The organism is Micromonospora sp. DT231 (assembly GCF_049847025.1).
Lineage (GTDB): Bacteria > Actinomycetota > Actinomycetes > Mycobacteriales > Micromonosporaceae > Micromonospora.
In genome coordinates, this window is record NZ_JBNCNO010000013.1 from 1 (window position 1) to 54871 (window position 54871).

A 54871-nucleotide genomic window follows, 5' to 3' on the forward strand; every position below is an offset into this window, starting at 1 on the left:
AACCCGATCTGCTCCCGCTCCAGCGGGCTCAACCTCGACGCCATAACCACCCCAACGAAGATCACGGAAGGGTGTTGCAACCACCAGTTGAGCCCGCCTGTCGCGACAGAAAGTGCAAGATCGCGGAGCAGGGGCAGTCCGAGCCTGGCAATCACCTAGTCTTGGTGCTGGGTTTGGGGCTTTACGGGCGTTCTGTTGCAGGCCACAGCTTCGTGGTCGGCGAGGCGGCGCGGTTGACGAGCAATGGTCCCGCCTACAGCGACGGTGTTGTCCTGGATCTCAACGTGGTTGCGGTGGCGCTGCGCCGGCCAGGCACGACCTCGATCACCAACTGCCCCTCGGGCACGGTGCACGAGTCGCCCCCTTTGCTCTGCACCCCAATAGGCACCGGTCGCAGACCGTAGCCGTCGCGCCCGCGGGTGCAGAGCAAAGGATTCCCCGACCACCCCCGGACAGGCAGAGCCGGCCCCGTCGACCGGCACCCCACGTACCTCTGGCCGACCACCCTGGGTCGAAGGACAAGACCACCCGGCACAACAGCATGATCAGCGAGAGAGTGCCCATTGACGAACAACCGCTCGCCCTAACGCAACGGCGTTGACATCCTGGTTCGAGCGCGATCATCGCGGCCCGGCCCAACGCGATGGTTCGGCTGGTCAGGCCTTTCGGCGCATTTGTAGTTCGGTCAGGGCTGGGACGGTGGGGTGGGGGACGCGTACGCCCGTGTCGGTGAAGCCCAACCGTTGGTAGGCGCGGTAGGCACGGTCGTTGCCGACCACCACCTCCAGCAGCAACTCCAATCGGCCACAGGCACGGGACCAGGCGGCCACCCCGTCGATCAGCTCGCCGAGCAGTCCGCTGCCCCGCCAGGCCGGCGTGACGTAGACGGCGTAGATCACGGTGAGCCCGGGTTCGTTGTGCGAGACCGTGCCACCGGCGTGCCCGACGAGCCGGCCACCCGGGTCGGCGATGAACTGCGCGTTGCCGGGGCCGGCCGAGGTGTACGCGACCCGGGCGGCGAACTCGGTGTGCGGCCGGGCCGCCGCATCCGCCAGGGTCTCCAGGAAGGCCAACGGCGCGTCGGCGAGCATCTCCAGACGCAGTGCCCGCATCCGGGCGGCGTCCTCCGGCCGGACCCGGCGGATCTCCGCCTGCCGTAGGGACGTCGCGCCCGTATCGGTGGTCATGCCCGCATGCCTACCACAGGGCCGGCGGCCGTCACGGCCGTCCCCGCTCCCGGTGGCCCGGCGTCACGGCCCGTCCCCGTTCCCGGCGGCCCGGTGGTGCGGCGTCCGGCGGCCCGGTCCGCCCGCTGGCGCGGCGGCGGGGCTTCCGGGAGCTGTGTCGGGCAATCGCCGACATGGATCCGGTGGATCGAGAAGTCGGCCGACAGGCGCAGTCCGATCGCCCCGGAATATGCCCGATCTGCGGCCGTGCGCGGCTGTCACTCCTCGTGTAGCGTGCGATTTCGGTCACCTTTTTCAATGGTCGCCATCGATCGCTGAGGGTGGTGGCCGGTGGGCGTCCGGCCGTGCCGTGCGCCAGGTCAGGCAACGCCGCGCATAGTGAGGGAAGTGCACCGTGGCACAGGGCTCCGTGAAGTGGTTCAACGCCGAAAAGGGCTATGGATTCATTGCCGTCGACGGCGGTCAGGACGTGTTCGTTCACTTCTCCGCGATCGAGATGGACGGCTACAAGGCGCTGGACGACGGCCAGCGGGTGGAGTTCGAGATCGCCCAGGGTCAGAAGGGCCCGCAGGCCGAGCACGTACGCGTCATCGCCTGAGCTTTCCTCCTTGATCGGCTCCGCGCGTCGGGGCTGCGACACGGGCGCACAACCGGGAAGATCGTGGCCGTTCCAGCCAATGCTGAGGAGCGTTCATGACTGACCAGTGGCCCCCGCCCACCCCACCCTCCGGGCCGGGGGAGCCGGGTCCGTCCGATCCGACCGTGCCGGCTGTGCCGTCCGATTCGACCGTGCCGTCCGATCCGACTGTGCCGTCCGATCCGACTGTGCCGTCCGATCCGACCGTGCCGTCCGATCCGGCTGTGCCGTCCGATCCGACCGTGCCGTACGGCAGTTCCGGCCTGACTCCGGAGACGCCATCCGAGCTGCGGCCGGGCGTACCTCCGGTCGGCCCGCCGCCCGGCTGGGATCCGGCGCAGGGCGCCTGGGGTGCGCCGCCGCCGGGTTGGACGTTCCCGCCCACCGGCGGCTACCCGCCCGGGTCGGGTCCCTACGGTGCAGTGCCCTGGTATCCGGGGTCGCCGGTTGGCTGGTACCCGCCGGATTACGGATTCGACCCGAACGACCCCCTTGTCACTCCCCGCGGCGCCGGCCTGGCCGGCTGGTTCAACAGGTGTCTGGGAGCGTTGCGCCGCAGTTGGCGGCAGTTGGTGCCCATCATGCTGCTCACCCAGGTGTTGCCGGCGGCCGTGCTCGCGGTGATCGCCCTGGGCCTCGACCCGACCTCAAGATGGGAAGCCCAGGTCGGGGCGGACCCGAATCCCGTGCTGCCGGACACCTTCGGCGTCGATCTGGCGGGTCTCCTCGCGGTGGGGATCGGCGGCAGCCTGTTGCTCGGGCTGGTGCAGGCCATCGGGTGGGCCGCCGGCAGTTGGGTGATCACGCAGCAGGCGTCCGGTCAGCCGGGCAACCTGGAATCGGCGCTGCGGTACGGCGTCCGTCGGGCACTCGGGCTCTGGGGCTGGACCCTGTTGATCAGCTTGATCGCCGGCGTCGGTTTCTGTTGCTGCGTGCTGCCGGGTATCTATCTGACGTTCGCGCTGAGCATGGCCGGCCCGGTCTATCTCTTCGAACGCCGCGACCCCATCGGCCGGTCGTTCCGGATGTTCCACGACCGACTCGGCCTCCTGCTCGGTCGGGTGGCTCTGGTGGCCCTGGCGGTCATCGTCGTCAACGTGATCACCGGTGCCCTGGAGGGGGCGGGCACCCCCCTGTTCGGCACCGATCCCCTCAGGTCGCCGGGTACGGCCGCCGGGGTGGTGGCGGTGATCGGGGTCACCGCCGTGCTGGCGCTGCCCGCCCACCTCGCCCAGATGATCGGTCTGCTGGTGACGTACGCCGAGCAGCGAGCCCATGAGGCGCCGGTGAACACCGCTGGACTGGCCGCGGAACTCGGCTGAGCGGCGGCATCGTGCTTGCACTCGGCAGGGGAGAGTGCTAAACAAGTCATTGGCACTCGCATACCGTGAGTGCCAATGGTCGGGACGGTGGGGCCAGGTTGCACCGGCGTGGAGACGCCGGGGCGACACATGGCCGGTCGTCGCGGGCTATCCGGCCCGGCCGAAGGACGTCGTCGTCGCCAGGTGGCGACGTCCCAAGGTGCGTACACCAGGCGGCCCATCCGGGGCACACATCTCGGGTGGCCCGTGAGTGTCCAGGAGGACAACGCCGTATGGCCAAGATGATCGCGTTCGACGAAGAGGCGCGCCGCGGCCTCGAGCGGGGCATGAACCAGCTCGCCGACGCCGTAAAGGTGACCCTCGGCCCCAAGGGCCGCAACGTCGTGCTCGAGAAGAAGTGGGGTGCCCCCACCATCACCAACGATGGTGTGAGCATCGCCAAGGAGATCGAGCTCGAGGACCCGTACGAGAAGATCGGCGCTGAGCTGGTCAAGGAGGTCGCCAAGAAGACCGACGACGTTGCCGGTGACGGCACGACGACGGCGACCGTCCTGGCCCAGGCCCTGGTTCGCGAGGGCCTGCGTAACGTGGCCGCCGGCGCCAACCCGATGGCCCTGAAGCGGGGCATCGAGGCCGCGGTCGCGAGCGTCTCGGAGGAGCTGTCGAAGCTCGCCAAGGACGTCGAGACCAAGGAGCAGATCGCCTCCACCGCCTCCATCTCCGCTGGCGACAGCACCGTCGGCGAGATCATCGCCGAGGCGATGGACAAGGTCGGCAAGGAAGGCGTCATCACCGTCGAGGAGAGCAACACCTTCGGGCTGGAGCTGGAGCTCACCGAGGGTATGCGCTTCGACAAGGGCTACATCTCGGCCTACTTCATGACCGACCCGGAGCGTATGGAGGCCGTCTTCGACGACCCGTACATCCTGATCGCCAACAGCAAGATCTCGTCGGTGAAGGACCTGCTCCCGATCCTGGAGAAGGTCATGCAGTCGGGCAAGCCGCTGCTGATCATCGCCGAGGACCTGGAGGGCGAGGCCCTCGCCACCCTGGTGGTCAACAAGGTCCGTGGCACCTTCAAGTCGGTCGCCGTCAAGGCGCCGGGCTTCGGTGACCGCCGCAAGGCCATGCTGACCGACATCGCCATCCTCGCCGGTGGCCAGGTCATCAGCGAAGAGGTCGGCCTCAAGCTCGACGCCGCCAGCCTCGACATGCTGGGCCGCGCCCGCAAGGTCGTGGTGACCAAGGACGAGACCACGATCGTCGACGGTGCCGGTGACGCCGAGCAGATCCAGGGCCGGGTCAACCAGATCCGGGCCGAGATCGACAAGAGCGACTCCGACTACGACCGGGAGAAGCTGCAGGAGCGGCTGGCCAAGCTGGCCGGCGGCGTTGCGGTCATCAAGGTCGGCGCGGCCACCGAGGTCGAGCTCAAGGAGCGCAAGCACCGCATCGAGGACGCCGTTCGCAACGCGAAGGCCGCCGTCGAGGAGGGCATCGTCCCGGGTGGTGGCGTCGCGCTGGTGCAGGCCGGCAAGACCGCCTTCGACAAGCTCGACCTGGTCGGCGACGAGGCCACCGGTGCGAACATCGTCAAGGTGGCGCTGGACGCCCCGCTGCGGCAGATCGCCGTCAACGCCGGCCTCGAGGGCGGCGTCGTGGTGGAGAAGGTTCGTAACCTCGAAGCGGGTCACGGCCTCAACGCCGCCAACGGCGAGTACGTCGACCTGCTGGCCGCGGGCATCATCGACCCGGCCAAGGTGACGCGCTCGGCGCTGCAGAACGCCGCTTCCATCGCGGCGCTCTTCCTCACCACCGAGGCCGTTGTCGCGGACAAGCCGGAGAAGACCCCGGCTGCCCCGGCTGGCCCGGGTGGCGGGGACATGGACTTCTGAGTCCAGTTCCGACACCGAACGGGGCGGGCCGCTGACGCGGTCCGCCCCGTTCGTCGTCAGGTCGGCAGTGGGCGCTGGTTGCGCCGCTTCTGCGCCCGGCTGTACGGCGGAAGCAGTTGGATCGGCGCGTCCACCATCTCCCGTGGCTCCTCGATGACCGCCGACTCGTCGTCGGTGGTCATCTCGGCCAGTTGCTCGGCGTCGCCGTAGTCGAGCCGGTCGAACGGCAGTTGGCCGGGGAGTTCGCCGATCGGTTTCCAGGTGATCGGCGGGCCGTCCTCGGTCTGGTCGTCATCCGTGGTCATGGCTGCCTCCTCTACCAAAACGGTAGGGGGCGTCGATGGCCGACGCGGGCGAATGACCCAATACACTTTTTGCCCCGGTTACGCCGGCGGCAGGGCCCGCCGGTACAGGAAGAAGACCCGCTCGATCCGGGCACCCGCGCTGCCGGAGTAGAACGGCACCGGCCCCACCCAGCCGATCTCCGCCCGGGTCAGCCCCGCCGCCCGCTGGTCGGCCAGGCAGCGCCGCAACAGGACACCACCGATGCCCGACCCCTCGGCGGCCGGCGCGGTGCCCATCGGCCCGAACCAACTCGGCCGGGACGACCCGTACGCGGCGAAGCCGAGCATCTCTCCGCCCCGCTCCGCGAGGTGACAACCGGCGCCGTCCCGCCCCACCGATCCGGCCAGCTCGCCGTCCCAGGTGCCACCGAAGGTGGACCGGGCGAACGCGGTCAACGCCGGCAGGTCCGCCGGCTCCGCCCGGCGTACGGTGACGCCCTGATCGGCCAGCCGCCGCTCGGCCGCCTCGGTGGCGCGCAGTGCCGGCGACCCGTCGTACGACAGGTCCGCGGTCATGTTCCAGGCGGTCCGGTCCTGCTGGTAGCCCAGCGCGAGGGCGGCGCAGACCGCGGGGGTGTAGCGGACGTCGATGCCCGGCCACGCGTAGTACGGCGGGTTCCCGGCCAGCAGCACCTCCGTCGCCCCACGATCGGCCAGCACCCGCTCGGCCTGCCGCAGCAGTGCCCGGCCGACGCCCCGGCGACGGTGCTCCGGAAGGACGGCGACCAGGTCCACGTGCCCGGTACCCGGCTCGGTCGACGACACCGAGCAGAGCAGCACCCCGACCAGGTCCGCACCCCGGTACGCGCCCAGCCCCACCACCGGGCGGTCGGCGGCGGCGGCCCGGGGCCAGAGGACGTCCACGATTTCGGCCGCCTCGGCGGCGTCCTCGGGCAGGTCGAGGGCCCGCTCGCAGAGCCGCGCCACGGTGGTGGCCAGGTCGGGGGTCAGTTCGGTGACGGTGATCTCGGCGTCCATGGTCGCCGACCCTAGATCACCGGGCGCCGGTCCGCGTACCTCACCGCCGGGCGGCCTGAACGGCCGCGTAGGCGTCGACCTGGCCCGAGCCGGTGACGTTCGACGGGCCGCCGCAGGCGTCGGAGGGACTGTCGGAGCGGTAGGTGGGCGTCGCCTCCGTCGCGGTGTCCCGCAGGATCTGCCGGGTGCGGTCCACGTCGCCGACGAGCGCCGGGTTCGCCGACCACATCAGCGCGACCACCCCCGCCACCTGCGGGGTCGCCATCGAGGTGCCGTCCAGCGCCGCGTACGTGCCGCCCGGCATCGCCGACACCACACCCACACCGGGGGCCAACACGTCCGGCTTACCCGCAGCCCCTGGCACCGGACCGCGCGACGAGAACTCCGCGACCCGGCGTTGGTCGTCCACCGCGCCCACCGTCAGCACGTCGGCGTACGGCGCCGGCGGGTCGTCGATCGACGCGCACCACGGCCCGGTGTTGCCGGCGGCGGCGACCACGAAGATCCCGGCGGCGTCCAGCGCGGCGGTGGCCGGCCGCAGCACACCCCTGTCGCAGCCCTCGATCGGCGGGCAGCCCCACGAGTTGGTGAGCACCTGCGGGGCACGCTCCGGACGACCGTCGGTGAACGGGTCGCCCCCGGCCGGGAAGGGCGCCAGCATGAACTGGAGACAGTCCAGGTAGTGCGCGGGGCTGCCCAGGTTGCGGTCCAGGTTGACGCAGCCCACCCACTGCGCGTCCGGTGCCACCCCGATGCCGTCCCGCCCGACCGCGCTGCCCACCGTGTGGGTGCCGTGCCCGCCCTGGTCGGTCGGGCTCCGGGTGCCGTCCCACGGGTCGTACCAGGAGTCGTCGCCGCCACGGAAACCGGCGCGCAGGGCCGGATGGGTGCCGTCCACACCCGAGTCGGAGCTGCCGACCACGACGCCGGTGCCGGTCACCCCGAGCTGGGACCACACCCGGTCGGCGCCGATCTGGCGGATGTTCCACTCCGGGCCGGTGGGCTTTGGCGCACTGCCCCGGCTCTGCCCGGCCGGGGCCGGCAGCGGGCGCAGGCGCTGACTGACAAGTACCCGGGCCACCTCCGGCCGGCGGGCGAGCCGGGCCCGCACCGCCGGGCCGCCGTCCACCTCGACCGCGTTGACCAGGTAGTACGACACCGGGTCGAGTCGCAGACGGTTCAGCCCCCGCAGCAGGTCGGCCTGGCTTTGCTCGGCGGTCGTCACCAGCCGCCGGTAGACCTCCGCCGCGCGGGCGTCCCGCCCGGCCCGACCCGGCTGCCCGGCCGGCAGTCCGGTCAGGTCGGCCTGTGCGCGCAGCACCACGAACAGCCGCTCGCCGTACAGGCCGGGCTGGCCGGGGCCCAGGTCGACCACGCCGAACGCCACCAGCAGCACCACGGCCGCCACCGCCGCGACCCGACGGCTCGGGGTGCGTGCCGTCGGCCGGGCGAGCAGCACCGCGTACCCGATGGCGACCAGGACCGCGACGGCGAGCCCGACGCCGGCGGCGGCCGCCACCCAGAACGGGACGTCGCGGGTGCCGACCAGCAGCAGCGTGATCTCCTCCGGGTCGGTGAAGGCCAGCGGGCCGAGCACGGCCAGGCCCACCAGCCAGCCGGTCGCCGATCGGCCGGCGCGCGCGGCGTCGGCGGGGTCGGCGGTGGGCCGCCACGTCGCGGCCCAGAGCGCGGCCAGGGCGAAACCCGCAGGTGGCAGGGTCAGCAGTGCGGGCAACTGCGCGCCGGACTGGCCGGTACCGGCCGCGACCAGCAGCAGCGCCACCCCGGCGACCAGGCCGCCGACCACCACCAGCCGAGCCGGCCGGGGCGGTCGGCCGACCGCGAACCGGGACCAGAAGGTGGCGTCGAGCAGGGTCGCGGCCAGCACCCCGAGCGCGGCCGCCGCCAGCAGCGCGAGCGCCGTCTCCAGCAGGCCACCGAGCGCACCCAACCAGGCCCACGGCAGCAGCAGGGCCAACCCGGCGGCAATCGCGAGCAGCGGCACCGCGCCGAGCCGCCGTGACCACCTGACCGGCTCCGCGTTCCCGGTGGCCCCGGGCCGCGTGACGTCGCGGTCTCCGGTGGCCTCGGGCCGGGCCGGGTCGCGGTCTCCGGTCACTTCGGGCCGGGTGGCGTCGCGGCTTCCGGCGGTCCCGGGCCGCGCGGGGTCGCCGTCGTCGGTGGGCGCCGGGCCGCCGACAGCGCCGGCCGCTGCGGGGTACGCCGCCCGGCGCGCCGACCGGCGCACGGCGAGCGCGCCGAGCAATGCGACACCGGCCAGCGCGGCGAGGTACGCCTCGTGGTGCACCGGCGGCACGACCCGCAGCACTGTGAGCACCCCGAGGACGAGTGCGGCGGTCAGCCAGAGCCGCCCGGTGGCCCGGACCGTCGTGGAGCGGGGCAGCATGGCCAGCAGCAGGGCGGGTGTGCCCACCAGCACGACGGCGGCCAGGCCGAGCACCGGCCAGAGCCAGCCGACCCGGTCCCGCCCGAAGCCCAGCAGCAACTGGTCGGTCAGCCAGCCACCGGTCTGGGTGGCCACGGTGACCGCGACCGTCCAGCAGCCGACGAACACGGCCGCGACGACCGGCCATGGGGAACTGCGGTCGCTGACTCCGGGGTACGCGGGGTGACCGTGCATCCGAGAACCTTACGACCACGATGAACGGTTCCCGCTCCGCGTCGACGTGCCGTGCGGTGATCAAGTGATGAGAAATAGGTCTGGAGCGCCGCTGACACCTACTTTTCATCACCTGATCGAGGAGTGGGAGCGGCGGCTGGAACTGATCATCGAACCGGGCGACGGCCGGGCGGCGAATGTCGACACGGTGGCATGGCGGTTACGGTGGACGGGTGCGTGACCCCAATATCTCCCGATCCGTCGCCGGTCAGCTCTCGCCGGTCCGCCGTGCGTCCGACCTGCGGCGGCTGCGCGCCGAGCGCTTCGACGTGCTGGTCATTGGTGGCGGGGTGACCGGTGCGGGGGCCGCCCTGGACGCGGCGTCCCGGGGCCTGAAGGTGGCGCTGGTCGAGGCGCGTGACCTTGCCGCCGGCACCTCCAGCCGGTCCAGCAAACTCATCCACGGTGGCCTGCGCTACCTGGAGCAGTTGGAGTTCCACCTGGTCCACGAGGCGCTCACCGAGCGCGGGCTGCTGGCCACCCGGCTCGCGCCGCACCTGGTACGCCCGGTGCCGATCATGGTGCCGCTGCCGGCCGGGCGGGGCCTGCGGGACCTGCCGGCCCGGATCCTCCGCCGCTCGTACTACGGCGCGGGGGTGGCCGCCTACGACGCCTTCGCCGGGATCTTCGGCGGCGGCCGCGGCATGCCCCTGCACCGGCACCTCACCCGGGAGGGCGCACGGCGGATCTTCCCGAGTCTGCGGCCCGACGCGCTCGCCGGGGCGATCCGCTACTACGACGGGCAGGTCGACGACGCCCGGTTGGTGGTCACGCTGGCCCGTACCGCGGCCAGCCTCGGCGCCACGGTGGTGAGCAGCGCGCGCGCCGTCGGGCTGATCCGGCAGGCGCGTGAGGTGACCGGCGTACGCGTGCGCGACCTGGAGGCGCCGCAGGGCTCGCCGGACGCGGAGTTCGAGGTGTACGCCCGTACCGTCATCGCCGCCACCGGGGTGTGGAGCGACGACATGTCGCGGATGCTCAACGACGTGGGCCTGCGGCCCGGCGTCCGGGTGCGTGCCTCCAAGGGGGTGCACCTGGTGGTGCCCCGCTCGGCGATCACCGGCGAGACGGGGCTCATCCTGCGGACGGCGAAGTCGGTGCTCTTCGTCATCCCGTGGGGCGGGCACTGGATCATCGGCACGACGGACACCGACTGGCGGCTGGACCGGTCCCACCCGGCCGCCTCGGCCCGCGACATCGACTACCTGTTGGAGCAGGTCAACACGGTGCTGGACCGGCCGTTGACCACGGACGACATCGAGGGGGTGTACGCCGGGCTGCGCCCGTTGCTGGCCGGCGAGGCCGACTCGACCTCGAAGCTCTCCCGTGAGCACGCGGTCTTCGAGCCGATGCTCGGGCTGCTGCTGGTGGCCGGTGGCAAGTACACGACGTACCGGGTGATGGCGTCCGACGTGGTCGACCGGGCCGCCCGCCGGCTCGGCGGCACCCGCCCGTCGCGTACGGCCGATCTGCCGTTGCTCGGTGCGGACGGTTACCCGGCGATGTGGCGGGACCGGGCCGACCTGGCCCGCCGGCACGGTGTGCCGGTGGGCGTGGTGGAGCATCTGCTGGAGCGGTACGGCACCCTCACCCTGGACCTGTTGGCGCTCATCGACGCCGATCCGCTGCTCGCGTCTCCGCTGGCCGGTGCGCCGGAGTACCTGACGGCGGAGGTCGCCTACGCGGCGCGGGCCGAGGGTGCGCTGCACCTGGAGGACGTGCTGACCCGGCGGACCCGGATCTCGTTCGAGACCAGCCACCGGGGGTTGGAGTCGGCGGAGCACACCGCCGAGTTGATGGGCGCGGTGCTCGGCTGGGACGCGGCGACTCGGGCCCGGGAGGTCGAGCACTACCGCGCACGGGTGGAGGCGGAGCGGCAGTCGCAGTTGATGCCTGACGACGCGGCGGCGGACGCGGCCCGGCTCGGCGCTCCGGACGTCAGGGGTTTCGCGGCCGACCGGGGCGGCGACGATCAGGCTGAGCTACGGCCGTCCGCTAGGTGACGAATTGTAACGTTACCGATGGGTAACCATCGATACCGGCCCGGATGGTGGTTTCGAACGCTACCTACGGTGGGGTAGGTTTCCGCGCGTGCTTCTCCGCGCGCACCCTCGTCTCCTTCTACCGGTCCTCGCCGCCGTCGTCGTTGGTGCCCTGACCGGGTGCTCGCTGTTCGACCGGGAGCCGCGCGGCAATCCGGCGGCACAACCGTCCGCCTCGGCCGGTGGCGGCGCGCAGTTGGAGATCCCCACCACGGTCGCCGTCGGCCAGGTCAGCCTGATTCAGCGGCTCGGCGAGGACGGCCCACTGCGCACCCTGAGCGTCGAACGCGACGGCGCGTGGCAGTGCCTCGACTGCGCCGGTGACGGGGTCACCTCCCGGGGCACCCTCGCCCCGGAGCTGACCGAACGGCTCCAGGTGCTGTTGGCCAACCCGGCACTCGCCGACGAGACCGACCAGGCCCGGAGATACCGCAGCACCTGCATCGACGCGCTCACGTCCAGCCTGCTCACCTCGACCGGGCTGATCACCTCACAGGACTGCCCGGGTGAGGAGCGCACGCCGGTCGCCGGGGAGATCCTGCTGCTGCTCACCCAGGCGACCCCGGCCGAGGTCAAGGGCTGACGCCACACCAGCTCAGAGCACCTTGCCCGGGTTGAGCAGACCAGCCGGGTCCAGCGCCGACTTGATCGCCTGGTGTACCCGGACGCCGACCGGCCCGATCTCCCGAGCCAGCCAGTCCCGCTTGAGCAGCCCCACCCCGTGCTCGCCGGTGCAGGTGCCGCCCAGGTCCAGACCGAGGCGCATGATCTCGTCGAAGGCCCGCCGGCCCCGCTCCACGCTCACCGGGTCGGCCCGGTCGACCACGATGTTCGGGTGCATGTTGCCGTCCCCGGCGTGCCCCACCACGCCGATCGGCACCTCGCACTCCACGGCGATCCGGGCCACCCCGTCCAGCAGCGCGGCGAGCGAGCCGCGCGGCACCGCCACGTCGTCGATCACCAGACCGCCGTTGCCGCCCGGGTAGGCGTCGGCCGCGAACTTCTCCATCGCCGGGTGGGCCAGCCGCCGGGCCTGCAACAGCGCCGCGGCCTCCACCGCGTCGGTGGCCGCGTACACCTCGTCGGCGCCGGCCGCCGCGCACACCTCGGCCAGGGCGGCCAGGTCGTCGGCTGCCCGGCTGCCGGTGTCCGCGGCGGCCAGCAGCAGGGCCTGCGCGTCGGTCCGCAGCCCCATCGGCTGGTACGCCTCGATCGCCCGCAGGTGGGTCTGGTCCAGCAGTTCCAGCAGGCTGGGGGTGAGCCCACGGGCCGCGATCTCGGCCACCGCCGCGCCGGCCGCCGCAGTGGAGCCGAAGACCGCCACCAGGGTCAACGACTCGGCCGGGGCCGGTCGCAGCGCCACGGTCACCTCGGTGATCACCCCGAGGGTGCCCTCCGAGCCGACGAAGAGCCGGGTCAGGTCGTAGCCGGCCACCCCCTTGGCCGTCCGCCGGCCGGTGCGCAGCACCTCACCCGAGGCGAGCACCACCTCGAGGCCAAGCACGTACTCGGTGGTCACCCCGTACTTCACGCAGCACATGCCGCCCGCGTTCGTGGCCACGTTGCCGCCGATCGTGGACGACTCCCAGGAGCCGGGGTCGGGTGGGTACCAGAGCCCCTGCTTGGCCACCGCTCCGGCGAGCGCCGCGTTGACCACTCCCGGCTGGACCACAGCGATCCGGCTCACCGGGTCGATCTCCCGGATCTCGTCCATCGCGACGGTGCTCAACACCACCGCGCCGTCCACCGCGTTCGCCGCGCCGGCCAGCCCCGTCCGCGCGCCCTGCGGCACCACGGGTACGCCGTGTCGCGCCGCCGCCCGGACCACCGCGACCACCTGTTCGGTGCTGCGCGGACGGGTCACCACGAGCGGGGTGCCGGCCGCGCACAGGTCCGCCTCGTCCCGCTCGTGCATGCGCAGCAGGTCCGGGTCGGTGAGCACGGCGTCGGCACCGAGCGCGGCGCGGAGATCGTCCAGGAGCGTGGTGGGGGCCATGAAACCGAGGCTAGGTCGCCGGCAGCCGATCATCAACGTGATCAACTACGCGGGATAGCTTGGACGTCATGCTCTACCTGGACCGGCCGGCCTGGCCGTGGCGCGGGCGGCTCTGGTCACACCTGATCAGCGACGTCTCGTACGCCGAGCTGCACGCCTTCGCCGAGACGCTCGGCGCGCCCCGGCGCGGCTTCGACCGGGACCACTACGACATCCCCGCCGACCGGTTCGCGGCGGCGGTGTGGCTCGGCGCCCAGGTGGTGCCGAGCCGGGAGCTGGTCCGGTTGCTCCGCGCCGCCGACCTGCGCCGCCCGAAGCACCTGGTCAGCCCTCGCCCGTCGGCGGCACCGCAGCGGTGAGCGTGGCCAGTTCGCGGCGCACGTTGCCCCGGGCCGGCTCCTCCCAGCGGGCCGCCAGCGGCGGCAGCCGGAACAGCGCGGGCAGCGCCAGCAGGCCGGCCAGCACCGCCGCCCGTCCAGCCCGGAAGGCCGGCTCCGGCACGTGCGCGTACTCCCGTCGGATCGCCGTCGCGTACCTGTCGTACGCCGCCGGGGGCGCGGCCAGCACGGCGAGGTCCGCGTCGCAGAGCAGCGCGCCGTCCCGGTCGTCCGGACCCACCACGTGGCCGGCGGTGAGCAGCACCAACCGGCGTACCTCGGCCGCCGTGGCCACCGGCACCCCGAGCCCGCTGAGCACGCTCTCGGCCAGCGCGGCGCTGTCCTGTTCGTTGGCGTCACCCGTGGCCCGCGGGTCGTAGACCGCGTCGTGCCACCAGGCCGCCAGCCGGACCAGGTCGGGTCGGTCGGCCAGCTCGGCGTGCCTGTCCACCACGTCGAGCACAGCCGTCAGGTGAGCGACCGTGTGGTACTGCCGGTGCGGCTCCTGCCACCTCTCGAGCAGCAGTTCCCCGGCCCGGGTCCACCCCGCACCCGGCTTCGCACCAGCACCCCGGGCTGCCGCCCGCCACCGCTTGAGCAGATCGGCCACCGGCCGAGTCTGCCGCATCCGGGCACGGCGCGCGACGCGGAAGGATTCAGCCGGCCCGTCCCGGGTAGTCGCGCCCATGGCCGTGGCCCGGGACAAGCGACCACCAGTGGTGCGACGTACCGCGCTGCGCGACGGGCTGGTGGACGTCGACGGCGCACGGATCGCCGAGGCCACCGAGCAACTGCGCGATCGGGGCCGGGCCACCCTGCACGACCGGCTGCACCGGGTGCGGATGGCCGGCGGCCTGGCCGTGCAGGCGGGGCTGGCCGCCGGGCTGGCGTACCTGATCTCGCACAAGGTGCTCGGCAACCCGCAACCGGTCTTCGCGCCGATCTCCGCGGTCGGCACCCTCGCCGCGTCGGTAGGTCAGCGGTTCCGCCGGACCATCGAGCTGATCGTCGGGGTGGGGATCGGGGTGGCCATCGGCGACTTCCTGATCTATTTGCTCGGCACCGGGGCCTGGCAGCTCGGCCTGGTGGTCACCGTCGCGATCCTGTTCACGATCTTCGCCGGGGCGAGCGTCGCCATCGTCATCCAGGCGGCGGCCACGGCGGTGCTGATCGTGACGCTGAGCCCGTCCACCCAGAATCTGGAGATCCCGCGCTTCGTGGACGCCTTCCTCGGTGGTGGAGTCGCGCTCCTGGTGACCGCCGTGCTGCTGCCGCTGAACCCGCTCCGGGTGATCAACCGGGCCGCCCGGCCAGCGCTGGACCTGCTCGCCGCCCAGCTCGACGCCACCGCGGACGGGTTACGCGGCCGGGACCGCGCCACCGTCCAGCGGGCCCTGGACCGGCTGCGCAACAACAAGGAGGAACTGGCCACGTTGGCCGAGGCGATCGAGGGGGCGAAGGAGACCGCCACCCTCTCCCCGGCCCGCTGGCACCGCCGCAGCGAACTGATCCACTACGCGGAGGCGGCCGACCCGATCGACCGGGCGATGCGCAACACCGGCACGCTGATCCGTCGGTCCGTCACGTTGATCGAGGACGAGGAGCCGGTGCCCGATCCGATGCCGGACGCGATCGGCCACCTCGCCGAGTCGGTCCGGCTGCTCAAACACGAGTTCGCCGCCGGTGAGGAACCGGAGAAGGCCCGGGAACGGTCGTTGCGTGCCGTCAGCGAGGCCGGCCGGGCGTACGGCGCCGGCGTCGGCTTCTCCGGCAGCGTGGTCGTCGCCCAGATCCGAACCACCGCCAGCGACCTGCTGGTGGCCTCCGGGATCGAACAGGAGGAGGCGAACCGGTGGATCCGCACCGCCTTCGGGGAGCAGGAACGCCCGATGGGTGAGCCGGCCGAGCCGGGCGAGGCGCCGAAACCGCCGACCGCCCCGCCCGTCGGCTGACCGTCTACCGCGCCTCAGCCCAGCTCGGCGAGCGCGGCGAGCAACAGGTCCACCTGCTCGACGGTGCTGCCCAGGCCGATGCTGGCGCGTAACGCCGTGGGCGGCAGGTCCCGTCGGCCGGTACGCCCCGCCGCCTCGGCGAGCAGCCGCCGGGCCAGCGGGTGGGCACAGAACAACCCGTCGCGTACGCCGATCCGGTGCGCGGTCGCCAGCCGCGCGGCCACGTCGGCGGAGTCCCAGCCGGCGACCACGAACGAGACGATGCCCACCCGGGGCGCGTCCGGGCCGAAGGTGCGCAGCTCCACCACGTGCGGCAGCGCCTCGATACCGGTGCGCAGTCGCGCCAGCAGCGCCTGCTCGCGGGCGGCCAGCGCGACCCGGTCGGCCGCGCCGAGCGCCGCGCACACGGCCGCCAGCGCGACCGCGCCGAGCAGATTCGGGGTGCCACCCTCGTGTCGGGCCGGACCGCTTGCCCAGGTCACGTCGTGGGTGGCCGGGCCGACGTGGCTGGTGGCGCCCCCACCCGCCAGGTACGGCGGAGCGGCGTCCAGCCAGTCCGCCCGGCCGATCAGCACACCCGCACCGAACGGCGCGTACAGCTTGTGACCGGACACGGCCAGGTAGTCGACGTCGAGCGCGAGAAGGTCGACCGGGGCGTGCGGGGCGAGCTGCGCGGCATCGAGCACGATCCGGGCACCGTGCCGGTGTGCCACCCGGGCCAACTCGGCGACCGGCCACCGCTCACCTGTCACATTGCTCGCACCGGTCACCGCGACCAGCACCGGCAGCGCCGGGTTGCTGCCCCGGCGCAGCTCGGTGAGGGCGGCGGCGAGGTCGCGTACCGCCCCGGCGGGATCGGCGGGGACGGGCAGCCGTACCGAACCGCGTGGCCAGGGCAGCAGGTTGGCGTGGTGCTCGCCCGCGAAGGTGACCACAGTGGTGCCGGCCGGCAGCGACCGGGCCAGCAGGTTGAGCGCGTCGGTGGTGTTGCGGGTGAAGATCACGTGATCGTCGGCGCGGACGCCGAAGAAGTCACCCACCGTCTGCCGGGCCTGCTCGTACGCGAGGGTGCAGCGCCGCGACAGCGCGCCCGCGCCGCGATGCACGCTCGCGTACCAGGGCAGTAGCTCGGACACCGCGTCGGCGGCGGCCCGCGCGCACGGTGCGGTCGCCGCGTAGTCCAGGTTGATCTCACCTGGCACGCCGAGGACGTCGAGCGGCACCGACGCGGGCGCGACGGTGGGCAGGGTGGGCAGCGAGGGAACGAGGGTGACGGGCACGCCGGAACCTCCGGGGTCAGGGACCCCGGGTGCGGCATCGGGACGGGGTCCGCGCTTGCCCAGCACACCGATCGGGCTGGGCCCGGTCATCACCCGGGGCACCCCACCGCGAACTCGACGAGGGTTGCCGGCCAGCAAGCCGGGGCTGAACGCTGGCACTCGTGACCTCCCGGCAGCATAGCGGCAACCGATGCGACCGGACCAGCCGGCGGCGGATGGCTACGCTGACCGCATGGCCGACACCCCGCCCGGTACGCCCCTGCCGCCGTCGCCCGCGCCCGCGGCCCCGTCCGTCGGCCAGGCGCCCCGGATGCCGCTGCGCCGGCTCGGTTGGCGGCGGTTCCTGGCGTTGGCCGCGGTGGTGCTGCTCATCGCCGCCTGCGCGGTGTACATGGTCTTCACGCTCGGCCGGTCGCTCGGCGTCCAGGCCCTGGTGATCGGGGTGGCCGCCGCCATCCTGCCGGTGCCGGTGCTCGTCGCCTGCTTCCTCTGGCTGGACCGGTACGAACCCGAGCCGCTGAAATATCTGATCTTCTGCTTCGCCTGGGGAGCGTTCGTCTCCACCGCCGCCTCGCTCACGGTCAACGACTTCGCCGCCGGGCTGTTCGCCGACTGGGGGCTGCCCGACGCGCTCACCGGCGTGCTGGTGGCGCCGTTCATCGAGGAGCTGACCAAGGCGCTGGGCCCGATCCTGCTGCTGGTGTTCCGCCGGCGGGAGTGGTCCGGGATCACCGACGGCCTGGTCTACTGCGGGTTGTCCGCGGTCGGCTTCGCGATGGTGGAGAACATCCTCTACCTGGGCGGTCTGGGCTACGCGTCCGGAGCTGACCGGTACGGCCCGGTGACCGGCATCAACCAGGTCATCGGGATCTTCATCCTGCGGATCCTGCTGTTCGGGTTCGCCCACCCGCTCTTCACCTCGATGACAGGTGTGGGGCTCGGCATCGCGGCCCGGACGGCGGACCGCCGGGTCCGGGTTCTCGCCCCGATCGGCGGGCTGCTGCTGGCGATGATGTTGCACGGCACGTGGAACCTGCTGCCCACGCTGACCCAGGCCACCGGCGAGGCGGTGATCATGCTGTACGGCTTCCTGGGCCTGATGGTGCCTGTCTTCTTCGGCATGGTGGGTCTCGCGGTGTGGCTGCGCGCCTGGGAGGGGAGGCTCACCGAGCGGACCCTGCCGGACTACGTACGCGCCGGGTGGCTGAGCCCACCCGAGGTGGCCGCGCTGAGCAGTCTCGGCCGGCGGCACGCGGCCCGCAGTTGGGCGCGGCGGGTGGCCGGCGACGCCGGGGTGCGGGCGATGCGCGGCTACCAGTCCGCGGCCACCCGACTGGCCCTGCTGCGCGACGGCTCGCTTCGTGGCCTGGACCGCAAGCCCGCCGACCAGGAACGGACCGCGCGGGAGGAACGGGAGTTGCTGGACGCGATCGGTGCGTACCGGTCGTTCTTCGTCGGCCGCGACCCGCAGGCCCCGACGGGGATCTGGGACGGCAGCCGCTACCACCTGCGTTTCCCGGACGGCACCCAGCGTCCGGTGGACGCCCCGGACGAGCCGGTGGTGCCGATCCCGGTGGTGCTGGCCCCCGCGCCACCGCCTCCGGTGGGCTATGGCCCGCCCGGCTGGGCCGGTCCGCGCTCGGCGCCGCCGTGGCCGCCGGGTCACCCCTGACGGCAGGCGCCCCGGCCGGCGGTCTCAGGTCATCAGGGAGGTGAGGAAGTCACCGAAGCCCTGGAACATCGCCATCAGCGCGCCCCCGATGGCCTTGAAGATCTGCGCGGCGCCGTCCGGCCGGAAGGCCATGAAGTAGATCAGGAACGCGACACTGCCCCAGGTCAACAGCTTCTTCACGAATACTGGCATCGTCCCTCCCCAGGGCCACGGTCGCCGGATGGCTTCCCGTCGTGCGGCTGGGCAAACGATGCGCGGGGCGGCGTGGTGGCCGGGGGAGGTGCGTCAGAGGTAGAGGCCGGTGGGGTCGTTCTCGATCCGCTCGGCGGCCACCGCGTGCACGTCGCGTTCCCGCAGCAGCACGTACCCGCGGCCGTGCAGCTCGACCTCGGAGCGGTCGTCCGGGTCGAAGAGCACCCGGTCGCCGGAGACGATGGCGCGCACGTTCGGCCCCACCCCTACCGCCGTGGCCCAGGCGAGGCGCTTGCCGACCTGGGCGGTCGCCGGGATGACGATGCCGGCGGTGGAGCGGCGTTCGCCCTCGCTGCCCTCCATCCGCACCAGCACGCGATCGTGCAGCAGGCGAATCGGCAGGCCGGCGTCCAGATCATTGTCGGCGGTCACGCCGCAGACGCTACCGTGTGGCCGACGGCGGGTCCGCCGGTGGTTACGCCGGTGGTGGTCTGGGCATTGTGTGGCGGAACTGCCCTACGGTGTCCGGGACGGACGTATGCTCTCCGACCTGTCGCCGTTGGCGGGCCGGTTTCACTGCCAGGAGGTGCGCTTGAGCCGCTTCGAGCGGGTACGCGGGCGGCTTCGTCGCGCCTACCAGGCACGACAGGAGTCGGCCCCCGCCGACGAGGGCATTTCGGCCAACGAGTTGGATGACGTGTCGGACGCCGCCCGGGTGGCGTCGCCGGCCGTGCCGGGGCCGACCGCACCGCCGAGCGCCTCGGTCTACGGCGCGGAACCTCCGGTGGACCTGCACAGCTCGACCTCCAGCCGGGACGACGCCGACGTCCCGCACGGACTGCGGATCGCCGCCGCCTGGTGCTGGCGGCTGATCGTGATCGGTGTGGTGGCCTGGGCGCTGGTCAGGGTCGTCAGCACCGTCAAGATCGTGATCATTCCGCTGGCCATCGCGCTGCTGCTCTCCGCGCTGCTCGCGCCGGCGGTGGGCTGGCTGCTGCGGGCTCGACTGCCCCGGTCGCTGGCGACGGCGGTGGTGCTGGTCGGCGGTCTCGTCGCGGTGATCGGCACGCTGACGCTCGTGGTCAACGAGTTCATCCGAGGTGTGCCGGAGCTGAGCGAGAAGTCCTCGGAGGGCGTCCGGCAGATCCAGAACTGGCTCAAGACAGGTCCGCTGCACCTCTCCGACACCCAGCTCGACCGCTACATCGACGAGGCGCAGAGCTGGATCAACAACAACACCTCACGGTTCACGAGCGGTGCCCTGAGCACCGCCGCCACGCTTGCCGAGGTGCTGACCGGCACGCTCCTGGTGCTCTTCGCGACGTTCTTCTTCCTGCGCGACGGCAACCGGATCTGGCGCTTCGTGGTCCGGCTGTTGCCGGTGGCCGCCCGGTGGAAGGTCGACGACGCGGGCCGCGCCTCCTGGCAGACGCTCGTCGCCTACGTACGCGCCACGGTCCTGGTGGCCTTCATCGACGCGGTGGGCATCGGCATCTTCCTGGTCATCTTCGACATCCCGTTCGCCTTCCCGCTCGCCGCGCTCGTCTTCCTGGGCGCGTTCATCCCGATCGTCGGCGCGGCGCTCTCCGGTGGCGTGGCGGTGCTGGTGGCACTCGTCGACAGCGGCCCGGGTATCGCGTTGATCATCCTCGGAGCAGTGATCCTCGTGCAGCAGGTGGAGGGCCACATCCTCCAGCCGCTGATCATGGGACGAGCGGTCGCTCTGCACCCGCTCGCGGTGATCATCGGCATCGCCGCCGGTGTCGTCCTCGCCGGCATCACCGGAGCGCTTGTCTCCGTGCCGCTCATCGCGGTGCTGAACACCGCGGTGCGCCGGCTCGCCGCCCGGAGGGTCCCGGACACCCCGCCCGACGCCGTGGTCGTCGCCGCCCAGGCACCCTGACCCGCGCCAGGACGCGTCAGGACTTGGCGAGGCGTTGCAGGGCGCCGCGGGCCACCTCGGGGCGGGTCGTGTACCAGAACGGCGGCAGTGAGCGGCGCAGGAACGGCCCATAGCCACGGGCCGTCTCCAGCCGGGAGTCGAGCACCGCGACCACACCCCGGTCGCCGGTCGCCCGGATCAGCCGGCCCACGCCCTGGGCCAGTCGTACCGCCGCGATCGGCACACTGACCGCGGAGAAGCCGGAACCGCCGCCGGCGTCCACGGCCGCGGCACGGGCCGCCGCCAACGGCTCGTCCGGGCGCGGGAAGGGCAGCCGGTCGATGACGACGAGCTGGCAGGCGTCACCCGGCACGTCCACGCCCTGCCAGAGCGACATCACGCCGAACAGGCAGCTCGCCCGCTCCTCGCGGAAGCGGCGGACCAGCAGCGGCAGCGCCTCCTCACCCTGCAACAACACCGGCAGGTCGGTCCGCGCGCGCACCAGCTCCGCCGCCTGCTGCGCGGCCCGCCGAGAGGAGAAAAGCCCGAGGGTACGACCACCGAGCGCCTCGACCAGCGCGAGCAACTCCTCTCCGGCGGCGTCGGGCAGCCCGGAGACACTGGGGCGGGGCAGGTGCGCGGCGACGTACAGGATGCCCTGCCGGGCGTAGTCGAACGGCGAACCGACGTCGAGTGAGCGCCAACCGGGGCCCTCGGTGGCCGGTACGACGGCGTTCGGGGCGGCGTCGCCGGCGAGCCGACGGCCGGGGGACTCGGCGACCGGGCGACCCGGGCCGGTGCGGGCAGCCTGTGCGGCCGCGGCGGGGGTCGGCGGTGCGGGCGGCGGCGCGTCCAACCCGAGGGCGCGGGCGACCGTGTCGAACCGACCGCCCAACGCCAGCGTCGCCGAGGTGGCGACGACCGTGCGTTCGTCGTACAGGTGGGTGGCGAGGGTGCCGGCCACCGACAGCGGCGCGACCACGAGCGCCCGGCGGCTGCCGCTGTCGTTCTTCTCCACCCAGGCCACGTCGTGGTCGGCCTCCTCCAGCAGCCGCTGGGCAGTCGTGGAGAGCTCGTCCAGGGCGGCCTTGGCCTGCTGCTTGCGGACCGGGTCGGGATCGTCGGACTTGACGTCGCCGATGGCGTCCAGGGCGGCGCGGGTCGCCGCGTCGAGCAGCGTGCACGCCTCCCGCAGCGGCGTCGGCAACCCGGCGGTGATCCGCCCGGCCGGAGCCTCGGCCAGCCCGACCGCGAGCGCGTCGCCGGCGGCGGTGAGCGCCTCGGCGGTCTCCGGCCGCAGCAGCGTACGGGCCCGCCGGGTGGTCCGGTCGATCAGCTCCGGCACCAGCTCCGCCTGAGCGGCGGAGGAGACCCGGTCGGCCAGCTCGTGCGCCTCGTCGACGATGAGCAGCTTGTGCGGCGGCACGATGTGCCGGTCGGCGAGCATGTCGACCGCGAGCAGGCTGTGGTTCGTCACCACGATGTCGGCCTCCCGGGCGCGGGCCCGCGACGCCTCGGCGAAGCACTCCTGCCCGAACGGGCAGCGGGTCGCCCCGACGCACTCCCGGGCCGGCATCGACACCAGCCGCCAGGCCTGGTCGTCGACGCCCGGGTCCAGCTCGTCCCGGTCGCCGGTGGCGGTCCGCTCGGCCCAGTCGCGCAGCCGCTCGACCTGCTTGCCCAACCGGCCCGCCTCACCGAGCCACTTCGTGCCGCCCCCGGGACGGACCGCGGGGGCGTCGAAGAGGGTGTCCTCCGGCTCCTCCTCGGTGGAGTTGTCCAGTCGGGCGAGGCAGAGATAGTGGTGGCGACCCTTGAGCACCGCGAAGGTGGGCCGACGGCCGAGCACCGGCTCGACCGCGTCGGCCAGCCGGGGCAGGTCGTGGTCGACGAGCTGCGACTGCAACGCCAGGGTGGCGGTGGAGACCACCACCGGGCCGTCCACGGTGAGCGCCGGCGCGAGGTAGGCGAGCGACTTGCCGGTGCCGGTGCCCGCCTGCACGAGCAGGTGCTCGCCGCCGGCGACGCACTCCTCGATCGCCGTGGTCATCTGCAGCTGGCCGGGGCGTTCCGCGCCGCCGGGCACCGCGCCGACCGCCGCCGCCAGCAGCTCCGTGCCGCTGGGCCGGGCACCCCGCCGCCGGCCCTTGGCGCGGGCCGACGGAGTGGCGGAACCGGTGGTGGTGCGGGGCGGAGTCACCGTGCGACGGTACCCGGCGCGGCCGACACCGGCCGTGCCCCTCCGCCGCGTGGCGCGCTGCCGGCCACGCCTGTCGTCGCGGCCGCGCCGCCCGGTTACCGCCACGCTACGACGGGTGGGCAGTATCGGTTAGGGTGCGAATCATGCCGAGCGACATGGTCCGAGTGATCTACCGCAAGTACGACGGCAGCGCCCACCGCGACTACCCGGCCCGCCGGCTCACCGAGGACGACCTCGGCATCTGGCTCGGCGTGCCCCAGGGCACCGAGTCGGTCTACCACGGCCGCCCGTCGGTGGAGAAGATCCCCTTCGTTCTGCTGGTGCCACACCGTGCCTGGTGGACGGCCATGTTCAACCCCCCGCCGCGCACCAGCGAGGTCTACTGCGACATCACCACCCCGGCCCGCTGGGAGTCCGACGATACGGTCCACCTGATCGACCTGGACCTGGACGTCGTTCGGCGTCGCGCCACCGGCCTGGTGGAGCTGCTCGACGAGGACGAGTTCGCCGAGCACCGGGCCCGGTTCGGCTACCCGGACGACGTGGTGGTCGAGGCCGAGGCCGCCGCCCAGCGACTGTTCGGAGCGCTCGGCGACGGCACCGAGCCGTTCGCCACCTCGTACCGCAAGTGGTTGGGCCTGGTGGTCTGACTCCGCGCCGGCCGGGTCACCAGCGCGGTGGCCAGCCGTCGTCGTCGCCGAGCGGGGGCAGGTCGGCCAGTTTCTCCGGGTTGATCTGGTTGTAGATGGCGGTGATCCGGCCCTGGTCCACCGCGAAGACGGTGACCAGGCGGATCGGACGCCCGTCGCTGTGCACGGTCTCCATCTGCAGGCCGAGCGCGCCATCGACGAGCACGAGCCGGGCCCGCACCCGGTCGGCGTACCGGCCGGTCCGGCCGAACAGGCCGAGCGTGAAGCGGCCCACGGCGTCCGCGCCGACGACCGGCTGGCGGGCCGAGGGGTAGTGCCCGCCCGAGTCACCGACGAATACCACGTCCGGCGCGAGCACCTGGAGCAGTTGCTCCAACTCGCCGGACTCGGTGGCGGCGACGAACGCCTCGAGCACCCGGCGCTGCTCGGCCAGGTCCGCGGTGTGCCGGGGCACGTCCGGCGCGGTGACCGCCCGGCGTGCCCGGTGGGCGAGCTGACGGGCGGCCACCTCGGTGGTGCCGAGCACGTCGGCGACCCGGGCGAACGGCACCGCGAACACGTCGTGCAGTACGAGCGCCACCCGCTGCTCCGGCGCGAGCCGCTCCAGCACGACGAGCAGCGCCGTGCCGACCTGGTCGGTGCGGACCGCCCGCTCGGCCGGGTCGGGCGCGTAGCCGTCCATCGGCGTCGCCGCGCCCAGCGGGCTCACCACCGGCTCCGGCAGCCACTGCCCGGGGTACGCCTCGCGGCGGACCCGCGCCGAGCGGAGCACGTCCAGGCAGATCCGGGCGCAGGTGGTGGTCAGCCACGCGGACAGCTCGCGGATCTCGGCGCGAGCGCTCGGGTCGGCGAGGGCCTTGGCGTAGCGCAGCCAGGTTTCCTGCACGGCGTCCTCCGCCTCACTGCGGCTGCCCAGCATCCGGCGGGCCACCGAGAGCAGCCGCCCCCGCTCGGCCTCGAACTCAGTCGCCAGATCCCGCACGACCCACCACCCTCCCCGCCGGCACCACCCTGACGTCCATCCTCCCGCCGACCGGACGCCCCGGCTGCCCCGTGTCCGGCGGTGAGCCGGCCCGTGGACCGCGCCGACCGGGGGTGCCGGCTGCCCCGTGCCCGGCGGCGGGCCGGCCTGCGGACCGTGGCGATCGGGGGTGCCGGCTGCCCCGTGCCCGGCGGCGGGCCGGCCTGCGGACCGTGGCGATCGGGGGTGCCGGCAGCCCCGTGCCCGGCGGCGGGCCGGCCTGCGGACCGTGGCGATCGGGGGTGGGGTGAGGGGTGGGCCTCGGCGGGCGGATCGCCTGCGATTGGGCGATGATCCGTGGATGAGCGCACCCCAGCAAGGGCAGATCGTGGCACCGGACGGCGGTTCCGTTCGGGAGTTGCTGCGGGTCACCGCACCTGTGGACCTGGGCGCGGTCGACCCGCGGTCCACGCCCGGCGTGCCGAGCGCGGCGGGGCGCGGCGAGCACCGTAAGGCCTGGGCGCGGGAGCAGGTGGAGCTGGTCGGCGGCGAGCTGGGCCGGCAGCAGGAGATGCTCTACGCGATGGCCAAGACCGGGTCGGACCGGCCGGCACGCCGGGTCCTGCTGGTGCTCCAGGCGATGGACTGCGGTGGCAAGGACGGGACGATCAAGCGGGTGGCCGGCGCCATGAACCCGCTGGGCCTGCACATCCGCTCGTTCGGGCCGCCGACCCGCCAGGAGTTGCGGCACGACTTCCTGTGGCGGATCCGGCGGGAGTTGCCGCCGCCGGGGTACGTGGGGATGTTCAACCGTTCGCACTACGAGGACGTGTTGATCGCCCGGGTCGGCTCGCTGGTGCCGGAGGCGACCTGGCGGGCCCGCTATGACGAGATCAACTCGTTCGAGCGGGAGTTGACCGAGGGCCGGACGACAGTGGTCAAGGTGATGCTGCACATCTCGTACGCCGAGCAGGGCAAGCGCCTACTGGAACGACTCACCGACCCGCGCAAGCACTGGAAGTACAACCCCTCCGACGTCGACTCCCGGTCGCACTGGGACGACTACCAGGCCGCGTACGCCGAGGCCCTCAGCCGGTGCGGCACGGACGCCGCGCCCTGGTTCGTGGTGCCGGCGGACCGCAAGTGGTACCGGGACTGGGCGGTGGCCCATCTGCTGCGTGAGACGTTCGACACCCTCGACCTGGGGTATCCGGCTGCCGATTTCGATGTCGATCGTGAGCGGGAGCGGTTGGTCGCTGGGGGAGTGGGTGCGGGTGGGACGGTCGAGATGAACAGCAGATGAACGACCGGTGAATGACGCCTGGCCAGGGGTGGGCCGTCGAATTCGCGGTTCCGGCGTTTCCTAGCATTCACCCGACGGGTGCCCGACGGGTGCCGCCACCCTTCCACCGACGCGACGAGGTCTGTGCTGTGAAGTTTTCCTTCCGCCCCACCGAGGGCGCCTTCTACGAGCTCTTCACCAGGGCCGCGCAGAACCTGGTCCGAGGCACCGCGCTGCTCAACGAGCTGGCCCTGCCCGGCGTGGACGTGCAGTCCGTGAGCGAGCGGCTGACCGAGGTCGAGCACGACAGCGATCAGATCACCCACGACCTCTACAAGAAGATCAACTCGACGTTCATCACGCCGTTCGACCGGGAGGACATCTACCGGCTGGGCTCGCTGCTCGACGACGTGATGGACCACCTGGAAGCGGTCGGCGACCTGCTCTACCTGTACGGGCTGACCGAGCTGCCGGCGCTGCCCCGCGAGCTGCACGAGATGGTCAACGTGCTCGACCAGCAGGCCAAGCTGACCGCCGACGCGATGCCCCGGCTCAAGTCGATGAAGGATCTTGAGGACTACTGGATCGAGTGCAACCGGCTGGAGAACGAGGGCGACCGGATCAACCGGCAGTTGCTCGTCCGCCTCTTCTCCGGTGAGTACGACGCGTTGACGGTGCTGAAGATGAAGGAGGTGGCCGACGAGCTGGAGGCCGCCTGCGACGCCTTCGAGCACGTGGCCAACACGGTCGAGACCATCGCGGTCAAGGAGTCCTGATCCGGTGACTTTCACACCCGAACTCATCGCCGTGCTGGCGGTGATCGGGGTAGCCCTGGCGTTCGACTACACCAACGGCTTCCACGACGCCGCCAACGCGATCGCGACAAGCGTCTCCACCCGGGCGCTGACCCCCCGGATCGCCCTCGGCCTCGCCGCGGTCGGCAACTTCGTCGGCGCACACTTCGGCGCCGGCGTGGCCAAGACCGTCGGCGACGGCCTGGTCACCCTCCCGACCGGGGTGAACAGCCTCGGCGTGGTCTTCGCCGGGGTGCTCGGCGCGATCGCCTGGAACCTGATCACCTGGTACTTCGGTCTGCCCTCGTCGTCCTCACACGCGCTCTTCGGCGGCCTGGTCGGCGCGACCCTGCTGTCCACCGGCGGCATCGTGCAGTGGGGCAACATCGGCGAGAAGGTGCTGCTGCCGATGGTGCTCTCGCCGATCGTCGGTCTGACCCTCGGCTACCTGCTGATGCTTGCCATCCTCTGGCTGTTCCGGAAGGGGCAGCCGGGCAAGCTCAACCGGGGCTTCCGCTGGGCGCAGACCCTCTCCGCGGCCGCCATGTCGGTGGGCCACGGCATGCAGGACGCCGCCAAGACCATGGGCATCGTGGTGCTGGCGCTCTACACCGGCGGTTTCCAGGAGAGCAAGACGCACATCCCCGGCTGGGTGTTCTGGACCTCGGCGACGATGCTGGCCCTCGGCACGTACGCCGGCGGCTGGCGGATCATCCGCACCCTCGGTCGTAAGATCATCGACCTCGGGCCGCCGGAGGGCTTCGCCGCCGAGACGGTCGCCAGCGCGGTGCTCTACTTCAACGCCCTGGTGCTGAAGGCGCCGATCTCGACCACGCACACGATCACCTCGGCGATCATGGGCGTGGGCGCGACGAAGCGGCTCTCCGCGGTCCGCTGGAACGTCGCCGGCAACATCGTGCTCGCCTGGATCATCACGTTCCCGGCCGCCGCGCTCATCGCCTGCGTCACCTACCTGCTGGTCCGGCCGCTCTTCGGCTGACCGTCGCCGAGCAAGGGCCCCTCCGCGAGGAGGGGCCCTTTCTCTCATTCGTACCGCACGCCGATCTGCTCCCGCACCGTGTCCAGCAGCGCCATCACCTCAAGGGTCGTGGCGTGCGGCACCCGTGGGCTCTCGGTCAGCCCGGCGGCCAGGCAGCGCTGCACCTCGATCGCCTCGTACTGGTAGCCGTTGCCGGCCCCGTCGGCGACGATCGTCTCCGGCTCCGCGCCGGCCCGGTGCAGGACCACGGAACCCGGCCGGAAGAACGGCTCCGGCAGGTCGATCCGTCCCGTCGTGCCGGTGATCGAGGCGGTCTGCCCGCTCAACCCGACCATGCCGCAGCTCAGCGTGGCCAGCGCTCCGGTGTCGTAGCCGAACAGGATCCCGGTGTTCTCGTCCGTCCCCTCCGGGCCGAGCTGCGCCCAGGACCTGATGTGCTGCGGCACGCCGAGCAGCAGGTGGGCCAGGCTGATCGGGTAGATCCCCAGGTCGAGCAGGGCGCCCCCGCCCAGTGCGGCGTTGCGCATCCGGTGCTCCGGCGGGAACGGCCCGGCCACCCCGAAATCGGCCCGGACGCCGGTCACCGTGCCGATCGCCCCGTCCGCGATCAGCTCGACCACGCGCAGGATCAGCGGATTCAGTCGCATCCACATGGCCTCCATCAGGAAGACCCCGGCGGCGCGGGCCGTGTCCACCAACTCGGCGCTGCTGGCCAGGTCGAGGGTGAACGGCTTCTCCAACAGCACCGCCCGGCCGGCGGTCAGGCAGGTCATCGCCGCCTCGTGGTGCGCGGAGTGCGGGGTGGCCACGTAGATCGCGTCGACCTCCGGGTCGGCGGCCAACTCCACCCAGGATCCGTAGGCGCGCTTGGCGCCGTACGTGTCGGCGAAGCGCCGCGCGCTCTCGACGGCGCGCGAGCCGACCGCGACCAGCTCGGCGTCCGGCACCAGCCGGAGGTCTTCGGCGAAACGGCTGGCGATGTGGCCGGTGGCCAGAATGCCCCAACGAGTCATGCCGGAACGCTAGCCGAGCCAGGTGAACCGCCCGCTGCCGCCCGTCCGCATGACCAACACCGGTTTCGTGAGGTCGCGGCATCATGCCGTGGCTGATGCCGCGGTATCCAGGATGTCGAGTCGATCACCACGCCCGGCAGTCGAGTCGGTGGGAACTAGGCTCGCGGCATGACGATCAACAGCGACGGCTTCGCCGCGCCGGCCGCGCTGGTCGAGCACGCCCGCCGATTCCAGGCCGAGGGTGGCACCCCGGCGGTGCCGCGGGTCGCCGCCACCGTGCTGCTGCTGCGCCCGACAGACGTCGACTTCGAGGTGTACGTCATCCGCCGGGTCGCCGCCATGACCTTCGGCGGGATGTACGCCTTCCCCGGCGGCGGGGTGGACCGCTCCGACTCCGCGGCGCACCTGGACTGGGCGGGCCCGGCCCCGACCGAGTGGGCGGGCCGGCTCGGGGTGACCCCGGAAGCCGCCCAGGCCGTGGTCTGTGCCGCCGCCCGCGAGGTCTTCGAGGAGGCCGGCGTTCTGCTCGCCGGCCCGGACCCGACGACAGTGGTGGGCGACGTCAGCGGCGACGACTGGGAGGCCGCCCGGCAGGACCTGGAGGGGCGGCGGTTGGGTTTCGCCGAGCTGCTCGCCAACCGACAGCTCACCCTGCGGTCGGACCTGCTGCTGCCGTGGAGCCGGTGGATCACCCCGGAGTTCGAGCCGCGCCGCTTCGACACGTACTTCTTCGTGGCCCTGCTGCCGGCGGGACAACGGACCCGCGACGTCTCCGGCGAGGCCGACCACACGCTCTGGATCCGCCCGGCGGACGCGCTTGCCCGCGCCGAGGCGGGCGAGCTGACCATGCTGCCGCCCACCCTGGTCACGCTTGCCCAGGTGGCTGCGGCCGGCGACCTGGCCGGCGTGGCCAACGCGGCGGCTCATCGGGACGCCGCGACCCCGGTCACCCCACGCCTGGACCTCCCGCCGAACGGCGAACCCCGCTTCGTCCTGGGCTGACCGCTGCCCGCGCCTTGGGCGGTCCAGACCGCGCCCAAGATCTGCGCAACTACCCGGATATTGCTGTCTCCCGCGAGCCCGAGGCAGCAGCATCCCTGAAGTTGTGCGGATCTTGACGGCACGCGCAGGACACGAGCACCCGCAAGCGGGCTCCCACCGAAGATCGCGCTCGAACATGGATGTGGTGGCCTCCGGGCGCGGTGAGACCACTACATCCTTGATCGAGCACGATCTTGGCCGCGCCGCGCCGCGCCGCGCCGCGCCGGGCTGGGTCGCCCCCGTCGCGCTGGGCCTCGTCGGGGTACGCGGAAGGGGCGCCGGTCAGGTCGACCGACGCCCCTCGCGGACCGTGAACCAGCGGCTCAGCCGAAGCGGCCGGTGATGTAGTCCTCGGTCTTCTTCACGCTCGGGTTGCTGAAGATCTTCTGGGTGTTGTCGTACTCGATGAGGCGGCCCGGGTCGCCGGTCTTCTCGATGGAGAAGAAGGCGGTCCGGTCCGACACCCGGGCGGCCTGCTGCATGTTGTGCGTCACGATGATGATCGTGAACTTGTCCTTGAGCTGGAACATCAGGTCCTCGATGGCCAGCGTGGAGATCGGGTCCAGGGCCGAGCACGGCTCGTCCATCAGGACGACCTGCGGCTCGACCGCGATGGTCCGGGCGATGCAGAGCCGCTGCTGCTGACCGCCGGAGAGGCCCGCGCCGGGCTTGCCCATCCGGTCCTTGACCTCGTCCCACAGGTTCGCCGAGCGCAGCGCCTTCTCGGCCGCGTCCTCCAGGATCGACTTCTTCCGGACGCCGTTGAGCTTCAGGCCCGCCACCACGTTCTCGAAGATGCTCATGGTGGGGAACGGGTTCGGCCGCTGGAAGACCATGCCGATCGTGCGCCGGACCGCGGTGACGTCCACGTCCCGGTCGTAGATGTCCTGGTCGTCGATTGTCAGGCTGCCCTCGACCCGAGCCCCGGGCAGCACCTCGTGCATCCGGTTGATCGACCGCAGGAAGGTCGACTTGCCGCAACCGGACGGCCCGATCAGGGCGGTGACGGTCTTCGGCTCGACCGTCAGGTTGATGTTCTCGATCGCCTTGAAGCCGCCGTAGTACGCGGTGACGTTCGAGGCGGAGACGCGCTTGGCCATGGTGGTACCTCCGGGGTTCATCGGTTGAGCCGGTTGCGACGGGCCAGCAGTTTCGCCGCGATCGTCAGGATGAGCACGAGGGCGACCAGGGTGAGTGCAGCGGTCCAGGCGCGGTCCGGCGCGTACTTCGACGCGCTGCCGGCCTGCTGGTAGACGTAGAGCGAGAGCGACGACTGGTTGTTCTCGAACGGGTTGAAGTTGATCGCGGCGCCACCGCCGGCGATCAGCAACACCGGAGCGGTCTCGCCGGCCGCGCGAGCGATGGAGAGCATGACGCCGGTGACGATGCCCGGTAGCGCGGTGGGGAGCACCACCCGCAGGATGGTCTTCCACTTGGGCACGCCGAGCGCGTACGCGCCCTCTCGCAGTGGCGCCGGAACGAGGCGCAACATCTCCTCGGTGGAGCGGACGATCGTCGGCAGCATCAGCACCGCGAGGGCCAGCGCGGCGGCGAAGCCGGAGAAGCTCGGCCGGCCGTCGTTGAACCACGGCGACACGATCAGCACCCAGAACGCCAGCACGAACAGGCCGCTGACGATCGACGGGATACCTGTCATCACGTCGACGAAGAACCGGATCGCGAAGGCGAACTTGCCCCGGCCGTACTCGACGATGTAGATGGCGCAGAGCAGGCCGAGCGGCACGGTGATCAGGACAGCGATGCCGACCTGTTCCAGGGTGCCGATGATGGCGTGGTAGGCGCCGCCGTTCGGGTCCCGGGCGCCGATGTTGTTCATCGAGGTGAGGAAGAAGTCGCCGTCCAGCCGCTTGACGCCCTTGCTGAGCAGCGTCCAGACCACCGAGACGAGCGGCACCACGGCCAGCACGAACGCGGAGTGGATCAGCGCGCTCCAGGTGCGGTTGCGGGCCGCTCGTCGCCCCTCGACGGCGTTGGCCGCCGCGAAGAGGCCGGCCAGGTAGAGCAACGCGCCCAGCACGATGACGAGGACGGGGCCGCCGATGCTCGCGCCGTAGACGATCGCGACGGCGAGGGCCAGCGCGGCCACGGCGATGGCCGGCGCGGCGTACGCGGGCAGCCGCCGGGCCCGCAGCGTTTCCGGCTGGACCGGCGGCCGGGTGCGGTGTGAGGTGACCGTGGTGCTCATGCGGCGGACTCCGTGAACTCCCGGCGGCGGTAGATGATCGCCCGCGCGATGATGTTGACGACGAGCGTGATCGCGAAGAGCACCAGGCCGGATGCGATCAGGGCGCCGCGACCGGTGTCGTTCGCCTCGGCGAAGCGGTTGGCGATGTTGGCGGCGATGGTGTTGCCGCCGGACTCCAGCACGTTGAACGAGATGCTGTAGGTGGCCCCGAGGGTCAGTGCCAGCGCGATGGTCTCGCCGAGTGCCCGGCCGAGTCCGAGCATCACGGCGGCGATGATGCCGGGCCGCCCGTACGGCAGGACCGCGGTGCGCAGCATCTCCCACCGGGTGGCGCCGAGCGCGAGCGCGGCCTCCTCGTTCGCGGTGGGCGTCTGGAGGAACACCTCGCGGGTGAGCGAGGTGATGATCGGCAGCACCATGATCGCCAGCACGAGGGATCCGAGCAGGATGGAGTTGCCGTACGGGCCGTCGCCGCCGAAGATCGGGATCCAGCCGAAGTACGTGTTGAGCCAGCCGGACAGGTCGGTGACCGGGCCGATGAGGTAGTCGCGCCCCCAGAGGCCGAACACCACACTGGGTACGGCGGCCAGCAGGTCGATCAGGAAGCCGAGCGCGTTGCCGAGCCGCCGGGGCGCGTAGTGGGACAGGTACAGGGCGATGCCCATCGCCACCGGAACCGCCATGAGCAGCGCCAACGCGGCGGTGAGCACCGTACCGAAGGCGAGCGCGCCGATGCCGAACGTGGGCGGGTTGTCGTTCGGGAACCAGCCCTCGAAGGTCCAGAAGCTGGCGCTGTTGGCACGCAGGGCCGGGATCGCCTTGGCGATCAGGAAGACCGCGATGGCGACGATGATGACCAGAACCGTCGTGCCGGCGGCCAGGGTGAGGCCGTGGAAGGCCCGCTCGGCGCCGAAAGCGCGGGCCCGGGGCAGCGCGCCACCGCCGCCCAGCCCGGAACCGTCAGGGGAACGGGTGCTGACTGGTGCCTCGGCCACACGCGCCGAGGCACCGGCGGGCCACTCGTGACTCTGGGTCACGCGCGTCCCGCCGGTGCCGGCGTCGGCCGAGCGGTGAGGGGTTTCACCCATCTGCTCGCTCGATTCGGTTGCGGAGGTATGGGGTCGGGTCAGGAGAGGTTCTTGACCGCGGTCTCGACCTTGGTGCGGACCGTCTCCGGCAGCGGGGCGTAGCCCAGCTCGGTGAGAGAGGCCTGGCCCTCAGCGCTGGCGGCGTGGCCCAGCAGGCCCTTGACCAGCTTCAGCTTGTCGGCCGGGAGGCCCTTGCTGCAGACGATCTCGTACGTCGCCAGGACGATCGGGTACGCCCCGGCCTCCTTGGTGTTGTAGTCGATCGACATCTTGAGGTCGTCGCCCTGGCCCTCGATCTTGGCCCCGGCGATGGTCTTGCCGGCCGACTCGGCGGTCAGCGCGGCGAACTCGCCCGCACCGTTGCCGACCTTGGCCATCTTCAGGCTGGCGTTCTCGGCGTACGACCACTCGACGTACCCGATGGTGCCGTCCGTGCTCTTGATCTTGCTGGCAACGCCGTCCGACTTGGCGGCGCCCACGCCACCCGGGGCCTTCCAGGCCTTCGCGTTGCCCAGGGTCCAGTCCGCCGCGGCGGTCTTGGAGAGGAACTTGGTGAAGTTGTCGGTGGTGCCCGACTCGTCCGAGCGGTGCACCGCCTGGATGGCGGTCGACGGCAGCTTGGCGTCCGGGTTGTCGGCCTTGATCGCCGGGTCGTCCCACTTGGTCACCGTGCCGGCGAAGATCTTCGCCAGGGTGGCCGGCTTGACCTGGAGGTTGTCCACGCCGTTGAGGTTGAAGGCGATGGCGACCGGGCCGATCACCATCGGCAGGTTGATCGCGGCGCCACCGACGCACTTGGCGTCGGCCTTCGGCTGCTCCTCCGGCTTGAGCGCGGAGTCGGAGCCGGCGAAGTCGGCAGTGCCGTTCGTGAACGCCGTGATGCCGGCGCCCGAGCCGGACGGCTCGTAGTTGATCGTGACGCCCTGGCACTTCTGCTGGTACGCCTTGATCCACTCGTCCATGGCGTTCTTCTGCGCCGAGGAGCCCTGGGCGTTCACCGTGCCGGTGGCGCAGTCGACCGCGGCGGTCGAGCCCGAAGCGCTGGTGCTGGGCTCGTTGTTGTCCGAGCCGCATGCACTGAGACCGAGCGTCGCAGTAAGAGCGAGGCAGGCAATAGTGCCGTACCGCTGGAGCTTCACCTGAGGGGTTTCCCTTCGCGTCTGACTTGGCACCCCGAACCCGGGGACCGAGGACCGGCACTGACCGGCTGACACGAAAGTTAGAAGTGCCAGGTAGCCGGTTCGCCGGTCGCAAGTGAACGCGAGGTGAACACGTACGGCCCTCAAGGTGACCGCTTGCTGAGGGTGAGTTGTCCGTTAAGTGAACCCAGATACACCTGTCGGATGTATGGGTATATTTCCGGTTCGCTGTTATGTCGCCGACGTCCGGCCGTTACCCGCCGGTGACCCGGCCGGAGCGCCTGTCGACGGTCAGCCCAGGTGGTAGTTGATGTGCGCGGACCAGCGGGCGAAGCCCAGCCGCTCGTAGAGCGCGACGGCCCCGGCGTTCGACTCGTCCACGTAGAGCATCACCCGGTCCAGGCCCCGCCGGTCCCGCAGGTACGCCAGCCCGGCGGTGGTCAGGGCCCGGCCGAGCCCCCCGCCGTGCGCGGTCGGCTCCACGCCCAGCACGTACACCTCGCCGATCCGGGCCGACCCCGGGCGTTCGTGCACCTTGGTCCAGTGGAAGCCGAGCAGCCGACCGGTGGCGGTCTCCTCGGCGAGCAGGAAGCCGGCCGGGTCGAACCACGGCTCGCCGAGGCGGACGCGCAGGTCCTCCGAGGTCCACCGCCCCTGCTCGGGGTGCTCGGCGAAGGCGCGCGAGTTGAGGGTCAGCCAGGCCGCGTCGTCCGCACCGGGCCGGAACGCGCGCAGCGCCACCCCGTCGGGCAGGCGCGGCTCGCCCAGCGGGGCGGCCAGGGGCCGGCGCAACTGCCAGAGCACCCGCGCCCGGGTGAACCCGAGATCGACGCCGAGCGCCGCGGCCGAGGGGTGGTCGCCGTGCGCCCACGCCCGCAGCGGCCCGGTGGCCGAGGCGAGTACGCCCCGAGCCAGCGCCCGACCGGTGCCCCGCCGCCGGTACGCGGGGTGCACCACCAGCTCGACCCCGATCCCGCCGACCGGGTCGGTGGTGTCCAGGTGCGCGTACCCGGTGAGGGTGCCGTCGTCGGCACGGGCGATCAGGTGCAGGGCCGGGGCGTCCGGGTCACGCAGGCGGAGCAGGACGTGCTCGTCCAGTGGGTCCGCGCCGTCGGTGTCGCCCGCGGCACTGGCGAGGGCCAGTATCTCGCCGATCTCCGCCGCTGCCAGTCGGTCGGTCCGGGTCACCTGGTCGCTCGTCGGCTCCGCGCTGCTCATTCCGCCACCGTAACCGCTGCCTGTCCGGACGCCCGGACCGTCGCCGACACAGACCCGCAAAGCCGTGCCTCACGTCGGGTCGGTGGGCAGCGCCTCCAGCTCGAACCTGGCGGTCAGGTCGGGCAGGATCCGGCGCAGCGCGTCCACGGTGCCCTGCCGGTTCCCGCCGGCGTCGTGCAGCAGCACCACCGAGCCCGGTTCGGCCTGCGTCAACACGGTCGCGGTGATCTTCGCGGCGCCGGGCAGCTCCCAGTCGGACGGGTCCACCGACCAGTGCAGCGGGGTCATGCCGAGTTGCCGGGCCACCGACACCACGGGGTACGTCCAGGCGCCGCCCGGCTGGCGGTACCAGACGATCGGCGCGTTCGGCACCGCGGCCCGGATCGCCTCGTTGGTGCGCAGCAGGTCGGCGCGGATCGCGTCGGCCGAGCGGGCGCCCAGGCCGACGTCGTGGTGCCACGAGTGGTTGCACAGGGTGTGCCCCTCGTTGACGATCGCCTGGATCAGGTCGGGGTGGTTCTGCGCGTTCTCGCCGACCACGCAGAACGTGGCGTGGACGTCGTACTCGCGCAGGAGGGCGAGGACCTGTGGGGTGTAGCGCGGGTCGGGGCCGTCGTCGAAGGTCAGCGCGAGTCGTGGGGAGCCGGAGGTGGCGTGCGCCCCGAACAGGTTGTCGGTGCCCGTGGTCTGCCCCGACCCGTCCTGACCGGTCTCGGCGGGGCCGGTGCCGGCGCTCGGGGTGCCGGTGGGCGCACCGCCGGTGGGCGCACCGCCGGTGGGCGCACCGCCGGTGGGCTCGCCGCCGCTGGGCTGGTCGGCGTAGTGCGGCCCGTCGGTGCTTGTCGTGGCCCCGGCGGAGTGCCTCGGCGGAACCTGGTCGGGGACGAGACTGCGGCCCAGCGCGTACGCCGAGCCGAGCAGTGCCGCCACCACCACCGTCACGATCCCGACCGCACGCGCGGTCGAGTTGCCCGGCGTCACGGCATCCGCCCGGCTGGCCGCTCAGTCCGGCCCGTCGCCCCCGTGGTCACTGCGCGCACAGCCGCCCCCTTCTCCGACAAACCCGGCAGTCAGAATAGGACTGCCAAGCTGCGCAAAAAGGGCATATGGGAAATCGCTCGCGGCGACCTCGCGGATCAGACCGACAGTGGCGCGTGCTCCGCCTCGGGCAGCGATCGCGACGGCGGAACGACGAACTTGTAGCCGACCTGACGAACGGTGCCGATCATCGACTCGTACTCCGAGCCGAGCTTGGCGCGCAGTCGCCGGACGTGCACGTCCACCGTGCGGGTGCCGCCGAAGTAGTCGTAGCCCCAGACCTCGCGCAGGAGCTGGTCCCGGGTGAACACCCGACCCGGGTGCTGGGCCAGGAACTTCAGCAGCTCGAACTCCTTGTAGGTGAGGTCGAGCGGGCGACCCTTGAGCTTGGCCGCGTACGTGTCCGGGTCGATGTTCAGCTCGCCGGCCCGGATCGAGCCGCCGGCGCCCGCGGTCGCGTTGCTCAGCCGGCCCACCGCCAGCCGCAGCCGTGCCTCGACCTCGGCGGGGCCGGCCGAGGCGAGGATGACGTCGTCGACGCCCCAGTCCGCGTTCAACGCGATCAGGCCGGCCTCGGTCACCACCGCGACAAGCGGCACGCCGAGCCCGGTGGCGTGCAACATTCGGCAGGTCGCGCGGGCCTCGCTCAACTCCGACCGGGCGTCCACCATCACCGCGTCCGGGCTGGGGCCCGCGACAAGTGTGCGGACGTCACGCGGCGCGGTGCGAACCGAGTGCGGCAACAGGTCGAGTGCCGGCAGCACAGCCGACGGTTCGCCTGCGCGCGCAGTCACCAGCAGCAGGATCTCCACGATCACCTCCGTCCCGGCGGCGCAAGGCCGCACGCGACCAGACACACTCACGAGGGAGCGCGCTGAGAAATTGCGTGGTCCCGGCGTCGCTGACGGGCGGGGTAACGGGTTGAGCGTAACCGATCGCCTCGGCCGCGCCGGCGGGCCATTTCCCGTTTGTCTATCTTGCCCCTGATCGTGGCCCAGGTTTTAACGTTGTCGAAACCCGTGACCACCGCGTCGGGCCGTCGGTCTGGCACGATCGGGTCGTGTTTCCCTCCACGTCGCCCGAGGCCGGCCGCGAATCGTGGCCCGCCGGGCCCCACCCGGGCCCGGCCGCCACACCGACCCGCGGCCAACCGCCCGCGCCGCGTACCGGCCCGGCCACCACCACCGACGGCGAACGCCGCGGACGGGGTGGGCCTCGTCGGGCCCGTCGAGCCGGTGAGCCGGCCCGCCGATCCGAGGACGAGGTCGACGAGCCGGAGGAGGAGGTCGTACCCCCGGTCGAGGTGCGCCGTCAGTTGGCGGTGACGATCGCCGGCTTCGCCGCGCTGCTCGGTCTCGGTCTGGTGCTCGGCGCGCAGACGTCGGGTCCCGGTCACCGCCTGCCGTTCGCCTTCATCATCTTCGGCGTCCAGTTGCTGTTCGTGCTGGCCTGGACCATGGCCATGCGACCGCCCGCGTTGCTCGTGGTCGCCGGGATCAGCGCCACTGTCGCGGCGCTCGTCGACATCGCCGCGGTGCAGACCGACGTCGCCGGCCTGGCGCCGCTCGGCTACCTGGCCGCCGGCGGGTTCCTCGCCGCGGTGCTCGGCCAACTGGTCCGTCGGGTCGACCGGGTCCGGGTCACCGACTCACTCGGCGCCACGCTGCTCATCGTGGTCGGGGTGGTGGCCTTCGGCACCCTGATCGTGCTCAGCCGGATCCCGGCCGGCACCCAGGCGATCACCGTCTGCCTTTCCGCCAGCGGCGTCGCGCTCACCGTCGCCCGGTTGACCGACGCCGTGCTGCCCTGGCCCCGGCTGGCTCCGCAGGTGCCACGCGGCGCCGCCGGTGTGGTGGCCGGCGCGATGGTCGGCACGCTCACCAGCGCGCTTTTGGGCAGCTATCTGGTAGCTCCCTTCACGCCGACCCGGGCCGCCGTGATCGGCCTGGTCGCGGCCGTCACCGCCGTCCTCTCCGATCTCGCCGTGGGGTACGCGGAGGCGGGGCGGCTGATGGCCGGCGAGACGCCCACGATGTGGGTGGCCCGGCACATGCAGGGTCCGCTCGGCGGGTTCGCCCTCGCGGCGCCGGCCGCGTACGCGATGTGCATGCTCTTCCTCTGAGTCACGGTTGAGCGCTGGGTCGGTCGGGTACCTACGGGTGCGCCGCCCTGCGGCGTCGGTACGAACGACCTGTCGCGACGCGACGGGCGGAGACAGGAGGCGGCGTGGCGCAGGACTATCCGGTGGACGAGGCGCGACCTCGACGCCGTGGCCGCAAGCTGCTCATCGGGCTGTTCGTGCTGCTCCTGCTGCTGGCCGGGTTGCTTGTGGTCGCCGACCGGGTGGCCGTCGGGGTCGCCGAGCGGATGATCGGTGACCGCGTCCAGCAGGAGGTCACCAAGCAGGGCGCGCAGTCCACCAAGCCGGACGTGGAGGTCGCCGGAGTCCCGTTCCTCACCCAGGTGCTCGACGGCCGCTACCAGCGGATCTCGATCAAACTGCGGGACGTGCAGGCCCCGGTCCAGGGCGACACCGTGCGGTTGTCGGTGCTCAACGTGGACGCCCGCAACGTGCGGGCCTCGGTGGACACCCTGCGCTCCGGCCAGGGTGACGTCGTGGCCGACACCGTCGACGGCACCGGCACGATCAGCTACGAGAGTCTGGCGGCGCTGCTGAAGCGCCCCGGGCTCACCCTCGGCGAGCAGAACGGCAAGCTCGCCATCACGGGCCCGATCGACATCTTCGGTCAGAAGGTCACGATCAGCGGCACCGCCGAGGTCACGGTCGCCGACAACGGCGCGGTCGCCCTGCGGTTCAACGACCTGGACGCCGCTGGTCTGCCGAACCTGCCGATAGCCCGCACCGCCCTGAGCAACTTCGCCAAGAGCATCTCCATCGACGTTCCCCTGCCGGACCTGCCGTTCCAACTCGCCGTCCGGGAGGTCCGTCCGCTGCCGGAAGGGCTGGCGGTCACCGCCGACGCGAAGAACGTACCGATCAATTCCGCGAGCTGAGTGGGGCCCGGGCCGGACGCCGGCCCGGGCCATTCCCGGATGGTGGTCGGCTCAGTGGCAGCACGGTCACCGGCTGGTAGGCTCCCTGCTCATGGGGACCCACCTCACCAAACGGCGCGCGGTCGACCTGTGCCGCGTGGCCACCTGCCTGTGTCGCCCCGTCATCTGACGGCGGGGCTGTCTCCGGCCGCCTGACGGCGGCCACCGGCACAGGGTTCTCGCACCCTCCGGTAATCCCACCGAACGCCCGGCAGCGGCGCCGTCGCACGAACCCGTGATCCCGTCCTTCCGCTGGGTCCCGCGCGTGGTGCGACAGTCACACCCATCGATACGCGCGCGTTGGCTCACCATCCATCCTCACCAGGGAGTGATTCGATGAGTCGCGACACCGCACTCGTTTCGGCCGAGTGGGCCGAGAAGAACCTCGACGCCCCGGGCGTCGTCTTCGTCGAGGTCGACGAGGACACCTCGGCCTACGACACCGGCCACATCGCCGGCGCCATCAAGATCGACTGGAAGACCGACCTCCAGGACCAGGTCCGCCGGGACTTCGTCAACAAGACCCAGTTCGAGGCGTTGCTCTCCGAGCGCGGCATCAGCAACGACGACACCGTCATCCTCTACGGCGGCAACAACAACTGGTTCGCCGCGTACGCCTACTGGTACTTCAAGCTCTACGGCCACCGCGACGTGAAGCTGCTCGACGGCGGTCGCAAGAAGTGGGAGCTGGATGCCCGCCCGCTGGTCACCGACGCGGTGACCCGCCCGGCGACGCAGTACGTCGCGCAGGAGCCGGACACCTCCATCCGGGCGTTCCGCGACGAGGTCGTCGACGCGATCGGCACCAAGAACCTCGTCGACGTGCGCAGCCCCGACGAGTTCGCCGGCCGGCTGCTCGCCCCCGCCCACCTGCCCCAGGAGCAGGCGCAGCGGGCCGGCCACATCCCCACCGCGATCAGCGTCCCGTGGTCCAAGGCGGCCAACGAGGACGGCACCTTCCGCTCCGACGACGACCTGCGCCGGATCTACGGCGACGCGGGCCTCGACGACAGCAAGGAAACCATCGCCTACTGCCGCATCGGCGAGCGCTCCTCGCACACCTGGTTCGTGCTGCAGGAGCTGCTGGGCCACCGCAACGTCAAGAACTACGACGGCTCCTGGACCGAGTACGGCTCCCTTGTCGGCGTGCCGGTCGCGCTCGGCGACGAACCCGGGGAGGCCTGATCATGACGCTCCCCACCGCCGCGGGTTGCGCCGCACCCGACCAGGCCGCGCCGCTGCCGGCCAGCCTGGACCTGGAGAAGGAAACCGTCATCACCGGCATCGTCCGCTCCGCTGAGGACGAGCCGGTGCCGGGCGCGTACGTCCGACTGCTCGACTCGACGGGCGAGTTCACCGCCGAGGTGGTGACCTCGGCCGCCGGCCAGTTCCGGTTCTTCGCCGCGCCGGGATCCTGGACGCTGCGGGCCCTGTCCCGGCACGGCAACGGCGACACCGCGATCACCGCAGGTCGGGGTGTCAACGAGGTTGGTGTCACTGTCTCCTGACCCACCGCTCTGATCGACCGGGGCCGGTCACCCGCACGGGTGACCGGCCCCGGTCGTGCGCTCGGCACAGCACGGGCGGCGTGGGCGGGTGCCCGCCGACTCCGTCCGGTCGGCGGCCCTCGTCGGCACGCCCGGCTCCGCCGCCGGGCCGGCGGCGGACGCGTGACACCATGACCGGGTGAGCGGTGCTGTCCAGACAGGTTGGGTCTCGTCGGCCGGTCCCACCGTGCCGGCACCCGCCCGGCGACGGGGGCGGTGGCTGTTGGCCGCGACCGTGGCCTGGGCCGTGCTGCTGGCCGCGCTCACCTGGATGTCGGTCCGCACCGACCCGCCCACGGTTCGCGAGCAGCGTTCCCTCGACCAGGCCGGCCCGGTGGTCGACCGGGCGGTCGGCGAGCTTGCCCGGGCGGCCGGTGCCGCCGGCCTGCTGGAGCTGAGCCCGCCGCGGATCGCGGCGGGCTGCCGGGTCACCCCCCTCGCCGAGGGGGCGAGGCTGCGCCGTGAGATCGGCGTGCTCGCGCCCCCCGGCACCGAGCGGGCCGTGTTGGCCGGCATCGCCGACCGGCTGCCGGCGACCTGGCAGGCCGGCGTCCGCTCCGGGCTGAACGGCCCACAGTTGCGCGCCGACGCCGGTGAGTTCGTGGCCGTCGAGGGACGGCCGACCGTGGACGGCCGGGTGCTGCTGTTCGTCGACACCGGTTGCCGGCCGGTCGGCTCCGGCTACCGGCCAGCTCAGCCGACCGCCGCCGGTCCGGAAGCCGCCGCCCTGACCGCCGCGCTGGCGGCGCTCGGCCGGCCCGCTGACGCCGCGCCGGAGCTGGTCACCGCGCCCTGCCCGGGCGGCGGGTCGGCCCGCACCGCGCGGTCGGCGGGCGGTCCCGGCCCGGAGGCGTCGACGGCCGCCCTCGCCCCGCTGGCCGGCGCGACCCCACTGCTGGACAAACCCCCGGTGTACGCGTACCGCACCGGCCCGGTCACGGTGCTCGCCGACCTCGCACCGGAGGACACCCGACTGGCCGCCACCGTCGGCTGCCCGAGCTGACCCGGGCAGGCCCTCGGGTCAGCCGTCGCCCGGCTGGTCCGCCTGTTCCCGGCTGCGCCCCAACGCGTCCACCATGCCCCACCGGCCGGGGATGTCCAGCAGCTCGACCCGACCCATCCCCGGTGGTACGGCCGGGTCGATGATCAGGTGCTCGCCCTGCGGCTCCAGCCCCAACATCACCCGCAGCAGCAGCAGTGGTGTGCCTGTGGACCAGGCCTGGGGGCTGCACGCCGTCGGATACTCCACCGGATAGTCGGTGAGATTCCGGTCGTAGCCGGCGAACGCCTCCGGGAGTCGCCCCTCGAAGTATCGGGACGCCGCCAGCAACGTGTCGCAGAGCTTTCCCGCCTCGTTGCGGAAGCCGTACCGCCACAACCCCCAGGCGATGATCGAGTTGTCGAACGGCCAGACCGTGCCCACGTGGTAGCCGATCGGGTTGTACCGTCCCTCGTCCGCGGCGAGCGTGCGCACCCCCCAGCCGGAGAACAGTCGCGGCCCGAGCAGGTGCTCGACCACCTTGCCGGCACGGGACTCGTCCACGATGCCGCTCCACAGCAGGTGCCCGATGTTCGAGGTGAGCGCGTCCACCTGCCGGCCGTCGGCGTCCAACGCGACCGCGTAGTACTCGCGGTCGGCGATCCAGAAGTCGCGGTCGAACCGTCGCTTGAGGTCGGCGGCCTCCCCCTCCAGCCGGTCGGCGAACTCCGGGTCGTTCCAGAAGGACCGGGCCATCCGGGCGGCCCGCATCTTCGCGTCGTACGCGTACCCCTGTAGTTCGCAGGTCGCCCGGGGGAAGCCGGGAAACTGGCCGTCGGCGTACGAGATGGCGTCCCAGGAGTCCTTCCAGCACTGGTTCTGCAGACCGGTCTCCGGGTTGCGGGTCTGGTACCAGAGGTAGCCGGTACCGAGCAGGTCGCCGTACGTGTCGATCCACTCCAACGCCGCGCGGATCTGCGGCTCCAGCCGACGGACCAACGCGGAGTCGCCGGTCCACCGCTCGTACTCGTCGACCAGGATGACGAACAGTGGCGTCGAGTCGGCCGACCCGTAGTACGGCGAGTGCGGCTGCTCCTCGAAGCCGGCGGTCTCCCCGTACCGCAGCTCGTGCAGGATCTTCCCGGGTTCCTCGTCCCGGAAGTCGTCCACCCGCTGCCCCTGGAGCCCGGCCAGCATCAGGATTGTCGGAGGGACCAGCTCCGGCAGGAACGGCAGCACCTGTAGTGAGGTGATGATGCTGTCCCGGCCGAACAGGGTCATGAACCACGGCAGTCCCGCGGCGATCAGCCGTACGCCCAGGGCGATCGACTCGTAGCGCAGGGCGGCCAGGTCGTTGAGGCTGCGCCGGTACGCCCCGGCCAGCGGCTCGCAGTCGCACCCGAGCTTCGGCGCCCGGTCGATCAGCTCCTGCTGTTCGGCCCGGATGACGTCCGCGCTGCGGCTGCCCCCGTACGGCAGGGTGGCCCGGATGTCCTCGCCACGGGCCCCGTAGACGACGCTCGACACGTGCAGACGGGTGGTCCACTGGCTGTTGCGGGCGATCCGGATCCGGAAGCTCATCCCGGAGGCATCGACCTCCGCCGGCGCGCTCGTGGTGACCACCATCTCCCGGTGGAACGCCTCCCGCCGGTAGGTCAGCCGCAGCTCGTTCTCCGCGACCGAGACGGTGGTCCGGCCCCGCTTCTGCCGCGAATTCTTGATCTCGAACAGGTCGGCGAAGTCGGCCCCGATCTCGATGCGGACGGTGCACTCGACGTCCGCGCCGAGGTGGTTCAGCACGGTCAGCTCCTCCTCGAAGCTGCCCACGATCGCCCGGCTGCGGATCACCGACGCCTTGGCGTCCAGGTAGTGCGTGGGTTCCCCGGGGGCGAGGAAGAACTTGGTGCGGTACGACTCGGTGTCGTCGACGGAGAGGGCGTGCAGCCGTTCGCCGTCCAGGGTCAGCACCCAGGTGGACAGGAACCGGGTGTCGAAGGAGAACAGCCCGGTGGGGAAGTCGTAGGACGGTTCGATGTCCCCCCGCCGGTCGCTGACCAGGAAGGTGTTGCCGTCCAGGATGCTGACGAGTTCCTTCATGCCGGTCGCCCGGCTGTCCGGCGCGCCGTTTCCCGGGGGTCGCGGGTGCCGGGCGGGTCCGGGAAGAACCGGCGGAAGGCGAGGAACAGCACCACGTTGCCGCTGAACGTGCTCTCGTTGCGCAGCACCGCCGCGACAGCCTGGGCCTCGCCGACAATCAGGCGGTCGAAGAGGGCGGCACTGCTGTACCAGATGGCATCGGCCGGCCCGCGCCCTCGGCTGACCTGCACCGACCCGGGCCGCATCCGGACCAGCCAGTGCTCGGTCTGGTCGTCGTCGCCGAGGTCGATCTGAAGGGTTCCGTCGGCCAGGCCGCCCAGGATGTCGGGGGCGCGGGACGGCAGCGCTTCGAAGAACCTCTCCGTCGCCTCGGTCACATCCGAATCGTAGGCAGCCGCCCGGGATGTCGGGTCGGTATCGGCACTCCGCTCGAATCGACAGACCCCGCCGGGCGGTCAGTAGACGAGCGCCTGCGCACCCTCGGCCATCGCCTCCTCGACGAAGACGGCGGCCCCCGCGATCCGAACCCCGGGCAGGACGTCGTCCGGGCCGATCTCGCGTCGGGCCGCGCACTGGGTGCACGCGGTCACCCGACCACTGGTCAGGATGACGTGCAGCAACTCGGCCAGCGGCGCGGAGTGCGGCAGCTCGAACTGCTGGGCGCGACCGGGCAGGGCGAACCAGGTCGACTCACCGGTCAGCCAGAGCGACACGTCCACTCCGGCCGCGACCGCCGTCGCGGCGACCGTGAATGCCTGCGCGCACCGCTCCGGGGCGTCCGCCCCAGCGGTGGCCTTGACGACGAGAGTGCGGGCCATGTGGCCCAGCATAGGATGGCCGGGATGGTTACCGAGATCGGGTTTGTCAGCCTGTTGGTCGCTGGCCTGGGCGGGCTCGCCGGTGGCCTGGTCTACCTTGCCGTACGCATTTCGAGAGGACGCTGGTGAGCGCGAGGAGTGAGCCGGGTCTGCGAGCCCCGCAGTCGCGAACGAAGGTGGCACTGTGAGCGATGAGAACCCGCTGCAGCCGCCGTGGCTGAACGCGCCGCCGGTCGAGGAGTACCCGTTCGAGGAGAGTCACGACCTGCGGGTCGGGCCGAAGCTGCACCCGGCGCTGGATGGCCTGCTGCCCTACATCGGCCTCTGGCGTGGCCGGGGCAAGGGTGGTTTCCCCACCATCGAGGATTTCGACTACGCGCAGGAGATCCGGATCAGCCACGACGGCCGGCCGTTCCTGCACTACGAGTCCCGCGCCTGGATCCTGGACGAGCAGAGCAAGCCGGTCCGCCCGGCCGGTCGCGAGATCGGCTGGTGGCGGCCGGTGCTGGTGGACGGACGGGCGACCGATGAGCTGGAGGTGCTGCTGACCACGCCCACCGGGGTGATGGAGCTGCACCTGGGCAAGCGCACCGGCACCCAGGTGGAGTTGGCCACCGACGCCGTCGTGCGGACTCCGACCGCCAAGGAGGTCACCGGCGGGAAGCGGCTCTTCGGCATCGTCGAGGGCGCGCTGCTCTACGCCCAGGAGATGGCCGCGATGGGGCACGGGCTCAGCCCGCACCTCTCCGCCCGGCTCGTCCGGGTCGGAGGCTGACTAGCCGGGAAAACCCAGCAGCGCCTGGAGGGCGGGGGTGCGCGGGCAGCGGGCCCGACGCACCCCGTCCAGCGTGCGGACCTCGACGGCCCCGCGTACCGACGAGGTGAACCACACGCCGTCCGCCGCGTGCAGCTCGGCCGTGGTGACCATCCGTTCGGCGGCGCCCAGGCCCAGCTCGGCGGCGTGGGCGAGCAGCCAGGCAACGGTCGTGCCGGCGAGGATGCCTGTGGTGGCGGCCGGCACCGTGCAGAGCGTGTCGTCGGTGAGCCACACCACGTTTGCCCACGGGCCCTCCAGGGCGTAACCGTCGGAGGAGATCCAGAGCACGTCGTCCACCCCGGCTCGGTCGGCCCAGCGGCGGGCGGCGCTGTTGACCGCGTACGACGTCGATTTGATCCCGGCCGGCAGCCAACTCAGCCCGTTGCGGGCGTCGGCGGGCACCCCCAGCGGCAGGGTGGCCACACTGATCCCGGCCCGTCGGGCCGCCCGGGAGGCCGCCGGCACCTGGGCCAGCGTGGCGTAGACCGTCGGCGGGCCGCCGCTCTCCGGACCTCGCGTGCAGACCAGCCGAAGCGCCCCCTCCACAGCCGCTGGCCAGCCCGCGCACACCTCGTCGAGCAGGTCGACGAGCGCCGCGGTGGGCGGCACGGCCAGTTCGACGGCGTCGGCCGCGGCGACGAGCCGGGCCAGGTGTTCGTCGCGCAGCCACGGCCGGCCCTGCCGCAGGTGCATGGTCTCGAAGAGGCCGTCACCCCGGAGTACGCCGAGGTCGTCACCGCGGAGCACCGGGTCACCGGCCGGCACCGGCCCGCGTCCGAGGACGACGATCCGCGCGGTCGGATCGGCACCGACCTTCCCGGTGGGCGACATCACCATGACCATCGAGCGTAGCGGCGGTCGATCGCGGCGCGCGGACCGGCATGGTGGCCGAACTATGATCGGACGGTGTCCGAATCCTCCCTCGCGGAAATGCTGCGGGCCCGTGGGCTGCGGCTGACGCCCCAACGGCAGCTCGTCCTCCAGGCGGTGCTCGATCTGGGGCACGCCAGCCCGGAGCAGGTGCACACCGCCGTCCGGGAGGTCGCCGCCGGCGTCAACATCACCACCATCTATCGCACGCTCGAACTGCTGGAACGGCTCGGCCTGGTCACCCACACGCACCTGTCGCACGGCTCACCGACCTATCACGCCGCAGGTGAGCACCAACACGTCCACCTGGTCTGCCGGGAGTGCGGAGCGATCGACGAGATCGATCCTGGGCTGCTCCGGCCGTTGGCCGACGAGTTGGCCGCGCAGCGGGGTTTCCGAGTGGATATCGGGCACGTGTCACTCTTCGGCGTCTGCGTACGCTGCGAGAACGGGGACAACAAATGATCGACATCGCGGGTGCGGTGGCCGTCGAGCGCATCGACGAGGCCAGCCGCGACCAGCCGGATCCGGCGCACGTCGCGGCCGGGGTGCGGGGGGTGGCCGCGCACTACGGGGACCCGCTGCGCGAGCAGCGCACCCTCGACACCGAGGTCGGCCTTGTCGACAGGTCGCACCGGGGGGTCATCGCGGTGCCCGGCGAGGAGCGCGCCGGATGGTTGCACACGATCACCTCGCAGTATCTGACGACGCTGGCCGCAGGTGAGGGCACCGAGTTGCTGGTGCTCTCCCCGCACGGCCACGTCGAGCAGCACGCGCTTGTCGCCGAGGACGGCGAGACCGCCTGGCTGGACACCGAGCCGGGTGCGACCGAGGGCCTGCTCGGTTACCTGGAGAAGATGCGGTTCTTCAGCCGGGTCGACCCGCGCGACGCGACCGCCGAACGGGCGCTGCTGTCGCTGGTGGGGCCGGCGGCGACCGAGGCGCTGGCCACGCTCGGCGTGACCGGGCTGGCCGCACCGGACCTGGTCGCGGTGCCCGGTCCGAAGTTCGCCGCCGGCGCCGTGCCACCGCGGGCGAGTGTCCGGTACGACGTCAAGCCGCTGCCGATCGGCGGCTGGGCGCGGCGCGGCCTGCTCGGGGTGGACCTGCTGGTGCCCCGCTCGGCGATGGAGCAGGTGGTGGCGGAGTTGCGCGGCGCGGGCGTGCCGGTCGCCGGCCTGTGGGCGTACGAGGCGATCCGGGTGGCCGCCCGGCAGCCCCGGGTCGGGGTGGACACCGACCACCGGACCATTCCGGCGGAGGTGGACCTGATCGGCCCGGCGGTGCACCTCGACAAGGGTTGTTACCGGGGGCAGGAGACGGTGGCCCGGGTGCACAACATGGGCAAACCGCCGCGTCGGCTCGTCCTGCTGCACCTGGACGGGGTGACCACCGATCAACCGCCGACGGCCGGCACGCCGGTGACCCTCGACGGCCGGACGGTGGGCTTCGTGGGCACCGCCGTGCTGCACCACGAGTTGGGGCAGGTCGCCCTCGCGGTGGTGAAGCGGAACGTCCCGGACGACGCCGCGCTGCGGATCGGCGAGACGGCGGCGGCGATCGACCCGTCCTGAGCGGGCCGTCTAGGATCGCCGGCATGACGACAGGGACGTTGATCACGGTGGCTCCGACCGGCGCGGAGTCGGCCAAGGCGGAGGTGCCGGCACTGCCGGTGACCCTCGACGAGCTGCTGCTCACCGCCAAGGAGTGCGAGGCGCTCGGCGCCGCCGTGATCCACGTCCACATCCGCGACGACGAGGCTCGGCCGACCCTCGACCCGGTGCGTCTGGCCGACACGGTGGCGGCGCTGCGGGACAGCACCGACCTGATCGTGCAGCTCTCCTCCGGTGGCGCGGTGACCGACCCGGAGGCGGCCCGGCTCGCCGTGCTCGACGCCCGGCCGGACATGGCCTCCTGCACCATGGGCACCGTCAACTTCGGCGACGACGTCTTCCTCAACCGCTGGGAGTTCATCGTCGACCTGCACACCCGGATGCAGGAGCGCGGGATCGTTCCGGAGTACGAGATCTTCGACCTCGGTCACCTGTCCGCGTTGCAGCGACTGCTCGGCAAGTACGGGATGCCGGCCGGCGGGCACGTGCACGTCGACTTCGTGATGGGCGTGCCGGGCGGCATGCCGGGCACCACCGAGACGCTTGTCGCCGCCCACCGGATGCTGCGCGACCTGCCCGAGGGCACCACCTTCTCGGCCACCGGCGTCGGCCGCAGCACACTTCCGGTGCTGTTGGCCGCGCTGTCGACGGGCGGGCACCTGCGGGTCGGCATGGAAGACACGGTGACGTACGCGAAGGGACGTCCGGTGGAGTCCAACATGCAACTTGTCGCCCGCGCGGTGGGTTTCGCGCAGCTCGCCCAGCGCCCGCCGTTGACCACCACCGAGGCCCGCGAGCTGCTCGGGCTGTAAGGCCGGGGTGGTCCTACGCTCCTGTCACCCGGGCGATGGACGACCTGGTCACCCCGCCGACGGGCACCCCGGGACCGTCGGTACCGTCCAGCGCGTGACGAAGACGTACGAGGGCGGCGCGCCGCTCGCCGAGGTGGTCCGGTCCGGGTTCGTGGAGGGCGCGCACCGCGGCTCGGTGGTGGTGCTGGACGCCGCCGGTGTGCCGGTGGCCGCCGCCGGGGACGTGACGTCGCCGGTCTTTCCCCGGTCGGCCAGCAAGCCGATGCAGGCGATCGGGATGCTTCGGGCCGGTCTGACGTTCACCGACCCGGCCGACCTGGCCCTGGTGTCGGCGAGCCACGCGGGTGAGGATTTCCACCTGGCCCGGGTCGGTGCGCTGCTGGAGCGCGCCGGGCTGGACGCGGAGGCGTTGCACTGCCCGCCCGACCTGCCGGCGGGCGCGGCGGCCCGGGAGGCCGTGCTGCGCGCCGGTGGCGGGCCGAGCAGGGTGCAGATGAACTGCTCCGGCAAGCACAGCGGAATGCTGCTGACCTGCGAGGCCGCCGGGTGGCCGCGGGATGGCTACTGGCGGCCGGAGCACCCGTTGCAGCAGCGGTTGCGGGCGGCCATCGAGGAGTTCACCGGCGAGCAGGCGGCGGCGGTGGGTGTGGACGGGTGCGGCGCCCCGGTGCTCGCCGTGTCGCTGACCGGTCTTGCCGGGGCGTACCTCCGGCTGGTCGACGCCGAGCCCGGCTCGGCGCCCCGCGCGGTGGCCGACGCCATGCGTGGGTACCCGGAGATCGTCGGTGGCACCCAGGCCGACGACACCCGGCTCATGCGTGGGGTCCCGGGGCTGCTGGCCAAGATCGGTGCCGAGGGTGTGATCGCGGTGGCCCTGCCGGGCGTCGGCGCCGTCGCATTGAAGATCGACGACGGCGCCGACCGGGCCCGGATGCCGGTGCTGGTCTCCGCGCTGCGCCGGCTCGGTGTGGACGCCCCGGTGCTGACCGAGTACGCGGAGGCGCCGCTCTTCGGCGGCGGCGTTCCGGTCGGCGCGGTCCGCCCGCTCTGGTGACACCAGCGGTCCGTGCTCCGGCGGTCGGAGCCGGCGGACCGCCCAACTGCCCCGTCGCCGTCCGATGCGCGGTCGGGGCCGCTCCGCGCCGCGTGTGCCTCTGCTAGCTCAGGAAGTCGAGCAACGCGGCGTTGACCGGCTCCGGGCGCTCCAGCGGCAACAGGTGCGCGGCGTCCGGCACGTCCGGCAGCCGTACCGCGTTGGGGACCTCGGCGGCGATCCGGTCGGCGAGCCGCCTGATGTCCGGCACGTCCGCGGCCCCGGCGGTGACCAGGACGGGCACCCTCAGCTCGCCGAGGCGACCGATCGCCGGTGGGGTCAGCTCGCCCACCTCGACCGCGCCGAGCGCCAGTTCGGCGGCGAGGGCGCGCTCGTCCATCTCCTGCGCGAACGCGATCAGCTCGGGGTCGACGTCCGCCGGCTGGCGGGCCGGGCCGACCACCCAGAACCGCACCTCGCCGGCCGCTCCGGCGACGAAGTCGTCGGGGTCGACCTCTCCGACCAGGTTGTCCCAGAGGTCGTTGGCCTCCTCGGACCACTCGTTGCCGGAGACCGCGGTGCCGAACAGCGCGAGCGCGCTCACCCGGTCGGGGTGGGCCAGCGCGGTGTCGATGGCGACCGACCCGCCGAAGGAACAGCCGACCAGGGCGGCCCGGGGCAGGCCGAGCGCGTCCAGCAGACCGGCCACGTCGTCGTGGTGCGCGAACGGGGCCGGGGGCAGCTCCGAGTCTCCGTAGCCGCGCAGGTCCGGAACGATCACCCGGTGCCGGGTGGCGAGCGCGGACACCTGCCCCCGCCACATCCGCCGGTCGGCGATGCCGGCGTGCAGCAGCACGACAGGCGAACCGGTGCCGGCCTCGTCGTACGCGATGCTTGCTCCATTGACTGTGATCTTGTGCACGAACGGACCGTACGGATCGGCGGAGCGGTGCGCAAACGGGCGCTGAGACGTTGCTAACTGTGGCTAGCATTTTGCTTGCAAGAGCTAGCGCGGCCGGTTAGCGTCGCTGTCATGGCCACACCGAAGGACCTTCCCGACGTCGGCGGGTTCATCCGCGATCTGCGGCGCAACGCCAAGATCTCGCTCCGGCAGCTCGCCGAGCAGGCGGGGGTCAGCAACCCGTACCTCAGCCAGATCGAACGCGGCCTGCGCAAGCCGAGCGCCGAGGTGCTTCAGCAACTCGCGAGCGCGCTGCGGGTCTCCACCCCGGCGATGTACCTGCGCGCCGGGCTGCTCGACGACAAGGAGGGCCACGGCGTGCTGGCCGCCATCGCGGTGGACGCCGACCTGACGATGGCCCAGAAGCAGTCGCTCAGCCAGATCTACGAGACGTTCCGCCGGGAGAACACCCGGCTGGCCGAGGCCCAGGCCGACGCCGAGGGCACCGGAGCGACAACCCCGGCCGGCGGGACCGGCGCGACAACCCCGACCGACGTCGCCGACCAGCCCGCCGACGTGGCCAACCTGGCCGCCACCGGCCCCACCACCGCAGGCGGCACCCCGACCGAGGCCGTGCTCGAGTCGGTCGCCGTCACCGAGGCGGGCACCGCACCCGCCCCGGGCAGCACCAGCACCCCCGAGAAGAAGGCCGCCGGTCCGGCGGCCCGCGAGGCCGCCCCGGTGGCCGAGGAGGAGACCTCATGAGCGAGCCGAAGACCAATCGCATCCCCGCCCCGCTCTACGCCGCCGCCGGCGCCGGTGAGCTGGCCATCGAGCACCTGCGCAAGCTGCCGGCCGTGGTCGGCGTCCTCGGCACCCGGGTCGTCGCCGACCTGGGCGGTCGGGCCGTGCTGACCGGCTTCGAGTTGCGGCAGAAGGCCACCGAGACGCTGCGGACCGCAAACGAGACCGCCGGGACCCTTCGCGAACTGGACCTGGCCAAGCTGCGCGAGTCGGCCGACCTGGCCAAGCTGCGCGAGGCCGCCGACCTCGACAAGCTGCGGGCTGCCGCGACCCGCAACGCCATCCTTGTGTACGCGGGCGCGCAGGCCGCCCAGGAGCGGGCCTACGCCGCGTACGGCGCGCTTGTCGCCCGTGGTGAGCGGGTCGTCGGCGCCGGTGTGCTGGAGGCGGCCGACACGGTCAACGCCGACATCGAGGCGACCGAGGCCGTGACGCCGGTCACCGCCACCCCGACCGCCCCGGCGGCGACCCCGGCCGACGTGTCGACCCCGGCCGAGGTGTCGACGCCGGCCGACGTGCCGACCCCGGCCGACGTGGCCGAGATCGCCGAGGCCAAGCCGGCCGCCGCCAAGAAGGCCACCCGTGCACCGAAGGCCGCCAAGCCGACCGCGACCCCGTCGGCGAAGCTGCCCGGGGCCACCAAGCGGACCCGTCCGACGGCCGAGTAGTTCGTCAGGTCGACGACCCCGGCGGCGTCCTTGTCGGACGTAGCCGGGGTCCTCGACATAAGCTTGCCCGCATGGCCAACGCCGCGCCGATCTTCGCGTTCGAAGTCCGCTACGTGATCGAGCTGATCCTGCTCGTCTTCGCGCTGATCGTCCAGGGCGTCGCCCTGGTGCACGCGATCACCCAGCGCTCCGACGCCTTCCCCGCCATCGGGACGCTGCCCAAGGGTGGCTGGATCGCCATCCTGGCGGTCTGCCTCGTGCTGACTCTGCTCGGCTTCGGCCCGATCAGCCTCTTCGGTCTGATCGGCATCGCCGCCGGTCTGATCTACCTCCTCGACGTCCGGGTCGGTCTGCGCGACCTGAGCGACGGCAAAGGGTTCTGGTGAGAGGTTTTCGCTGGCCACCCCCACCGGACAGCGGCCCCCGCACCTGGGGTCCCGGCCCGGGCGGGCCGCGCACCGGCCGACCGGCGCTGCCGGAGCCGGAGACCGAGCTGGTCGCCACCCCGCACGGCGTACGGCTGGAACGGCTGGTCACCGGCACCGGTGACCCGGTCACCGTCTTCGCGCACGGGCTGGGCAACGGCATCGCCACCACCCGCCCGTTCGGCAGTGGGGTGACCGGCCGCAAGGTGTTCTTCCAGTTCCGTGGGCACGGGCGGTCCGACGCGCCGGACGGGCCGTGGGACTACCTGGACCTGGCCCGGGATCTACGGGCGATCGCGGACCTCGGCGGGGCCAGTCGGGCATTCGGCGCGAGCCTCGGTGCCGGTGCCCTCTGCCGCCTGATCGCGGAGAGCCCGGAGCGTTTCGAGAAGCTCGTCTTCTTCCTGCCGGCGGTGCTCGACGAGCCGCGCGGGCCGGTCGCCCACGAGCGGATCACGGATCTGCTGGAAGCGGTGCAGAGCGGGGAGGCCTCGGCGGTCGCCGACGTCGTCGCACTGGAGCTGCCCGCGGCGGTGCGCAACACCCCGGCCGGCTGGGCGTACCTGCGGCAGCGCCTCGACCAGCTGTTGCGCGACGGTCTGGCCGAAGGCCTGGCCACGTTGGCCGAGCAGACGTCGCTGCGCCAGATCGGTGACCTCGCGGCGGTCACCGCGCCGGCGCTTGTCATCGGCTGCGCGGGCGACGACCTGCATCCGGTCGAGGTCGCCGAGCGGCTCGCCACCGCGCTGCCCCAGGCCACCCTGCACGTGTACGACAGGCCCGGCGTCCTCTGGACCGACCGCGCCGACCTACGGGACCGCGTCGCCGGCTTCCTCAACGAGTAACCTGCCGTGTCATGGGCGTCACACACCATGGCCGCACGCACCGACTCGACCTTGCCGACCCGACCCTGCGGGAATGGACGTGCACGGTCCTGCACGCCGACGCCGAGCAGGGCATCGTGCTGGACCGCTCGGCGTTCTACCCGGGCGGCGGCGGCCAACCGCCGGACCACGGCGTGCTGCTGTGGCAGGGCGTGCAGACCCGGATCGTCGGCACCCGCAAAGGCGACGACCCGTACCTGATCCCCGCCGAGGGTGACCCGCTGCCGCCGGTCGGCACCGAGGTCGTCGGCGCGCTGGAAGACGAGCGCCGCACCCGGCTGATGCGTACCCACTCGGGCCTGCACGTGCTCTGCGGTGTGGTGTTCCGCGACTTCGGCGCGCTCGTCACCGGCGGAAACATGGAACCGGGCGAGGCCCGGATGGACTTCAACCTCCCCGAGGTCCCGCCGGACTTCAAGAGCCGGATCGAGGAGCTGGTCAACGCCGAGGTGGCCGCCGACCGCTCGGTCGCCACCCGGGTGCTGCCGCGCACCGAGGCGTTGGCCCTGCCGGACATCATCCGTACCCAGTCCAACCTCATTCCGCCGGACGAGCAGGAGGTCCGGATCGTCGACATCGTCGGACTGGACGTGCAGGCCGACGGCGGCACCCACGTCGCGTCCACCGCGCAGATCGGCAAGGTGCAGGTCGTGAAGGTGGAGAGCAAGGGCCGGGCCAACCGCCGCGTCCGCGTCCGGTTGGTGGACTAAGGCGAAGGTTGGTCGCCGAGGTCCCCCCGGTTCGCCAGAGCGGTCCGGGAATTCGGACGCCGGTTGTCAGGTATCGCTGACAACCTCGCTGGTATGACACAACCGCTGACAGGAAAGATCGCGCTGGTCGCCGGCGCCACCCGGGGCGCCGGTCGGCAGATCGCCGTCCAGCTCGGTGCCGCTGGCGCCACCGTCTACGCCACCGGCCGCAGCAGCAGCGCCGGCCGATCAGAGATGGACCGGCCGGAGACCATCGAGGAGACCGCCGAGCTGGTCACCGCGGCTGGCGGCACGGGCATCGCCGTTCGGGTCGATCACCTGGTGCCGGAGCAGGTCCGCGACCTGATCGCCCGGATCGACGCGGAGCAGGGCCAGCTCGACGTGCTGGTCAACGACATCTGGGGTGGCGACCCGCTGGTCACCTGGGACAAACCGGTCTGGGAGCAGCCTCTGGACGCCGGCTTCCGCACCCTGCGGCTGGCCATCGACACGCACATCATCACCAGCCACTTCGCCCTGCCACTGCTGATCCGCAAGCCTGGCGGTCTGGTGGTGGAGATGGGTGACGGCACCAAGGCGTACAACGACGACAACTACCGGCTGTCGGTCTTCTACGACCTGGCGAAGGTCTCGGTCAACCGGCTCGCGTTCTCCCAGGCCCACGAGCTGAAGCCGCACGGCTGCACGGCGGTGGCGCTCACCCCCGGGTGGATCCGTTCGGAGGCGATGCTCGAGCACTTCGGCGTGACCGAGGACAACTGGCGCGACGGCGC

56 protein-coding genes and 1 riboswitch (1 of these 57 cut by a window edge) are annotated in these 54871 nt (G+C 72.2%); of the genes, 32 read left to right on the forward strand and 24 right to left on the reverse strand.

All coding sequences use genetic code 11. From position 1 onward, the window contains the following. Positions 1-656: 656 nt before the first annotated feature. The gene (locus ACPXBU_RS27125; RefSeq protein ID WP_425760226.1) at positions 657-1187 is read right to left on the reverse strand and encodes a GNAT family N-acetyltransferase; all 531 of its coding nucleotides are present in this window, start codon (positions 1185-1187) and stop codon (positions 657-659) included. Positions 1188-1581: 394 nt separating this feature from the next. Between ACPXBU_RS27125 and ACPXBU_RS27130 the strand changes: the two genes are divergently transcribed. The 3 genes from ACPXBU_RS27130 to groL all read left to right on the forward strand — a co-directional run bounded on the left by ACPXBU_RS27130 (position 1582) and on the right by groL (position 5041). Then, positions 1582-1785 (forward strand): cold-shock protein, encoded by a 204-nt coding sequence (locus tag ACPXBU_RS27130; protein WP_088950422.1) that lies wholly within the window; start codon positions 1582-1584, stop codon positions 1783-1785. A 263-nt stretch (positions 1786-2048) separates the two neighbouring features. After that, a complete protein-coding gene (locus ACPXBU_RS27135; RefSeq protein WP_425760228.1) occupies positions 2049-3146 on the forward strand; it encodes a hypothetical protein in 1098 nt (365 codons plus the stop codon). A 272-nt stretch (positions 3147-3418) separates the two neighbouring features. Continuing rightward, entirely contained in the window at positions 3419-5041 is a 1623-nt protein-coding gene (groL, locus tag ACPXBU_RS27140) for a chaperonin GroEL (RefSeq protein ID WP_030490078.1), read from the forward strand. A gap of 56 nt (positions 5042-5097) precedes the next feature. Here the strand turns inward: groL and ACPXBU_RS27145 are convergent, their stop codons facing one another. From ACPXBU_RS27145 to ACPXBU_RS27155, 3 genes are all read right to left on the reverse strand, one after another. Next, positions 5098-5346, reverse strand: a complete 249-nt coding sequence (locus tag ACPXBU_RS27145; protein WP_425760229.1) for a hypothetical protein — start codon at positions 5344-5346, stop codon at positions 5098-5100. 78 nt (positions 5347-5424) lie between these two features. Then, positions 5425-6363: a GNAT family N-acetyltransferase gene (locus ACPXBU_RS27150; RefSeq protein WP_425760231.1), complete on the reverse strand. Its 939-nt coding sequence runs from the start codon at positions 6361-6363 to the stop codon at positions 5425-5427. 40 nt (positions 6364-6403) lie between these two features. After that, positions 6404-9004: a S8 family serine peptidase gene (locus ACPXBU_RS27155; protein ID WP_425760232.1), complete on the reverse strand. Its 2601-nt coding sequence runs from the start codon at positions 9002-9004 to the stop codon at positions 6404-6406. A 227-nt stretch (positions 9005-9231) separates the two neighbouring features. Between ACPXBU_RS27155 and ACPXBU_RS27160 the strand changes: the two genes are divergently transcribed. Continuing rightward, the gene (locus ACPXBU_RS27160) at positions 9232-11046 is read left to right on the forward strand and encodes a glycerol-3-phosphate dehydrogenase/oxidase (protein ID WP_393370451.1); all 1815 of its coding nucleotides are present in this window, start codon (positions 9232-9234) and stop codon (positions 11044-11046) included. Positions 11047-11134: 88 nt separating this feature from the next. Further along, positions 11135-11668 carry a hypothetical protein gene (locus tag ACPXBU_RS27165; RefSeq protein ID WP_393369731.1) on the forward strand — a complete coding sequence of 178 codons (534 nt, stop codon included), beginning with the start codon at positions 11135-11137 and terminating at the stop codon, positions 11666-11668. Between the two features lie 12 nt (positions 11669-11680). On the opposite strand, the gene ACPXBU_RS27170 is transcribed toward ACPXBU_RS27165, so the two are convergent. Further along, entirely contained in the window at positions 11681-13081 is a 1401-nt protein-coding gene (locus ACPXBU_RS27170; RefSeq protein WP_393369734.1) for an FAD-binding oxidoreductase, read from the reverse strand. Positions 13082-13149: 68 nt separating this feature from the next. Here ACPXBU_RS27170 and ACPXBU_RS27175 point away from each other — a divergent pair, with 68 nt between their 5' ends. After that, positions 13150-13440: a DUF4031 domain-containing protein gene (locus ACPXBU_RS27175; protein WP_357570832.1), complete on the forward strand. Its 291-nt coding sequence runs from the start codon at positions 13150-13152 to the stop codon at positions 13438-13440. On the opposite strand, the gene ACPXBU_RS27180 is transcribed toward ACPXBU_RS27175, so the two are convergent. After that, positions 13406-14068 (reverse strand): HD domain-containing protein, encoded by a 663-nt coding sequence (locus ACPXBU_RS27180; protein WP_393369737.1) that lies wholly within the window; start codon positions 14066-14068, stop codon positions 13406-13408. The two genes, ACPXBU_RS27175 and ACPXBU_RS27180, sit on opposite strands and share 35 nt — an antisense overlap. Positions 14069-14207: 139 nt before the next feature. Between ACPXBU_RS27180 and ACPXBU_RS27185 the strand changes: the two genes are divergently transcribed. After that, positions 14208-15410: an FUSC family protein gene (locus ACPXBU_RS27185; RefSeq protein ID WP_425760395.1), complete on the forward strand. Its 1203-nt coding sequence runs from the start codon at positions 14208-14210 to the stop codon at positions 15408-15410. A 14-nt stretch (positions 15411-15424) separates the two neighbouring features. Here the strand turns inward: ACPXBU_RS27185 and ACPXBU_RS27190 are convergent, their stop codons facing one another. Next, a complete protein-coding gene (locus ACPXBU_RS27190) occupies positions 15425-16690 on the reverse strand; it encodes an aminotransferase class V-fold PLP-dependent enzyme (RefSeq protein WP_425760233.1) in 1266 nt (421 codons plus the stop codon). A 46-nt stretch (positions 16691-16736) separates the two neighbouring features. Further along, positions 16737-16857, reverse strand: a riboswitch (SAM riboswitch). A 23-nt stretch (positions 16858-16880) separates the two neighbouring features. On the opposite strand from ACPXBU_RS27190, the gene ACPXBU_RS27195 reads away from it, so the two are divergent. Then, positions 16881-18362 (forward strand): PrsW family intramembrane metalloprotease, encoded by a 1482-nt coding sequence (locus tag ACPXBU_RS27195; protein WP_393369742.1) that lies wholly within the window; start codon positions 16881-16883, stop codon positions 18360-18362. Between the two features lie 24 nt (positions 18363-18386). On the opposite strand, the gene ACPXBU_RS27200 is transcribed toward ACPXBU_RS27195, so the two are convergent. Continuing rightward, entirely contained in the window at positions 18387-18554 is a 168-nt protein-coding gene (locus ACPXBU_RS27200) for a hypothetical protein (RefSeq protein WP_357253742.1), read from the reverse strand. A gap of 93 nt (positions 18555-18647) precedes the next feature. Further along, the gene (locus ACPXBU_RS27205; protein ID WP_355027574.1) at positions 18648-18986 is read right to left on the reverse strand and encodes a GroES family chaperonin; all 339 of its coding nucleotides are present in this window, start codon (positions 18984-18986) and stop codon (positions 18648-18650) included. 106 nt (positions 18987-19092) lie between these two features. Here ACPXBU_RS27205 and ACPXBU_RS27210 point away from each other — a divergent pair, with 106 nt between their 5' ends. Then, positions 19093-20457 (forward strand): AI-2E family transporter, encoded by a 1365-nt coding sequence (locus tag ACPXBU_RS27210; RefSeq protein WP_425760234.1) that lies wholly within the window; start codon positions 19093-19095, stop codon positions 20455-20457. A gap of 16 nt (positions 20458-20473) precedes the next feature. On the opposite strand, the gene ACPXBU_RS27215 is transcribed toward ACPXBU_RS27210, so the two are convergent. Further along, a complete protein-coding gene (locus ACPXBU_RS27215; RefSeq protein WP_425760235.1) occupies positions 20474-22636 on the reverse strand; it encodes an ATP-dependent DNA helicase in 2163 nt (720 codons plus the stop codon). Positions 22637-22779: 143 nt separating this feature from the next. Between ACPXBU_RS27215 and ACPXBU_RS27220 the strand changes: the two genes are divergently transcribed. Then, on the forward strand, positions 22780-23286 hold the full coding sequence (locus tag ACPXBU_RS27220) for a DUF402 domain-containing protein (RefSeq protein WP_393369750.1): 507 nt from the start codon (positions 22780-22782) through the stop codon (positions 23284-23286). A gap of 16 nt (positions 23287-23302) precedes the next feature. Here the strand turns inward: ACPXBU_RS27220 and sigJ are convergent, their stop codons facing one another. Beyond that, the gene (sigJ, locus tag ACPXBU_RS27225) at positions 23303-24268 is read right to left on the reverse strand and encodes an RNA polymerase sigma factor SigJ (protein WP_425760236.1); all 966 of its coding nucleotides are present in this window, start codon (positions 24266-24268) and stop codon (positions 23303-23305) included. Between the two features lie 340 nt (positions 24269-24608). Between sigJ and ACPXBU_RS27230 the strand changes: the two genes are divergently transcribed. The 3 genes from ACPXBU_RS27230 to ACPXBU_RS27240 all read left to right on the forward strand — a co-directional run bounded on the left by ACPXBU_RS27230 (position 24609) and on the right by ACPXBU_RS27240 (position 27323). Beyond that, positions 24609-25550 (forward strand): PPK2 family polyphosphate kinase, encoded by a 942-nt coding sequence (locus tag ACPXBU_RS27230; protein WP_393369756.1) that lies wholly within the window; start codon positions 24609-24611, stop codon positions 25548-25550. Positions 25551-25678: 128 nt separating this feature from the next. Further along, positions 25679-26305 carry a DUF47 domain-containing protein gene (locus tag ACPXBU_RS27235; RefSeq protein ID WP_053655020.1) on the forward strand — a complete coding sequence of 209 codons (627 nt, stop codon included), beginning with the start codon at positions 25679-25681 and terminating at the stop codon, positions 26303-26305. A gap of 4 nt (positions 26306-26309) precedes the next feature. After that, the gene (locus ACPXBU_RS27240) at positions 26310-27323 is read left to right on the forward strand and encodes an anion permease (RefSeq protein WP_425760237.1); all 1014 of its coding nucleotides are present in this window, start codon (positions 26310-26312) and stop codon (positions 27321-27323) included. A gap of 44 nt (positions 27324-27367) precedes the next feature. Here the strand turns inward: ACPXBU_RS27240 and ACPXBU_RS27245 are convergent, their stop codons facing one another. Beyond that, positions 27368-28336: a Gfo/Idh/MocA family protein gene (locus ACPXBU_RS27245; RefSeq protein ID WP_425760238.1), complete on the reverse strand. Its 969-nt coding sequence runs from the start codon at positions 28334-28336 to the stop codon at positions 27368-27370. Positions 28337-28504: 168 nt separating this feature from the next. Here ACPXBU_RS27245 and ACPXBU_RS27250 point away from each other — a divergent pair, with 168 nt between their 5' ends. After that, on the forward strand, positions 28505-29338 hold the full coding sequence (locus ACPXBU_RS27250; RefSeq protein ID WP_425760239.1) for an NUDIX hydrolase: 834 nt from the start codon (positions 28505-28507) through the stop codon (positions 29336-29338). A 362-nt stretch (positions 29339-29700) separates the two neighbouring features. Here the strand turns inward: ACPXBU_RS27250 and pstB are convergent, their stop codons facing one another. The 7 genes from pstB to ACPXBU_RS27285 form a co-directional block, all read right to left on the reverse strand. Then, positions 29701-30477: a phosphate ABC transporter ATP-binding protein PstB gene (pstB, locus tag ACPXBU_RS27255; protein WP_425760240.1), complete on the reverse strand. Its 777-nt coding sequence runs from the start codon at positions 30475-30477 to the stop codon at positions 29701-29703. A 17-nt stretch (positions 30478-30494) separates the two neighbouring features. Beyond that, positions 30495-31583, reverse strand: coding sequence for a phosphate ABC transporter permease PstA (gene pstA, locus ACPXBU_RS27260; protein ID WP_425760241.1), 1089 nt, complete (start codon positions 31581-31583; stop codon positions 30495-30497). After that, a complete protein-coding gene (gene pstC / locus ACPXBU_RS27265) occupies positions 31580-32671 on the reverse strand; it encodes a phosphate ABC transporter permease subunit PstC (RefSeq protein ID WP_393369767.1) in 1092 nt (363 codons plus the stop codon). Before pstC ends, pstA begins: the two co-directional genes overlap by 4 nt. 38 nt (positions 32672-32709) lie before the next feature. Further along, entirely contained in the window at positions 32710-33810 is a 1101-nt protein-coding gene (gene pstS / locus ACPXBU_RS27270; RefSeq protein WP_425760243.1) for a phosphate ABC transporter substrate-binding protein PstS, read from the reverse strand. Between the two features lie 291 nt (positions 33811-34101). Then, a complete protein-coding gene (gene mshD / locus ACPXBU_RS27275) occupies positions 34102-35028 on the reverse strand; it encodes a mycothiol synthase (RefSeq protein WP_393369773.1) in 927 nt (308 codons plus the stop codon). 69 nt (positions 35029-35097) lie between these two features. Continuing rightward, positions 35098-35970: a polysaccharide deacetylase family protein gene (locus ACPXBU_RS27280; RefSeq protein WP_425760244.1), complete on the reverse strand. Its 873-nt coding sequence runs from the start codon at positions 35968-35970 to the stop codon at positions 35098-35100. Between the two features lie 194 nt (positions 35971-36164). Then, positions 36165-36884, reverse strand: coding sequence for a winged helix-turn-helix transcriptional regulator (locus tag ACPXBU_RS27285; protein WP_393369778.1), 720 nt, complete (start codon positions 36882-36884; stop codon positions 36165-36167). 242 nt (positions 36885-37126) lie between these two features. Between ACPXBU_RS27285 and ACPXBU_RS27290 the strand changes: the two genes are divergently transcribed. From ACPXBU_RS27290 to ACPXBU_RS27315, 6 genes are all read left to right on the forward strand, one after another. After that, positions 37127-38188: a hypothetical protein gene (locus tag ACPXBU_RS27290; protein ID WP_393369781.1), complete on the forward strand. Its 1062-nt coding sequence runs from the start codon at positions 37127-37129 to the stop codon at positions 38186-38188. A gap of 104 nt (positions 38189-38292) precedes the next feature. Next, positions 38293-39081 (forward strand): DUF2993 domain-containing protein, encoded by a 789-nt coding sequence (locus ACPXBU_RS27295; RefSeq protein ID WP_425760245.1) that lies wholly within the window; start codon positions 38293-38295, stop codon positions 39079-39081. Between the two features lie 91 nt (positions 39082-39172). After that, positions 39173-39250, forward strand: a complete 78-nt coding sequence (locus tag ACPXBU_RS27300; protein WP_310503780.1) for an Ms5788A family Cys-rich leader peptide — start codon at positions 39173-39175, stop codon at positions 39248-39250. 206 nt (positions 39251-39456) lie between these two features. Beyond that, positions 39457-40305 (forward strand): sulfurtransferase, encoded by an 849-nt coding sequence (locus ACPXBU_RS27305; protein ID WP_393369787.1) that lies wholly within the window; start codon positions 39457-39459, stop codon positions 40303-40305. 2 nt (positions 40306-40307) lie between these two features. Beyond that, a complete protein-coding gene (locus ACPXBU_RS27310) occupies positions 40308-40628 on the forward strand; it encodes a DUF1416 domain-containing protein (protein ID WP_425760246.1) in 321 nt (106 codons plus the stop codon). 178 nt (positions 40629-40806) lie between these two features. Further along, the gene (locus tag ACPXBU_RS27315) at positions 40807-41670 is read left to right on the forward strand and encodes a hypothetical protein (RefSeq protein ID WP_425760247.1); all 864 of its coding nucleotides are present in this window, start codon (positions 40807-40809) and stop codon (positions 41668-41670) included. A gap of 18 nt (positions 41671-41688) precedes the next feature. On the opposite strand, the gene ACPXBU_RS27320 is transcribed toward ACPXBU_RS27315, so the two are convergent. The 3 genes from ACPXBU_RS27320 to ACPXBU_RS27330 all read right to left on the reverse strand — a co-directional run bounded on the left by ACPXBU_RS27320 (position 41689) and on the right by ACPXBU_RS27330 (position 44573). Further along, entirely contained in the window at positions 41689-43743 is a 2055-nt protein-coding gene (locus ACPXBU_RS27320; protein WP_393369795.1) for an amylo-alpha-1,6-glucosidase, read from the reverse strand. Next, positions 43740-44120 (reverse strand): SCP2 sterol-binding domain-containing protein, encoded by a 381-nt coding sequence (locus ACPXBU_RS27325; RefSeq protein WP_393369797.1) that lies wholly within the window; start codon positions 44118-44120, stop codon positions 43740-43742. Before ACPXBU_RS27325 ends, ACPXBU_RS27320 begins: the two co-directional genes overlap by 4 nt. 78 nt (positions 44121-44198) lie before the next feature. Further along, the gene (locus tag ACPXBU_RS27330; RefSeq protein WP_030490116.1) at positions 44199-44573 is read right to left on the reverse strand and encodes a DsrE family protein; all 375 of its coding nucleotides are present in this window, start codon (positions 44571-44573) and stop codon (positions 44199-44201) included. A 12-nt stretch (positions 44574-44585) separates the two neighbouring features. Between ACPXBU_RS27330 and mtfM the strand changes: the two genes are divergently transcribed. Both mtfM and ACPXBU_RS27340 read left to right on the forward strand, forming a co-directional pair. Then, positions 44586-44690 (forward strand): small membrane protein MtfM, encoded by a 105-nt coding sequence (mtfM, locus tag ACPXBU_RS27335; protein WP_030327764.1) that lies wholly within the window; start codon positions 44586-44588, stop codon positions 44688-44690. A gap of 55 nt (positions 44691-44745) precedes the next feature. Further along, positions 44746-45336 (forward strand): FABP family protein, encoded by a 591-nt coding sequence (locus ACPXBU_RS27340; protein ID WP_425760249.1) that lies wholly within the window; start codon positions 44746-44748, stop codon positions 45334-45336. Here the strand turns inward: ACPXBU_RS27340 and ACPXBU_RS27345 are convergent, their stop codons facing one another. Next, positions 45337-46215 carry an aminotransferase class IV gene (locus ACPXBU_RS27345; RefSeq protein WP_425760251.1) on the reverse strand — a complete coding sequence of 293 codons (879 nt, stop codon included), beginning with the start codon at positions 46213-46215 and terminating at the stop codon, positions 45337-45339. 69 nt (positions 46216-46284) lie between these two features. On the opposite strand from ACPXBU_RS27345, the gene ACPXBU_RS27350 reads away from it, so the two are divergent. From ACPXBU_RS27350 to ACPXBU_RS27365, 4 genes are all read left to right on the forward strand, one after another. Then, the gene (locus ACPXBU_RS27350; protein ID WP_357253782.1) at positions 46285-46713 is read left to right on the forward strand and encodes a Fur family transcriptional regulator; all 429 of its coding nucleotides are present in this window, start codon (positions 46285-46287) and stop codon (positions 46711-46713) included. Then, positions 46710-47822, forward strand: coding sequence for a YgfZ/GcvT domain-containing protein (locus ACPXBU_RS27355; protein ID WP_425760252.1), 1113 nt, complete (start codon positions 46710-46712; stop codon positions 47820-47822). The genes ACPXBU_RS27350 and ACPXBU_RS27355 overlap by 4 nt, the downstream gene beginning before the upstream one ends. Positions 47823-47845: 23 nt before the next feature. Next, positions 47846-48673, forward strand: a complete 828-nt coding sequence (locus tag ACPXBU_RS27360; protein WP_425760253.1) for a 3-keto-5-aminohexanoate cleavage protein — start codon at positions 47846-47848, stop codon at positions 48671-48673. A gap of 94 nt (positions 48674-48767) precedes the next feature. Beyond that, positions 48768-49727, forward strand: coding sequence for an asparaginase (locus ACPXBU_RS27365; RefSeq protein WP_425760254.1), 960 nt, complete (start codon positions 48768-48770; stop codon positions 49725-49727). A 103-nt stretch (positions 49728-49830) separates the two neighbouring features. Here the strand turns inward: ACPXBU_RS27365 and ACPXBU_RS27370 are convergent, their stop codons facing one another. Then, complete coding sequence (locus tag ACPXBU_RS27370) at positions 49831-50628, reverse strand: alpha/beta fold hydrolase (protein ID WP_425760255.1); 798 nt, start codon at positions 50626-50628, stop codon at positions 49831-49833. Between the two features lie 111 nt (positions 50629-50739). On the opposite strand from ACPXBU_RS27370, the gene ACPXBU_RS27375 reads away from it, so the two are divergent. The 6 genes from ACPXBU_RS27375 to ACPXBU_RS27400 form a co-directional block, all read left to right on the forward strand. After that, positions 50740-51372: a helix-turn-helix domain-containing protein gene (locus ACPXBU_RS27375; RefSeq protein ID WP_425760256.1), complete on the forward strand. Its 633-nt coding sequence runs from the start codon at positions 50740-50742 to the stop codon at positions 51370-51372. Next, positions 51369-52079: a hypothetical protein gene (locus ACPXBU_RS27380; protein ID WP_425760257.1), complete on the forward strand. Its 711-nt coding sequence runs from the start codon at positions 51369-51371 to the stop codon at positions 52077-52079. Before ACPXBU_RS27375 ends, ACPXBU_RS27380 begins: the two co-directional genes overlap by 4 nt. A gap of 71 nt (positions 52080-52150) precedes the next feature. Then, positions 52151-52465, forward strand: a complete 315-nt coding sequence (locus ACPXBU_RS27385) for a DUF2516 family protein (RefSeq protein ID WP_088950380.1) — start codon at positions 52151-52153, stop codon at positions 52463-52465. Further along, complete coding sequence (locus tag ACPXBU_RS27390) at positions 52462-53349, forward strand: alpha/beta fold hydrolase (protein ID WP_425760258.1); 888 nt, start codon at positions 52462-52464, stop codon at positions 53347-53349. The genes ACPXBU_RS27385 and ACPXBU_RS27390 overlap by 4 nt, the downstream gene beginning before the upstream one ends. Positions 53350-53360: 11 nt before the next feature. Continuing rightward, positions 53361-54098, forward strand: a complete 738-nt coding sequence (locus ACPXBU_RS27395) for an alanyl-tRNA editing protein (RefSeq protein WP_425760259.1) — start codon at positions 53361-53363, stop codon at positions 54096-54098. Positions 54099-54191: 93 nt separating this feature from the next. After that, a protein-coding gene (locus ACPXBU_RS27400) for an SDR family oxidoreductase (protein WP_425760260.1) crosses the window boundary here: on the forward strand, positions 54192-54871 show its 5' portion. Its footprint extends 235 nt past the window's final position; 680 of the gene's 915 nt are visible here — the first part of the coding sequence; it begins with the start codon at positions 54192-54194; its stop codon lies off the right edge, out of view.

What these genes read in the sequence shown, in the direction of transcription:
- ACPXBU_RS27125 (WP_425760226.1), bottom strand. Translation starts at nt 1,187, where the DNA reads ATGACCACCGATACGGGCGCGACGTCCCTACGGCAGGCGGAGATCCGC.
- groL (WP_030490078.1), top strand. Translation starts at nt 3,419, where the DNA reads ATGGCCAAGATGATCGCGTTCGACGAAGAGGCGCGCCGCGGCCTCGAG.
- ACPXBU_RS27145 (WP_425760229.1), bottom strand. Translation starts at nt 5,346, where the DNA reads ATGACCACGGATGACGACCAGACCGAGGACGGCCCGCCGATCACCTGG.
- ACPXBU_RS27150 (WP_425760231.1), bottom strand. Translation starts at nt 6,363, where the DNA reads ATGGACGCCGAGATCACCGTCACCGAACTGACCCCCGACCTGGCCACC.
- ACPXBU_RS27155 (WP_425760232.1), bottom strand. Translation starts at nt 9,004, where the DNA reads ATGCACGGTCACCCCGCGTACCCCGGAGTCAGCGACCGCAGTTCCCCA.
- ACPXBU_RS27170 (WP_393369734.1), bottom strand. Translation starts at nt 13,081, where the DNA reads ATGGCCCCCACCACGCTCCTGGACGATCTCCGCGCCGCGCTCGGTGCC.
- ACPXBU_RS27175 (WP_357570832.1), top strand. Translation starts at nt 13,150, where the DNA reads ATGCTCTACCTGGACCGGCCGGCCTGGCCGTGGCGCGGGCGGCTCTGG.
- ACPXBU_RS27195 (WP_393369742.1), top strand. Translation starts at nt 16,881, where the DNA reads ATGCGACCGGACCAGCCGGCGGCGGATGGCTACGCTGACCGCATGGCC.
- ACPXBU_RS27200 (WP_357253742.1), bottom strand. Translation starts at nt 18,554, where the DNA reads ATGCCAGTATTCGTGAAGAAGCTGTTGACCTGGGGCAGTGTCGCGTTC.
- ACPXBU_RS27210 (WP_425760234.1), top strand. Translation starts at nt 19,093, where the DNA reads ATGCTCTCCGACCTGTCGCCGTTGGCGGGCCGGTTTCACTGCCAGGAG.
- ACPXBU_RS27220 (WP_393369750.1), top strand. Translation starts at nt 22,780, where the DNA reads ATGCCGAGCGACATGGTCCGAGTGATCTACCGCAAGTACGACGGCAGC.
- ACPXBU_RS27230 (WP_393369756.1), top strand. Translation starts at nt 24,609, where the DNA reads ATGAGCGCACCCCAGCAAGGGCAGATCGTGGCACCGGACGGCGGTTCC.
- ACPXBU_RS27245 (WP_425760238.1), bottom strand. Translation starts at nt 28,336, where the DNA reads ATGACTCGTTGGGGCATTCTGGCCACCGGCCACATCGCCAGCCGTTTC.
- ACPXBU_RS27250 (WP_425760239.1), top strand. Translation starts at nt 28,505, where the DNA reads ATGACGATCAACAGCGACGGCTTCGCCGCGCCGGCCGCGCTGGTCGAG.
- pstB (WP_425760240.1), bottom strand. Translation starts at nt 30,477, where the DNA reads ATGGCCAAGCGCGTCTCCGCCTCGAACGTCACCGCGTACTACGGCGGC.
- pstA (WP_425760241.1), bottom strand. Translation starts at nt 31,583, where the DNA reads ATGAGCACCACGGTCACCTCACACCGCACCCGGCCGCCGGTCCAGCCG.
- pstC (WP_393369767.1), bottom strand. Translation starts at nt 32,671, where the DNA reads ATGGGTGAAACCCCTCACCGCTCGGCCGACGCCGGCACCGGCGGGACG.
- mshD (WP_393369773.1), bottom strand. Translation starts at nt 35,028, where the DNA reads ATGAGCAGCGCGGAGCCGACGAGCGACCAGGTGACCCGGACCGACCGA.
- ACPXBU_RS27300 (WP_310503780.1), top strand. Translation starts at nt 39,173, where the DNA reads ATGGGGACCCACCTCACCAAACGGCGCGCGGTCGACCTGTGCCGCGTG.
- ACPXBU_RS27305 (WP_393369787.1), top strand. Translation starts at nt 39,457, where the DNA reads ATGAGTCGCGACACCGCACTCGTTTCGGCCGAGTGGGCCGAGAAGAAC.
- ACPXBU_RS27310 (WP_425760246.1), top strand. Translation starts at nt 40,308, where the DNA reads ATGACGCTCCCCACCGCCGCGGGTTGCGCCGCACCCGACCAGGCCGCG.
- ACPXBU_RS27320 (WP_393369795.1), bottom strand. Translation starts at nt 43,743, where the DNA reads ATGAAGGAACTCGTCAGCATCCTGGACGGCAACACCTTCCTGGTCAGC.
- ACPXBU_RS27330 (WP_030490116.1), bottom strand. Translation starts at nt 44,573, where the DNA reads ATGCTGGGCCACATGGCCCGCACTCTCGTCGTCAAGGCCACCGCTGGG.
- mtfM (WP_030327764.1), top strand. Translation starts at nt 44,586, where the DNA reads ATGGTTACCGAGATCGGGTTTGTCAGCCTGTTGGTCGCTGGCCTGGGC.
- ACPXBU_RS27345 (WP_425760251.1), bottom strand. Translation starts at nt 46,215, where the DNA reads ATGGTGATGTCGCCCACCGGGAAGGTCGGTGCCGATCCGACCGCGCGG.
- ACPXBU_RS27355 (WP_425760252.1), top strand. Translation starts at nt 46,710, where the DNA reads ATGATCGACATCGCGGGTGCGGTGGCCGTCGAGCGCATCGACGAGGCC.
- ACPXBU_RS27360 (WP_425760253.1), top strand. Translation starts at nt 47,846, where the DNA reads ATGACGACAGGGACGTTGATCACGGTGGCTCCGACCGGCGCGGAGTCG.
- ACPXBU_RS27375 (WP_425760256.1), top strand. Translation starts at nt 50,740, where the DNA reads ATGGCCACACCGAAGGACCTTCCCGACGTCGGCGGGTTCATCCGCGAT.
- ACPXBU_RS27380 (WP_425760257.1), top strand. Translation starts at nt 51,369, where the DNA reads ATGAGCGAGCCGAAGACCAATCGCATCCCCGCCCCGCTCTACGCCGCC.
- ACPXBU_RS27385 (WP_088950380.1), top strand. Translation starts at nt 52,151, where the DNA reads ATGGCCAACGCCGCGCCGATCTTCGCGTTCGAAGTCCGCTACGTGATC.
- ACPXBU_RS27395 (WP_425760259.1), top strand. Translation starts at nt 53,361, where the DNA reads ATGGGCGTCACACACCATGGCCGCACGCACCGACTCGACCTTGCCGAC.